This is a genomic window from Brevibacillus sp. 1238 (assembly GCF_029892995.1).
Taxonomy (GTDB): Bacteria; Bacillota; Bacilli; order Brevibacillales; family Brevibacillaceae; genus Brevibacillus; species Brevibacillus parabrevis.
The window spans coordinates 173,015-230,685 of record NZ_JARXWC010000007.1; the positions used below are offsets into that span (position 1 = coordinate 173,015).

Here is a 57,671-nt window from a genome sequence, read left to right on the forward strand (position 1 = left end):
AGTGGCTGAAAGGCTACGACTACAAAGGGATCGGCGCGGCAGTGGACTTCGTTTTTCTCATGACGTATGACTACCATGAAGCAGGAAGCGAGCCTGGCCCAGTCGCCCCGATTGGGGAAGTGCGCCGCACGATCGAGTACGCCATTTCCCAGATGAACCGGAAAAAAATCATTTTGGGAGTCGCGCGTTACGGCTACAACTGGATGATGCAGGGAGACAACGTCGTGAGCGCGCAGCCTGTGAGAGTAGCCGATGCTGTCCAGCTATCGATGCGCTACTCGGTGCCGATCCAGTTTTCTGCCGAGTACCAGCAGCCGCATTTTACGTACTGGGATGAAAATGGGAGGAAGCACATTGTCTGGTTCGAAAACGTGCGCGGCCGCGCTGAAAAATACAGGCTGGTTTACGAGTACCGTCTGCGCGGTGTAGGCGCGTGGCAGCTCGGCTTCGAGTTCCCGCAATCGAAAGTGTTGATTCCGTTCTTTTTCACGGTGAAAAAAGTGATCTAACCAAGCTGGTATGAGACAACAGTCGTCTGTGAACAGGGCGGCTGTTTTCTGGATTTTGCGTTATTATAGGCACCTTGTTTTACATCGTCCACTTGTTGAAGACGGAGCAGCCGCGAATCATTGAGCAGCGACTGCAAAGAAGCTTGCACCGCCCGCCTGACCGGAGCGACAAAAAGGTTGAAGAGCAGGGCATGGATGAACAAATTTGATCAGATCAAACATGGTTGGGACGATTGTCAAATTACCGTAAAGCTCTTGTGAAAAGCGGTTTTTCAGCAGGCGAATCCGCTATGATAGGGGAAGAAGCGCGAGAGAGAACGGAGTGAATCAACATGCTGGCACCTGATCAGGAATGCACCTTGACGATTTTGCAAACGAGTGATTTGCACGGGAGCATTTTCCCGCATTCTTATGCCAATCATGAGCCAAAAGAGCTGGGATTGGCCAAACTGGCAGCCCGAATCAGGGAAGAGAAACAGCGGGCGGATCAGTTGCTTGTCATCGACTGTGGCGACCTGATCCAAGGTACGCCGCTTGCCTATCACCATGCCCGCATCAGCCACGAGCAGCCGAACCCGATGATTCTCTGCCTGAACGAATTGGGCTATGATGCCGCTATACCGGGAAACCATGAGTTTAATTACGGGTTGCCGTTTTTGCAAAAGGCGATGAGCGAAAGCCGCTTCCCCTGGCTGTGCGCGAATTTGACCGATGCGGACGGAAAGCCCTTTTTTGGCCGAGCGTACACAGTCAAGCGCTTCGCAAACGGGCTTGCGATAGGCATAATCGGCCTGACTACTTCTTATATCCCGCATTGGGAAAATCCGGCGCATATTGCTGGCATTCAGTTTCGCGATCCGGTCGAAACGGCCCGCTACTGGGTGCGCTTTTTGCGCGAAGAAGAAGCGGTCGACGTTGTTGTGGTCGCCTATCACGGCGGGTTGGAACGGGATGCCGAGACAGGGGAACCGACCGAACCGCTCACTACGGAGAATCAAGGATACGAGCTGTGCGCATCTGTCGAGGGCATCGATGTTTTGCTGACGGGACATCAGCATCGGATGCTCGCTGCCACTGTTCACGGTGTCGCGATCGTGCAGCCGGGGCACGAAGGACGGATGGCGGGAAAAGTCGTCCTGAATTTGCGGGCAAAGGAGTCGCGATGGGAGATTAGGCAAAAACAGGTCAGTCTGCTGTCGGCAGAGGGCGTGCAGCCAGATGCGTCCCTGTTGGAGCTGGCAGCGGATTACGAGGCAGAGACGCAGCAATGGCTGGATCAGCCAATCGGTCGAATTGAAGGCAATATGCGCATAACTGATCCGCTGGCGGCGAGATTGCAGGAGCATCCGTTCATCGAGTTTATCAATCGGGTGCAGATCGAGATGTCAGGGGCGGCGATTTCGAGTACGGCGCTGTTTGACAATGCCGCAGCCGGATTTGCGGAAAACGTGACCATGCGCGATATCGTCAGCAACTACATTTATCCGAATACGCTAAAAGTATTGCGTGTGACCGGACAGGATATCAAGGATGCATTGGAGCAGACGGCAGGCTACTTTGATCTGGACGAGACGGGAGAAATCGTCGTCAGCCCGCGCTTTCTCGCGCCAAAGCCGCAGCACTACAACTATGACATGTGGGAAGGCATCGAATACCGGATCAATGTCGCAAAGCCGCTGGGACAGCGAATCGAATTTTTGACGCAAGAGCACGAGCCGCTTGAGATGGCTGCCGAGTACGAGGTCGTCATGAATCATTACCGTGCGGGTGGGGGCGGCAACTACACGATGTTCCAGCACAAGCCAGTCGTTCGCGAGTTGGCGATCGAGATCGCGGAACTGCTGGCGACGTACTTGCTGGAGCGAAAAGTGGTCAAGGCGACTGTCAATGCGAACTGGAGCGTGGTTGCGATTGGCGGGCAGGGGAGCGGTGGGTAAAGCGGAGTATAAGGAAAAAACGTAACGAGATAAGGAGTTCCCATTCGTATGGTTGATATGAGGTTACATATTGCTTTACCTTCAGATGACATCGATTTTCGCTTTATCGAAAGAGAAGCAAACACTTCCTTTTTCTCTATTCAGAACAAAAGTGGAATTCAGAGAGCCATAGATCCAAGCGATAGCAATTTTTTAGAGGCACTTTTGATCACGTATCAAGGCAAGTCAGTATCTGATTTCCGTTTTTGTGATGTCAGGCTGCTAACGCAATTGATTGCCGTGGTTGAGGATTACTACTTGAGTGCCAAAAAAACAATTAGCGAAGACATTTACGGTCTTGGCGTAATTACAATCGGTCTGAGACAAACGGGTGAAAACAAACTGTTGTTAACAGCTGTAAAAGACGGAAATACGATTGTACAGGCTGAATTGCCAGAGAAAGAATGGATAGATAAGTTGTTTGCATTATGTAGAGAGTATTTTTCTTGCCTTATTCAATACGGAATTGCTGAATCGTTTCATACAAAGCAACTATCCGTTATATGTGAGTATGAAAAAAGATACAAGGATACATACAGAAAAAACCTTGGGTAAGAAACAACCAGTGTGGTTCCTTTCGTGGAATCACACTGGTTGTTTTGTCTAACAAAACAATACGAGCTAAGGGTACTGCTGGAACACCATGAAGAAATCAGGGCGCAGAACGCCCTATTCCTTATCCGTTTTTTTCAAATAGGCTCTCCATGTAATCGCCCACTGTTCGGGATCGTCCAGCACCGATTCGATGACGCGGTGGCCTGTGCTGTTGTGGGGGGCGGTTTGGACGATTTCCGGATTTTCGTATGCTTCCTGGGAGATGTGGGTCAAGGCTGCGATGTATTCGTCCAGCTCGGCTTTGGAATACGACTCGGTCGGTTCCAGCGTGAACGGCTCCGGCACGATATAAGGGTGATGGCTGGTCCAGTAATGGTGGGCGAAGTCGGCCATGCGCCGCTGGACATCGTAAGTCGTGACGCCCGTGTCTTCGGTGAGCTTCTGCCAGCTGTAGCGAACCTGTTCCAGCCGGCGGCCCTTGATATACGGGGCACTGGCGCCGCGAATCTGCAAAATTTTGTGGTACAAGTAATTGTTGTTGAGGCAGGCGATTTTCGCTGCTTCTTCCAGCCCTTCCGCTCCGAGCGCCCGAATCCAGGCGTAGGCGCGCAGGACAGCCGGCGGCACGCCGTAGAAGCTGCGGACTTTGCCGATGCTGTTTTTCAATTCTCGCTTGTAGTAATAACGCTCTCCGTCGAAGTCGACGAGCGGACCCGGCAGGAACTCCTCCAGCTTTTCCGTCACGCCGATGGCTCCAGTCGCAGGGCCGCCGCAGGCATGGGGGATGGAAAAGGTTTTGTGCAGGTTGAAGAAGCACATGTCGAAGCCAGCTTCCAAGGCGCGGGTAATGCCGAGCAAACCGTTGGCGTTTGCCTGGTCGTAGCAGCAAAGCCCTCCTGCGGCGTGAACCACGTCGGTAAATTCCTTGATGCGGGAGTTGTAGATGCCAGTGTCTTCCGGATTGGCTACGGCAAAAGCAGCCGTCCGTTCCGACACAAGCCCTTTCAGCGCCTCCAGATCAGGGTAGCCGTTTTCGTCGGCAGGCACGTAAATGATTTTGAAGCCTTTGACTGCGGCGGTTGCGGCTTGCGAAGGGTGCGAAAAGTGCGTTGTCAAAAACTCGTTGCGCAGCTCGCCTTCGCCGCGGGATTCGTGGTATTTGCGGACGATAGAGGCTTGCGTAAGTAGTGCCTGCGTGCCGCTGCCCGGCTGGAAGGAGAATTTGTCCATGCCGGATACTTCGCGCAAAAACAGGTCGAGCTTGTAGGTGATTTCCAGCATGCCCTGAACGGTGGACTCGTCTTGCAGCGGGTGCAGCTCCGCCATTTTGGGCGAGCGGGCGAAGCGCTCGTTGATTTTCGGCGAGTATTTCATCGTGCATGTGCCTTGGCCGATCTCGACGTTAAAGTCCGCGCCGAGCACCTCCTGCGACAGGCGGGAATAGTGGCGAATCACACGGAACTGGCTGATTTGCGGGAGATTGGGGCGCTTTTTGCGGCGCAGACTGTCTGGAAGCTGAGACACACCGTCTCCGACAGATGCGACAATCTCCTGCTCGACGCGGGGAACCTCGACTCCTCGCTCGCCGGGCTGGCTCAGTTCAAAAATGACAGGCTCATCCCACTTGGCCTGGTGGAAGCGTCTGACTTTGTGATCGCGGGGAATCCGCTTCATTTTCCCGATCGTTCCTTCGGATGTTTTCATCGTTGTTCTCCTCCTTTTCCTGTTTACACAATGCTTGCAAGCGCAGTAGCGAGCGCGTCGATCTCTTCCTTGGAATGGACTTCTGTCACGCAGAAAAGGGCGCATTGCTCAAGCTGCAGATCGTGTGCGGTCAGGTCGACGCCGCCGAAAATGCCGCGAGAGAGCAGAGCCGCGTTGATCTCCTTGACCGTTTTGCCTGTTTGCGAAAAGTCGATGACAAATTCTTTGAAAAACGGACCGGAAAACTTCAGCTCGACGCCAGGCAAGGAGGCGAGCTGCTTCGCGGCGTACTGGGAGCGTTGCATGATGCCCTGTCCAAGCTCTTCCATGCCGTCCGGCCCCATGGTCGCCAAATACACGCCTGCGGTAATTCCCCACAGGGCGGTTTGCGTACCGACAGACTCTTTGCCTTTTTCCCGTTTGGCAAAAGAGGTGCGGTCGTACGCCACATCGCCGAAGCCATACTCGCCTTCGACTTCTGTCGGCGCGATGCCAAACAGGCGGGAAGGGTATTCCATGACGAAGGTTGGATCGTCGTGCGTCGCGATAAACCCGGATTGACCGCCGCCGTAATGCATGTGGACACCGAGTGGTTGCAAATCGCCGCACACGATATCCGCTCCGTAGTTGGCGGGCGCTTCCATGACACCGAGCGAGCTTGGATCGACACCGACGACACACAATGCCCCGGCAGCGTGGGCGAGGTCTGCAATCAATTGCCCGTTCGTTTCCAGCGAGCCGAGGAAGGACGGATTTTCAAAATAGACAGCGGCAGTGTTAGGGCCAAGCTTCGCCTGCAAGTCTGCCAGATCGATAGCTCCGGTATCTTCCGTGAAGTCCACCAGTGTAAGCGTCAGATCAGGGGAGGTGTAGTTTCGGATGATCAGCAGCTTGTCGGGATGGATGTTTTTCGGGAGCAACAGCTCGGTGCGCTTCGTAATGCGCGCCGCCATGCGCAGCGCAGTAGAAGCAGCCTGCGCCCAGTCAAAGGTCGGGACGTTGACGACATCCATGTCGACCAGCTCGGCAACCAGGCTCTGGTATTCAAACAGGGCTTGAAAGCGTCCTTTGTCCTCGTATGGCTCACCTGCATAAGCGGTCAGAAACTCGGCGCGCGAGTTGATTTCGTCGCACACAGCCGGAATGAAGTGAGGCCAGCAGCCAGCCCCGAGAAAGCTGATGTATTCTTTCGTCGTAATGTTTTTGTTCATGAGCTGGTTGACGTGTCGCTCCAGCTCGTATTCGGTCAAAGCAGGGGGAATGTTCATTTTTTCTTTCAGGCGCAGCTCCTGCGGAATGTCAGCAAAAATCTCCTCAATGCTGCCTAGCCCGATTTCCTTCAGCATCTGCTCTTTGACAGCGGGCGCTGAGTTCGGGATGTACGGATGTGCAAAAGGTTTGGCGCTCATGTATGTGTCCCTCCATTTTTTCATACTTTTCTGTCATGTAAGAATGTAAGAACGGAAAGCCGCTTCTAGGCCAGCCCGCCGCCATCTACGACCAGCACGGAGCCTGTCACCCAAGTCGAGAGGTCACTGGCAAAAAACAGGACGGCGTTGGCGATATCTTTTGGCGTGCCAAGACGCTCCAAAGGTCGGCCCTGCGCGGAGGAGACGAGGAAAGCCCCTTCTTCCTTATTCAGCTGGCGAGCTTCTTCCCGCAGCAGTGGCGTGTCCGTATCGCCAGGCGAAACGCAGTTGACGCGAATGTTCTCCGGGCCGTGATCGATTGCCATCGCCCTTGTCAGGTTGACGATGCCTGCTTTGGCTGCGCAGTAGGCTGCTGCCTTGTCGCCGCCTTTGATGCCCCAGCCGGAGCCTGTGTTGATAATGCTGCCGCCGCCGTTTTTCGCCATGATTGGAATGACGAACTTGGACAGGTTGTACGCCCCTTTGAGCGATACATCGATGACGAGATCCCACTCGTCTTCCGCCAGCTCGACGACCGTTTTGCGCCGGATGACGCCAGCGTTGTTGAACAAAATATCGATGCGGCCAAAAGCTTGCTCCACCGACTCGGCCACTCGCTGACAATCAGCTTGGGAAACGACGTTGCACATAAAAAACTGGGCGAACCCGCCAGACTCGTTAATCTCGCCTGCGGCTTTTTCTCCAAGCTCCTGATTGATGTCGAGCAGCATGACCTTGACGCCGAATTGAGCGAGACGCTTTGCAGTGGCAAGGCCGATGCCGGAAGCGCCGCCTGTGACCAAGGCAATTTTTCCATCCAGTTGAAAAATATCGTTAACGTTTGGCAAGGTTGATCGATCCTCCCTGGCTGTTTCATTTCTTTTGCTTTTGTGATCTTACATGTTGCAAGCTCTGTGCCAATATTTTTTTGGCAACGATTTTCCGAGTTCTGATGCCAGAAATGGCGATTATGCCGTTCTTCGCCAGAAGCGCAGACACGTATTGTTTGCCACGATTGACAAACGATTTGCCATTTTTGACACGGCAAAAGGCAATTTGATTGTAAGGTATCTGAATTTTTAATAAACTAAAAGGAAGAGGAAACAAAGGGGGATGCGCATGCTTTCGCTGGAACGCTACAAGCCGGCTATCGAAAAAGTGATCACTGGCATTTCGGACATTTTAAACGTCGATGCAGCCGTCATCAACGAACGTGGTTTGCTGGTGGTCAGCACAGAGCGCTATCTGAAACAGAAGGGCAACCATGTGCATATCCCTTCGCTGCAGTTCATCTTGTCAAAAGGCCAGTTTCTCGTAGACAAACCGGGTTTTATGGAAATGTGCGAGGGCTGCCGTTTTCTTGACAGTTGTCCGGCAAAGGTCGAGCTGCTCTCGTCGATCAAGATTGCGGATCAGGCGATTGGGATTGTTTCCCTCACGTCTTTTACAAAAGAAGGGCAGCATCGCCTGTCCAAGCATACAGAGAAATACCAGCAAATTTTGCTGGAAATAAGCGAGTTGATTACGACGATCGTCCAGACTCATTCGGCTACCCAAACCAGCTCTGCCGATGAAGAAAAGCTTTTGCTGGAAGGGGCGCTTGATACGCTGAACGACGCGTACCTGACTTTTGACCGCAGCGGCAATATCATCCATACTAACACCAGCGCCCGTACGCTTTTGGCTCAAAACGAGCTGCTTCCCGCCGACATCTCGCGGATGTTTCTACCGTCCTTGTCAGGCATGGCGGCGCACTATTTGCCAGTCGCCAACTGTCTTGTCGACAAGCTCGATGCTTCGGCGGAGGCGACGCCAATCGTTGTCGACAATCAACTGATCGGCGGGGTTTTGCGTGTCCCGCGGGAGTCTCCTGCGACTGCGCTGCCGCAAGCGGGGCAGCGACGTTCACTGTCTCTGAGAGATGAGGGCTTGGATCATCTGGTTGGCAGCAGCGAGGCGATTCGCGAGGTCAAGGACATCGCAAGGAAGATCAAGGACAGCAGCTCTACGGTGCTGATCACGGGTGAAACAGGAACGGGAAAAGGGCATCTAGCAAAAGCGATCCATGATTCCGGCAACAGGGCGTTTTATCCGTTTGTAGCGATCAACTGTGCGAGCATTCCCGAGAGCTTGTTTGAAAGCGAACTGTTTGGCTATGAGGACGGAGCTTTTACAGGGGCCAAAAAAGGCGGCAAGCCGGGACGATTCGAGTTGGCAGATGGCGGGACGCTGTTTCTCGACGAGATTGGCGATATGCCGCTGTCTTTGCAAGCGAAGCTGCTGCGCGTATTGCAGGAAATGGTGGTGGAGCGTGTCGGTGGAACGAGAGCATTTCCGATCAACGTTCGCGTCATCGCGGCCACGAATCAGAATTTGGAGGAGCTGGTGGCGAACAAGGCATTTCGCGCCGATCTTTACTATCGGCTGAACGTCATTCCGCTCCACGTTCCGCCGCTTGCTGAAAGGCGGGAGGATATCGAGCCGCTGGCGAATGCCTTTTTGCAAAAATGCGTGACGAAAACGGGGCGCAGCTTTTTCGGCTTTTCCCCCGATACGTTGGCTGTGCTCAAGGCGTATGACTGGCCGGGAAATGTCAGAGAGCTGGAAAACGCGATCGAATATGCGATGAACATGGAGAGCGATTCCGTCATCACGCCAGGCAGCTTGCCGCCCCGGCTGCGCAGTCGGTTGGTCACTGGCTACTCTGCTGCGACGACTGCGATCAAGGCGCGCGTCGCTGATGTGCAAGCGGACGCGATCCGCGCTGCTTTGCAAAAGCACGGAACCGATCTGAAAGGAAAGCAGAAAGTAGCGGAAGAGCTGGGAATCGGAATCCGCACGCTGTACCGCAAGCTGAAACTGCTGGGCATATAGCTGGCATATAGGAGGGCGACAAAATGGGTGAGTTCGATACTTTGTTTCGGCAACGAATTGGCATTCCAGAAACTGAGACGATTCCTTTTGAAAAGCTGGACTTGGTTCTGGAAAAAAGCAGCGCTGGCTATCCCTTTTGAAAATATGCGCGTCATCGAGCAACAAACGAAAGCGATCACCAAAGAAAATGTGATGAGCAAAATATTGGTGGAGCGGGAAGGCGGGCTGTGCTACGAGCTTAACTCGCTTTTGTATTTCTTTTTGCTGGAAAACGGCTTTGATGCCGTTTTGACCAGAGGGGTCGTGTATAAGCCTGCGGAACGAGCCTTTTTAACGATTGGCCGCACGCATCTGACGATTGTGCTCCGTCATCAAGGGCGGCAGTATTTAGTGGATACGGGGTTTGGCGGGAACTTGCCGCTGAAGCCTGTTCCGCTGAGCGGCGAGACGGTGACTTCTGCTAATGGAGAGTTTCGTGTAGGCAGAACGGACAGCGAGTATGGGAGCCATGTGCTGGAGATGAAGTTGAAGCACAAGGATACGGAGTGGAGAATCGGGTATGCTTTCGACCCCGAAAGGCCGATTGCCGGGCTATTCGAATGCGACGAGATTCAGACGATTATCGCTGATCACGCGGAGTCTCCTTTCAACAAAAGCCCATTGCTTACGCAGTTGACGCCTACGGGAAACATCACTTTGACGAATGCCACGTTTACTGAGTGGGTCGATGGGCGTGTGACGAAGGAGAGCGTTGACGAAGCTAGATTTAAAGAGTTGGCCAGGCGGTATTTTGGCTGGCGGGATTGGGATTGATGACTGTTAGGCTTTGGGCGGATCGTGGTTTTTTGAAAGATTGATCTGGGGTGGAAATTTTTAGTGCGGGTGTTGAGCGGAGCTGTAGTGGAGAGAGGAAACAGGAGAAACCGCGGCAGGGACGTGGGCCTCTCGCGGGGAAGCGTGGACTGCCCGTCTCCGGCGAAAAAGGAAAACCGCGTCAAAAGCAGCGAGATCGAGGAAGCGGACGCACGTTGCCGCTTAAAGGCGTGTTTTCCTTTTTCGCCTGCGCCTCGGAAGGAGTCTCAAAGCCCTTTCGCTTGTTTCTCCTGTTTCCTCGGCCAACGTGTGGCTTTGGTCGGACATCGCTTTTGGATGGTTGATCAGGGGGGAAAATCCAGAGCAGAAATTGAACAAGTTTTTTCATGAACGGGTTGTATGAAGCGACCGTCTTCAAGAAGACTCTTGCTCATGTTTCTGTGTTTTTTTGAAATCCCCGATCACGCAGACTACAAAGCGTCAGCTCAAACAAGCTTTTTGGCATTGGCATTTCCTTTGAAACCCGCGCCGACCACAACCAGCCCCTGACGAGGAAAGAGACGAAATCCGCGAAAGCTCTTTGGGATACCGACCGAGGTTCCGAGGAAAAAGCGAAACACGATTTTAAGCGTCAACGTGCGTCCGCTTCCCTGAGTCCGCTGCTTTTGACGCGGTTTCGCTTTTTCCCCGGAGCCGTGCAGTCTAGACCCACAGGGGGTATCCCAAGAAGCTACAGCGATTCGTCTCTTTCCTCGCCACGCCTAAAGTACCGATGAAGCAAACTACAAAGCGTCAGCCCGAGCAAGCTTTTTGGCATTGGCATTTTTCCTTGAAACTCCCGCCGACCACAACCAACCCCTGACGAGGAAAGAGACGAAATCCGCGAAAGCTCTTTGGGATACCGACCGAGGTTCCGAGGAAAAAGCGAAACACGGTTTTAAGCGTCAACGTGCCCCCGCTTCTCTGAGTCCGCTGCTTTTGACGCGGTTTCGCTTTTTCCCCGGAACCGTGCAGTCTAGGCCCACAGAGGGTATCCCAAGAAGCTACAGCGATTCGTCTCTTTCCTCGCCCCGCCTAAAGTACCGATGACACAAACTGCAAAACGCCGCCCTAAAAGGAAAAAAGGCTTCGCACACAACACCGTGGCGGAGCCTTCCATCGTATGTTTTATCAGTTAGCAGCTTGTTGCGGCAAATACTTCAACGGATCAACAGGCGCTCCATCTTTGGTCATCTGGAAAAGAAGATGCGGCCCCGTGCTGCGGCCTGTGCTTCCCAGCAACCCGATAAGCTGGTCTTGGGCGACGAGTGCGCCTTGCTCGACCTCCAGCTTTTCCAGATGCGCGTAAACGGTTTGGTAGCCGTCTTCATGCGCAACGACAACGTGATTCCCCGATTTTGCATCATAAGCGGCTTTGATTACAGTTCCGGCGGCAGACGCTTTGACAGGAGTGCCCTCTTTATTCATGATGGAAATGGCGTACTGCTCGCCGCCACTTACAACCTCACCCGCGACAGGCAGGTGGAACAGCGGCTCTTTGCCCCATGTTTCCTGGGCGCCTGTCAAAGTGAATGCGCCCAAAGCGATAATGGCGCTTATGCTGAAAGCGGCCCATGTATACGTGGTCCTTTGAAATCGACGGATCATGTGGATTCTCCTTTTGATGTATTTTTTTGAACTGGCAAACCCGGCGGTCAGGGCGCTTTGCTGTGGGTTCGCATACAATTCCAGCGCTTTGACCATGGTGTAGCCGTACGCTGTCACTTCCGATTCGCGCAAACAAGCAAGGGTCATGGCGTCGCAAGCAACCTCCTGATCTTGCCTCATGCGGAAAACGGCGTACCACATCAGCGGATTGAACCAGTTTAGAATCAGCAGCGCGTGTGCCAGGCCGTTCACAGCGATGTCATGCCGTTTGTAGTGACAAAGCTCGTGCAAGAAAATATGGCGCAATTCGTCTGCATCGAGCTTTTCCAAAAACAGCGCGGGCAAAAGAATCCGCGGCCGCCAAATCCCCAGCAAGGCAGGACTTGTCACGGCGCTACTGATCGACAACGGAATAGAAGCGGCGATATCTAGCTGCTTTTTGCAACTCGCATACAGTTGTAAAATCGCAACGTCTTGCACTGGCTGCATGTCCAATTTGCGTGCCGAAAAGCTGCGGGCTGACCAGGCTGTCGCAACAGCAAAAACAATGACCCCGAGCAGCCACAAAAAAGAGAGCGGGCCGAACCAAAAGAAACGTGCCTCTTCCGGCATGGATGTATATGTATCTGGATGCGCGACAAAATGCGGCGGCTGAAGAGGAACATCGACTTGCAAAGCAGCGGTTCCAGCTCGGGAGGACGGATAGGGCACGGGTGTGGAAAAGGCAGCTGGCAGCCAATTAAAGAGACTGAGCGGACTTGCGAGAGACAAAGGAACAGCCAGCTTGATGATCAGCAGAAACCAGACGCCATAGTGAAAGCGGGCAGGCAAATATCCGCCCAAAATCAGCTTGAACAGCAAAATCACCAGCACCAGAAAGCTTGCTTGCAGGGAGTTGAGCGAAACCCAGGAAAATGTCGCGTGCAGGAGCGAAACTAGCCATTCCACAGAGCTATTTCTCCTTCTCCGCCAAAATATTTTTCAACTCTTCTATTTCCTTGGCTGAGAGTTTCTCTTCCTGCAAAAAGTGGACGAGCATCGGCTTTAGCGCTCCCCCGTAGACGCGCTGCAAAAAAGACTGCCGCTCGGTTCGCTTGCATTCTTCTTCGCCGAGCACAGGCGAGTAATAATAGACGCGATTGATTTGTTCAAACGAAATGACGCCCTTTTGCAAAAGGCGGCTGAGCAATGTCTTGATGGTCTTTTCCTTCCAGGTCTTGTTGTCGCGCAAGGCAGCAATCACTTCAGATGCCGCAGCCGGGGATTTGGCCCAGAGGACCTTCATAATCTCCCATTCGGCATCGGAAATTCGCGGATGATCATCCATTAACGACAGTCCTCCTTGGATTACAATTGTAGTCGATCGACAATTATAGATTACATTTGTAATCTTGCGTTGTCAACTCTCTCTGTTGCATATGAAATCTTTCAAATCCGACAAACGAAAAAGCCTCAACAGTCCCTGTGATCTGTTGAGGCGAAGCATGGCAGCCGTCTTTTATCGTAAAGTAGCATACAAAAACGCAGGAGGGATCGGGCATGGAAGTAATCGAGCAGTTTGGCAATATAGACATTTATTTGTTTGATCAGTTGCTAAAAGGGCGGATACAAAAGCAGATGCGCATTCTCGACGCAGGCTGCGGCTCAGGGCGCAACCTCGTTTACTTTTTGCGCAATGGCTATAAGGTTTACGCCGTGGATCAGTCCGCCCAGGCAGTAGAAAGCGTGCACAAGCTCGCAACGGAGCTGGCGGCGAGCGATTGGGCAGCAGATCGTGCGCGCGTAGAAGCGGTTGACAACATGAGCTTTGCCGACGAGCAGTTCCAGTTTGTCATCAGCAACGCTGTCCTGCATTTTGCGGAAAATGATCAGCATTTCCGGCAGATGCTGCAAGAGCTGTGGCGGGTGCTTGCGCCAGGCGGCGTACTTTTCATGCGTCTGGCTTCCTCGATCGGGATTGAGCATGCCGTGCAGCATTTGGGCGATGAGCGGTATTTGCTCCCGGATGGCAGTACGCGTTTTCTCGTAAACGAAGAGCGGATGCTCCAAGCGACAGCCGACTTGCAGGGCATTTTTGTGGAGCCGATCAAAACGGTAAATGTAGCCGGGCAGCGCTGCATGAGTACGTGGTGCATACAAAAGCCCGCGCTCTAAAAGTCGCGCAATTGGTCAAAACGCTCGAACAGAGGCGCGAGGTCGATGGCGAGTCCTTGTGCGGCAAGGCTTTGCTTGGTCGAATCCAGCAGGTCGTGCAGCACGACATAAATTTCTTCCCGCTCGACTGTTTCGATAAAGCCTGTGCGCCGATCCATTTTGTTAAAGGCCAAAGTGTACGCTGCAACCAGCTCAAGCAAGGCAGCTTCGAGGTCGGCCGCTTTCGGAAGCTCGCTGTCCTGTTTTTGCAGGGCGGTGAGGGCAGTTGCTGTCTTTTTGTACTGATCAGCCGCTTTTTTGGCTTGTGCCGCCGTAATATTCTCCCTGCCGTCCCAATCGCGGAACGGGTTGGTCAAGTTGTTTGCGAGCCACTCCGGATTGCGCGGCTTCGTGATGGACAGATTCAGGCCGCGTTTGCTCTCCTGTTTGTAGGCAGTCTTGATGCTTTTGGCGGCATCTGCTGGCAAGCTGGTCATCCACAGTGTCGAGAGCCTTGGCAATTGTTGCGGCGGCGGAAACTGGTCTGCTGAAAAGCCGAATATGTCGTACGTCGAAAAGGAAGCAAGCTTGCTCAACTGACTGATGCTGTCGAGGTTGCTGATCGTTCCCGGTTTCCCCCACAGACGCATTTCTTGCAATTCCGGAAAGCGTTGGACGATAGGCAGCAAGTCCAGCTCCGTCACCTGATGCAGGTGAAGTCCTGACAAACGGGGCAATCCGTGAAAGTCTGGAGGAGATGAGGTAAATCCAGCACTCAACCAATAGCCGTCCTCGTCCGCCTCTATGTGCAAGTCGGGTGAGATGTCGCTGCCTATCGTCAAATTGGTCAGCCCTTTGTTGAGCGTCAGCTTCTCCAGTCCTTGGGCATTTTGTATAAACAACTTGCGAATCTGGCTGCCGCTGAGGTCGATGGACGACATCAGCGTTTTGCCCAGGTGAAGCTCAATTATAAACGGATTGTTTTTGACAAAAGCCAGCAAGGAAGCTGATGCTTCTGCTGCATGGATTTTGGTGAGGCACGGGAGTTTTTCCAGCTCGGAAACATCATCAAGCTCGGCCAGCATGTCTTCCCAAACGACATTGGTGGAGCGGCGAAGGCTCCTGGTTCCCAAGGTGATGAGCGCGTCATCCTTTGCGGCTTGCTTGAACAGTTGGCGCTTCTCTGCGGGAATTTGCTCCCACTGCCATTGACGGTAGATGCTGCCGCCGACATTCCAGGTGCCGTAGCTGTTTGTTTCTCCCGGAAGAAGCGGCGGGATATTCCCTGCCTTGATGTAGTCTTTCGGTACGGCAGCCTCGACATAGCTGTGCTGCAAGTTGTTGTTCCAAAAATAAAAGTCGCAGGATAGCGGCTTCATCGTCAATAACTCAGCGTCGTCAGGGAGCGTGTCGCTCAGCCAGTCCAGTTCGAGCAGGCTGATCAGCTTGGAGGATTTGCCGGAGTCGGACTCCTTGAACGAAGTCACCTGGCACGCTGTATATTTTTGCAGCTTTTCTACGAAAACGCAGTAAATATCTCCAACTGCGGGGATCAAACGAATCATCCTTTCCGTTTTGGGAATCTTAACCCATTTGGCGCTTCTTAGCGTATTTTTACATATTGCCAAGATTTTGGCTATGCGACGAAAGTGCCTGTATGGGCAGCTTTCGTTGTCGTGGCAAGCTGCATTTTCTATAATGGAGGGAACGAAAGCGGCACCAGTTTGGCTGGCGCAAGAGGAGGCGGGCGAATGAAGAAAGATGAGAGCCGACAGCAGTGGATGAGCCGCGTTCTGGAAGGAATCGTGGAAACGTCCCGCGATCACCTGCTGATTACGGACCCCGAGGGCTACATTCAGCTGGTCGGTGATTCCTCCTATGACATGTACGGAATCGGAAAAGAACAACTGCTGGGGAAAAATGTGATCGAGCTGGAAAAAGAGAAAGTATTTTCCCCGTCTGTGACGCGCAAGGTGATGGACACAAAAACACCGCAAACGATGATGCAGGAAATTCCCGGCGGCAGAAAGCTGATGGTCACAGCCTATCCCCTCTGGAACGAGGACGGCAGCATGCATTCGGTGATCAGCTATTCGCATGACCTGACAGAAATCATGGAGCTGAAACGGCGCTACGAGAGCCTGACCGAGCAATTGAAGCAGTTCGAAACAGAGATTGAGGAGCTGCGCGAAAAAAATCAGGAAGGCTTCGTCGCAGTCAGCCAGCCGATGCGCGACATTGACCGTCTCATCAAAAAGGTCGCCATGGTCGATTCTACGGTGTTGATCCTCGGCGAGTCCGGGGTCGGAAAAAACGTCATTGCCAGCCAGATTCACCGCCATAGCCGCCGATCCGCCGGGCAATTCGTGGAGATCAACTGCGGCTCGATTCCGGAAGGGCTGTTGGAGTCGGAGCTTTTCGGCTATGAAGCGGGAGCTTTTACAGGCGCTGGCAAGCAAGGCAAACAAGGAATTATCGAGCTGGCGAACCAAGGCACGCTGTTGTTGGACGAGCTGGGGGAGCTGCCGCTGACCTTGCAGGCCAAGCTGTTGAAGGTGATCCAGGAGAAACGGTTGCAGCGCGTAGGCAGCATGCAGTATCGCGATGTCGATTTTCGCTTGATCGCTGCTACCAATCGCGATCTGGAGAAGATGGTGAAGGAGGGCAAGTTTCGCCAGGACTTGTATTTCCGGCTGAACGTCGTGCCAATCCACGTTCCTGCTTTGCGAAATCGCCCGGAAGATATCGCCGCGCTCCTCAAGCTGGTCGTGCGCTCGCTGAACGAGCGATACGGGATGAACAAAAAGCTGGACGCCGCAGCTACTCACGCTTTGCTGCACTACGATTGGCCGGGGAATGTGCGGGAGCTGGAAAACGTGCTGGAGCGGCTGGTGGTAACGGCAGATGAAGAAGTAATTACGTCGCAGCACTTGCCTGCGGAAATCAAGGCGGCAGGGGAGGAGCAGACGGCAATGGAGCCGAGTGTTGCGGCCGCCAAAATGTCGCTGCGGGACGCGATGGAGCAAGTCGAGGAAAAGTGGCTGCGCCATGCGGCAGAGCGTTGCCGGACTACAGCGGAGATGGCCGAGTTTTTGGGAATCAGCCAGCCATCTGTCGTGCGCAAGCTGCAAAAATACCACATCCGTCCCCGTTAATTCAAAAATGAATTTTTAATTCAAAAATGAATCGAACTATTTACAGGTTTCGATTCATTTTTGAATTAACGGAGATTTCTGCTATGCAAAAAACGCGCACCACAGCAGGCTTTCTCGTTTGGCACGGGTATTGCTACATATCGGAGTCGAAAGCATCACCTAAGCTGTTATCATTCTCATACAAGGAGAGATTACGATATGTCCAAACAACGCAAATTCGCCAATGTAGCTGCTGGTGTTCCAGGTCCGAAGGGGACCGCTTTGATTGAAAAAAGAAAACAGTTCGTGCCAAAAGGCATCGGCAACAACACGCCGGTTTTTGTAGAGACGGCGTCCGGGGCGCTCGTGACAGACGTCGACGGCAACACGTACATCGATCTGGCAGGAGCGATCGGAACGCTCAACGCGGGCCACTGCCCGCAAGAAGTGGTCGAGGCGGTAAAAGCGCAAATGGACAAATACATTCATCCTTGCTTCCACGTCGGCATGTACGAACCGTATGTGGCGCTGGCAGAAAAACTGGCTGAAATTACGCCGGGCAGCTTTGAAAAGAAAACGATGTTTGCAAACAGCGGCGCAGAAGCCGTAGAAAACGCGGTGAAGATCGCGCGCAAATACACAGGACGCCCTGGCATCATATCTTTTAGCCGTGGATTCCACGGACGTACTTTGCTCGGCATGTCGCTCACGTCCAAAGTAAAGCCGTACAAATTCCAGATGGGGCCGTTCGCGCCAGCTACCTACAAGGCTCAGTTCCCGTACCCGCTGAACAAACCGGAGTCCATGACAGAAGACGAGTACGCACAATTTTGCGTCCGGCAATTCGAAGACTTCCTGCTGACAGAAGTCGCGCCGGAAGAAGTAGCGGCCGTCATCATGGAGCCGATCCAGGGCGAAGGCGGATTCATCGTGCCGCCAGTATCGTTCGTGCAAGGCGTATTCCAAATTTGCAAAAAGCACAATATCTTGTTCATTTCCGACGAAATCCAAACAGGCTTTGGCCGGACCGGGGCGATGTTCGCTTCCACTCATTTCGGAATCGAGCCTGATATCATTACCATGTCCAAATCGCTTGCAGCCGGTTTGCCCATCTCCGCTGTGACAGGCCGCGCAGAAATCATGGATGCGCCGAATCCGGGTGAAATTGGCGGCACGTATGGCGGCAGCCCGCTCGGTTGCGTAGCGGCACTTGCTGTAATTGAGAAAATGGAGCGCGAAGACTTGTCCGGACGCGCCAGAGAGATCGGTAAGGCGATCAAGTCGCATTTTGAAGCCCTGCAAAAAGAGTTCCCTGTCATTGCAGATATTCGCGGATTGGGTGCCATGTGTGCGGTAGAATTTATTGATCCACAAACCAAACAGCCTGCAAAAGAACTGGTAGCCGGGCTGACCAAAGGTTGCTACGAATCCGGTGTCATCGTGCTTTCCGCAGGGGTACACAGCAATGTGCTGCGTTTCCTGTCTCCGCTCGTGATTACCGATGAGCAATTGCAAGAAGCGCTCGACATTATGACCGATGTGTTGAAAAGCCAGTACGTGACCCACTAATTCACCAGGGAGGTACGCATGAAAAAGCATCTGTATATTAACGGACAATGGAAAGAAGCAAACGAGTACGCGCCACTCTACTCTCCTTATTCCGGTGAGCTTTTGGCGGAGATCGCACAGGCTGACGAGGCTGACGTCGATGAGGCGATCCGCGCAGCGGCTGCGGCGGCAAAAACGATGGCAAAGCTGCCAGCCAGCCAGCGCGCACTGATTTTGGAAAAAGCGGTGGCGATCATGGAAGCGCGCAAGGAGGAGCTGGCAGTGATTCTCGCCCAGGAAGCTGCCAAGCCGCTGCGCACAGGACGGGTAGAGATCGCCCGCACGATTCAGACGTACAAATTCGCGGCCGAGGAAGCGAAGCGCATTCACGGGGAAACCGTTCCGCTTGATGCGGCTCCTGGCGGCGAAGGCCGACTTGCTTTTACCGTTCGCAAGCCGATTGGCGTAGTCGGGGCGATTACACCGTTCAACTTCCCGTTCAACCTGGTGGCGCACAAAGTCGGCCCGGCGATTGCGGCAGGGAATACGGTCGTATTGAAGCCCGCGAGCCAGACGCCGCTCAGCTCCTTGGTCCTCGCCGACATTTTTGCGGAAGCCGGATTGCCGGAAGGGGCGCTGAATATCTTGCCAGGAAAAGGCGCGGTCGTAGGCGAGAAGCTTGTCAGCGACAGCCGCATTGCCGCGATTACGTTTACAGGCAGTCCTGCGGTCGGAATCGCGATGAAAAACAAAGCAGGTCTGAAGCGCGTGACGCTTGAGCTTGGTTCGAACTCTGCCGTCATTATTGACCAGACGGTTGAGATTACGCAGGCGCTGGTTGATCGTTGCGTGGTGGGCGCATTTTCCTTTAGCGGGCAGGTGTGCATTTCGCTGCAACGCGTCTATATTCACCAGAGCAAGTACGAGGAGTTTCTCGATAAATTCAAGACTGCGACAGAGAAGCTCGTCCTGGGCGATCCGTTGCAGGAGGCGACAGACATGTCCTCCGTCATTTCGGCAAAAGACCACGAGCGGATGGGAGCATGGGTACAAGAAGCGGTTCAGGCGGGAGCGCAGGTCGTGACAGGCGGCAAAGCAGTGAACGAGCGGCTTTTCGCTCCGACGATCCTGACGAACGTAAGCGCCCACTCCTCTGTCTCTTGCCAGGAAGTATTCGGCCCAATCGTCGTAGTCACGCCGTTTGAAGCAATAGGCGAGGCGATTGAAGCCGTGAATGACTCCCGTTTCGGGTTGCAGGCGGGCATTTACACGAGCGACATTCATGCAGCGATGCGCGCAGCCGAAGAGCTGGAAGTGGGCGGCGTGATGATCAATGACATCCCGACCTTCCGCGTGGACAACATGCCGTACGGTGGTGTCAAAGACAGCGGATTTGGCCGCGAAGGAATCAAATACGCGGTTGAAGAGATGACAGAGTTGAAGTTGATTGCCATCAAGCTGTAAAAAGTTTTGAGCGAGAAGCAAAGACGAGCCGTTATGCGCTCGTCTTTTTTTGCGTGACAGCACGTCTTGCGATCGGTTTAATGTTCGATTTATAACGGATGTTAATATGGAAAATAACTATAAAAGCAATGATTTACCGATTAAAAACGAACATTAATTAGTTTTTGTTTGAAAAAGATCGCCTTTTATGTTACCTTAACTCATGTGAAAAAGCGGTCATTTGTATACAGCAGCGAAGTGAGGAGAAGGACAACATGGAATGGAAAGACATAGTAGCGGCCCTCAGTGTCGTATTGAACGGCTTGCCGCAAGGGCTGTTGGCATTGTCTCTTGGCTTTGCCTCCGTGCCGACGGCTCTGGCCTTTCTGGTAGGCGCAACGGGCAACGCTCTGACAGGCTCTGTCGCGGTCGTATCCTATCAGGCGGAAACGATTGCCTTGGCGGGAACGATCGGAAAAAGCATGAGAGAACGACTGTCCATGATTTTTGTTGGCGGAATTATTATGACCATCATCGGTCTGTTTGGTTTTCTGGAAAAGATTGTCGATTTTATTGGCCCGGTCATTACCAATGGCATGATGGCAGGTGTCGGCATCATGCTGGCGCGGGTGTCGTGGGAAATGGCTCGCAACAACATGCCTGTTGGTGTCACTTCGATGGGGAGCGGGTTGCTGACGTATTTCATCACAAAGGATCTCGTCTACACCGTGACGATCTCGGTGCTCATCTCCAGTCTGGTCGCCATCCTGCTTAAACAGGGAAGCTCGATCAAGCCGATTGCGAACGACCGTCTTGTTCTGCAAAAGCTGACGTTTTCCCCTGGCATTTTGCGCGGAGCGATGGCGATGGTTTGCCTCAATATCGGGGCGAACATCGCTTTTGGACAAATTAACGGTGAAATCGCCAAATCCGATGTGAACATTGACACGCTCAGCGTAATCTCCAGCGTGGCCGATATGGTGTCGGCACTGTTCGGCGGAGCGCCGGTAGAGGCGATCATTTCCGCTACGGCCGGGGCGCCCAACCCGGTTGCGTCCGGTGTTTTGATGATGGTGCTGATGGCGGCGATCCTGTTTGCAGGTCTTTTGCCGAAAATCGGCCGCTACATCCCGAGTGAATCGATTGCCGGATTCCTGTTTGTGCTCGGGGCCATCGTGACTGTGCCAGGAAATGCGACTGCCGCTCTGACAGGGGGAGAAGCTTCGTCCGGTTTGATTGGCGGAACAACGATGGTGGTGACGGCGATTTCTGACCCGTTTTTCGGGATGCTGGCAGGCTTGCTGATGCGAGCATTGATCCATGCATTTGGCATGTAGGGACGCAAATCAGGAGGGATTTTTTGTGGATAAAACATACACGCTGGAAGTGGCAGGCGTAACGCGCGAGCTGCCGATTATGCCGATAGCAGACAACCTTAGCATCGCGAGCTTCGTCATCCTGGGCGATACAGAGTTGGTGACGGCAGCGGCACCACTGCTTGCCGAGAAGCTCCCGGAAGTCGATGTATTGATTACGGCGGAAGCAAAAGGTATTCCTTTGATTTTTGAAGTATCCCGCGTATTGAAGATGAAAAAGTATTACGTTGCCCGGAAAAGCACGAAGCCGTATATGGATGCTCCGCTGATCAATGAAGTCGAATCGATTACTACGCAGAAAAAGCAAATTCTTTGCCTGGATGGCGCGGATGCCAGAGAAATTTCCGGCAAACGCGTCGCGATTATCGACGATGTCATCAGCACAGGCAAGTCGCTGCAAGCGATTGAAGATCTCGTAGTCAAGGCAGGGGGCCATGTCGCAGCGAGAGCGGCTATTTTGGCGGAGGGAGACGCAGCCAAGCGCTCGGACATCATCTTTTTGCAAGAGCTTCCGCTGTTTTTCCACGAATAGAAGTAAGTTCAGCGCAACATAAAAACCTTCTCAACGATTGCTGAGAAGGTTTTTTGCTTGTGGATATAAGGCAAGGTTGAAGGCTGCATTCGCATGAGTCACGCGCAACTACTGCAAGTAGTAAATCGCCCGCGAGCTGATGATTCCTTTTACTTCTTGCCCTTCGGCGATCTTTTGCTCGATATACGGGATACCCGCTTCTTGCAGACGGATGCGATTGGCGTTGAAGTGGCGGAAGTCGACGATCATGGTCTTGTTGCTCGCCTTGATTTCCTGAAGCTGTTGCTCGGCCATTGCGTTAATGGACCTTTGTCCCAGCATGTGGGCGCTGCCAACGAGCAGCATGTTGACCAGCATGACAGCGAGCAGGATGCGGCTGCCGTAGCGGGTGAGCGCAGCTTGTGCGTCCCAGCCTGCCAGCGTGACGAGAAGCGGGATGAGCCAAAGCTGCGGAACGTACCGCGCCCACCAGCTTTCCGGGTTGATCAGGACAGTGATGAGCAAGATGATGCTTGCGACGAGGAACGGCAAGGCTTTCCTGCGCTCGCGACCGAAAAGCAAAGCAAGCACGATCAGGAAGGCAAGCAGCACCGCGCCGCCAAACCATGGCCCAAAGCCCGCCACTCGCACGTCCGGAGCCAAAAACACCTTCAGTTCCTGCTCGGAGAAGGTAAAGGGCCATTTCAGCGTCGTTTCTTTTGGCGTAGCGATATTTTCCGATTGGGCGAACAAGGAAATGCCAAGCTTGCTCAGCGAGTTGATGTCTTTAAAGTCGTGCGGGCTGTTCGAAGTCATAATATCCACCGCGCCCTTGCCCGCCAGCGGGTAGAAAGGATGTCCCTTGGCAAGCGTGTTGGTGACGTATGGATTGTAGCCGACAACGACGACGGTAATGACCAGACTCGCGGCGAGCCACGCCAGGACGGTTTTCCAGCGTTTTTGGCGATCGCAGAAAAAGAACAGCACCAGCAAAGCGCCGCCAAGCAGTACGGCATACACCAACGCTGTGAACTTGATCTGCGCAAGCAACATCAGGGCAGAGCAGAGAGCGAGCATGGTCCAGGTGTGGTAGCGTTTGAGCAGCAAATACCCGAGCGCGCAAATGATCAGCACGAGCGAGCCAAGCTGTCCGTCAATGTAAAAGGACGTCGCCTGCGACACGACGACCGGATTGCAGGCAGCCAAAATCGCCAGAACGACCGCCAGCCCCTTTTTCGCAGGAAAAGCCGTCCGCAGCGCTGCCAAGCTGAGGAAGAAGGACGCAGCCATGAGCAGCAGGTTGAAAATTTTCCCGACTTCAATCTGGTTAGTCACCTTGTACATGACCGCATCCAGCATCCAGGGCCCTTTGGCGTAATGGTTGATCCACAGGTGGAAGGCAGACAAGATTTCCTTGTTGTCCATTTCTTCGATCGGCTTGCCTGGCGGCTTGAGAATCGGGGCATCGTGCACCGGATTCCAGCCATTCGTAAGCAAGATGATGGCTTCCTGGTGATACGTTTGTCCATCAAAAGACAGATCGAACGTATTGGCGCTAATGTACCAGCCGCCCCCGATGACGATGGCCAACCCTGCGAGCAAGGCGACCAGCCAGGTCGGGCGGCGCAAAGGAACAAACGTGGCCGTCATGGCCAGCAGGCAAACAAGAGCGGCCAGGACAGACAGCCAGAAGCTGACCGCAGTAACCGGGATGCCCAGCAAAAAGAAAGTCGACGTAACGAGTACGATCGAGGCGATAAAAAACAGCAAGGTCGCCCCGATTACAAACGAGTAAGTAGCGGTACGGTTATTCATGAATGTAATCTCCTGTTTTTGAATCTACAGAACAGGGAGGTTTGCAGCCAAAAGGTGCAGGACGGTGGCGAGAATGATCCCCAGCACCAGCCCCCCGGCAATTTCCCATTTGGTATGACCCATGCTCTCGCGCAACGGCTTGGACAAAAGCTGCTTGTCCGGGTGTTCTTTTGCCAGCGCATTGAGAGCGGCGGCATGCTTGCCTACGGCTCTGCGCAGTCCGGTGGCGTCGATGATCACGATAAACGTTACGGCGACCCCGAGCCCGAATGCCGGATGAGTGAAGCCCTCCTGCAAGCCGATCAAAAATACGGTGGTGACCATGACCGTTGTATGCGTGCTGGGAAACCCGCCGTTCCCCACCATGTTTTTTGCTTCTTGCCCAAATCGGAGGTAATTAATCAAAAATTTGGTTATTCCAGACACAAGCCAGCCGATAAACGGCGCCAGCGCATATAACATGACTACGCTCCTCTTTCGTGATGATTATGACTGGGAGATGACAACGACGCCTACGACGATGATTGCCAGCCCTACGATACGGGTGAGCGACAACGGCTCTTGAAAGATCAGAAAAGAAAGTCCGGCTACCAGGACGTACCCGAGGGCCGCCATCGGATAAGCGTAAGAAAGCTGAACTTTTTCCAGCGCGGCAATCCAGATAAACGCGGAAAGCCCGTAAAGCGCCAAACCGACCATGATCGGCAGGTTCGTAAAATAGTGCAGGAACTTCAACACCAGCGCGTCATTGTTGCCAGAGAGGGAGGACGCCCCCATTTTCATGGCAATCTGACCACTTGCGCTGAGAATGACCGAGATGAGGATAAGAACGATGGATGGCATAGTTTGATCCACAACCTGTCTGTGCAATTAAAATTCAAAGGTGTAAATAATGCCGGCTACGGCGATGACGTAGAGCAGTACCGTGATGAGAATCGGCTTGTCCTGGAGCAGAACTTTTTCAGGGCTGCCGCCTTTGTCCGTAATCGTAATCAGGTACAGGTAGCGGAAAATGCCGAAGATCACCAACGGAATCGTCCACATCAAATGAACGGTTCGCCCGGAGGTAAAGGTGAACAAGCTGTAGCTGATAATCGTGGCTGTCGTGACAATCGTATTCAGTTGATTCAACAATTCGGACGAATAGCTGTCCAGTACCTTGCGATGCGTGCCTTTGTGGGCTTGCAGCAAAAGCAGCTCATGGCGTCGCTTACTGATCGCAAGAAACAGGGCAAGCAGCATGGTACAGAGCAAGAACCATGGCGTAAACGGCGTGTTGATCATCAGACTGCCCCCGATGGCCCGCAAGACAAATCCGGACGAGATAATCATCACGTCGAGGATGACGACATGCTTCAGCTTGAGCGAATAGGCGACGTTGAGCACAAAATACACCGTGAGCACGACGCCGAACAGTCGGTCAAAATAAAAGGCCGAAAACAGCGAGCCTGCCAGCAAAAATACCCCGAACGACAAGGCGAGCGCAGGCGGCAGCGCGCCGGAAGCCATCGGACGGAATTGCTTCTCCGGGTGGTTCCGGTCGTTTTTAATGTCTACGAAATCGTTCAAGATGTAGACACAGCCTGACACGAAGCAGAACAGCAGGAAAGCAAACAGCGATTTGCCGATGACATCTGTGCTGACTTTGTGCAAAGAAAAGAGCAGTGCCGCAAACACGAGCAAATTTTTGGTCCATTGGTGTGGACGAAGCTGCCGAATTAACAGATAGACCATATTTTGGCGGACGCGCGAAGTCGTTTTGACGTCGACTTTTACAGAGTTTGATGTTGCCCCCATATTTCTCTCCAATCCATAAGGAATCTTACCATCCTACTAATGACGAATCATGTAAAACGAAAGTTACATCTGTTGCAAGATAACGTTTAATTCTGTCGTAAAATGGGCGGGTTGTCTATACCTTTTTACAGCATTTGTGAGATTTTGGCAGAGGGAAATGAGAGAATGCATCATTTGAAGGTTGTATGTCCCTATGAAAAACGCAGCTTCCGGCACGGGTGTCATGCCAGTGAGCTGCGTTTTATGCTTGTATGCTTAATTTGTCCGCGGAACGCCTTTCGCTGGCTTTTTCCACGAATACAGCGACAGGTTCACCAAAATGATGGCGAGAATGACAAGCTGCGGAATCGTCGTTTCCCAGTTCGCGTAGATGCCCAGATCAGGCAAATGGAGCAACAGCTCCGAGCTGTGCGCCGGCAGGCTGCCCGTGACTTGCAGGGCGTGTACGCTGACCCCGATGAACTTGAAGGCCATGTAATAGAGCAGCAGGCTGGCAACCAAAAAGAACGGACGGACGGGAATCCGCGAGCTGAGCCTGATGAAAGCGAAGCTGATGATGGCGAGCAAAAGCAGCGCGCCACCGATCCCGAGCAAAAGGTTTGTCATGGAAATCGATGCTGCCATCCCCATGTAAAAAATGATCGTTTCCGCGCCTTCGCGAACAACTGCGAGGAAGGCCGTGAAGGCAAGCGACCACAAAGCGCCTTTTGCCAGAGAGGAACCGATTGATTTCTGCACAAACTCGTTCCAGGCTTGCAGGTTGGACTTTTTATGCAGCCAGGCGCCGATTGTCACCATGAACACGACAGCAATAAGTCCTGTAATGCCTTCGATCGTTTCCCGCGAGCTTCCTGTAGTGAGATTGGAAAAGACGATGCTGAGCACAATCGCGAGCAGCGCGGAGGCAACGATACCAAGCGCCGCCCCTGACCAGACCCATTTGCGCTTGTCCGCATTCCCTGACTTTTGCAGGAACGCAAGCAGCGACATGATGATCAGGATCGCTTCCAAGCCTTCGCGGAACAAAATCAGTCCTGCGTCCCACGCTGTATAGGAGGCGGCGGTAGCAAACGGCTCAAGCTCGACTTTCATTTCGCCCAGCAGAGCCGCTGCTTTTTCCCATTGCGGCGGGTTGGACAAGATCAAGGTCGGCACGGAAACCATCTTTGCTTCGATGCTGCTGTAGGTGGCTGGCGACTTGGTCATGACCACGCCTTCTACCAAAGGCCACGAGGCAATAAACGTGTCCATTTTTCCTGCGGCGTCGTCGGCCTTTTGGCTGGCGATGTCCGTTTCTACCGAACTGATCAGCTGCAAAAGCGAGGAGATCGTTGGCTGTTCCCCGGATGCGACGGCACTGGAGCCAGGCGCCACTGATTTTCCTGCTACGTAGTCTTCGACGGCTTGCTTCAACGTTTGCAGTTTTTCCGTACTTTTTTGTGCATTCGGCGGCTCGGTATTCAAGGCGATGCGGGCGCCGCTAATTTTTACTTCCATATCACCATAGACGGAGGCGTTTTCTGAGCGAACCAGACTCTCCGCCTTGTACCAGCCTGTTACGAAGCTGTTGTACGATTGCTTGGCCTGGGGCCAGTTGTTTTCCGAGATAGCAGTCAGACTTTTCTCCAGAAAAGGCAGCAAGTTGGCGATTTGCTTGTGCGCTTTTTCCTTCGGCTGACCAGCTGATTCCTTGCTGGTCACGTAGCGGTCGGCTGCTTTTGCCAGATTGGAGATGGCAGCCGTGGCTGCTTCGGGATTCGACTGTATTTCGCCGAGTGCCTGCTGGGCTTGCTCAACCGCTGCCGACAAAGCCTGAGCCTCTGCTGACGTATCGTCGGTGTTCGCGTCCCAGACGGCTTTCAGGCTGGTTACGGCTTTGGTAACCTCGTCCCAGTTCTTGTCTCCGCTGCTGATCAGCGCATCGCTGGAGAGCGCGATCAGCTGTTTGAGCTGATCAGGTGCGAGCGGAGCGGCGATGACAGTCGACAGCCCGGAGATGAGCAGCAGGAGGCAGAGGAAAACGGAAAAAAGATAGCGTTTCAAAGTATTCACTCCATCCATGCTAGTTGGTTAGAACAGTGTGTCTCCGATGTAGCCGCCTTCGCTTACACCCGGAAGACATGCATAAAGCCCACTGCCGACATGGGTGATGTATTCGTTCAGCAAGTCGACTGACGCGAGTTTTTGTTGCATCGGGATGAATTGCTTGCGCGGGTCGCGGTTGAAGCAGATGAACAGCAGTCCGGCGTCAAGCTGCCCGGTGCGGACATCGAGTCCGCTGGAATACGAATAGCCGCGGCGCAGAATTTTGACTTTGCCTTCCATATGCGCCAAGGCTACGTGAGAATCAGCCGGAATGACCAGGTTGCCCTTGGCGTCTTTGCGATTCAGCTCCAGATCGTCGAACTCGTTTGCTTTTCCGAGCGGTGCGCCAGAATCGCGATGTCGGCCAAACGTGTTTTCCTGATCGTCCAGGGCTGAGCGGTCCCATACTTCGATTCGCATGCGGATTCTGCGCATGACCATGTAGCTGCCGCCAGCCATCCAGGCCGGATTGTCCGACGGTTGCGCCCAGACGATTTCATCGGCAGCGGCCGGGTCGTCGACTTTCGGGTTGTTGCTTCCGTCTTTAAAGCCCATCAGATTGCGAGGGGTAGAGCCGCTTGGATCGGCTGCTCCCGTGCGCTGGAAGCCTTCCTGAACCCAGTGCAGCACAGCTTTTCCGCGCGCGATTCGAGCCAGGTTGCGCAGCCCGTGGAAAGCAACTTGCGGGTCGTTGGCGCAAACCTGGACCACGATGTCTCCATCTGACCATTCCTTGCGAATTTCGTCACTGTTGAAGCGGGGCAGATCGACCAGGGCGGCGGGCCGCTTGGCAGACAGACCGAATCGTTCGTCGAAAAAGGAAGCGCCCAGTCCAAAAGTAATCGTCAGCCGCATCGGGTTGAGCCCGACGCTCTCTCCTGTATCGACAGGCGGGAGGTGCGGGCTGCCGCTCTCCTCATCTACCGTCTTGCCAGCCGCCAAACGGGCTGCGGCGGCCGTCCAGCTTTGGAACAGCTTGCGGACGTCGTCCAATGATGTCGTCGTTAAATCAAAAGCACCCATGCAGATAAAATCCTGCATAGGTGTAATGATCCCGGCCTGATGCTTCCCGTAAAAAGGGATAATGCCGTCGGAAAGAACAGGGGTCGCAGCTGCTTTCTCGCTGGAAGGAGTTGACGGCATGAACGATTTCATGCCAGTCGCGCCCAGAATCAGCCCGAGTCCTCCTACGCCAGCGAGCTTCAGCGCTTCACGACGAGTAAATTTTGTCTGGTCGTTTTCGGGATGCTTGTTGTTCATCAGTTAGCCTCCAATGATGGTGCCCATTTTGGACAGTGGCTCAGCCAATGCATCCAGAGCTTGGCTCAGTTTTTTCACTTCGTCTGGCTTCAATTCTGTGTACAGCACATATCCGCCATCTTTGCGGTAAGGAGCGAGGGCCGCGTCCAGCTCAGCAAAACGGGTTTCGATCTCTTTGGACAGAGCCGCGTCTTTGGCATCAACAGCAGGTTTCAGCACTTTGAAAATCTCGTTTGCGCCTTCTACGTTTGCTGCGAAATCGTACAGGTCAGTGTGGGAGTAACGCTCTTCCTCGCCTGTCACCTTGCTGGTAGATACTTCATTCAGCAGTTCTACAGCGCCTGTTACGAGCATTTTTACATCGATCTCCACGCTTTCGACTTTGACGCGGAGTTGTTTGACGTCTTGCAGCAGCTGGTCTGCTACAGCGCCCGAATCAGCAACCGATTTGGTTTCCCACAGAGCTTTTTCCAGTTTGTGATAACCGCGCCACTCGTTATCTGGAACATCGCCTTCGCGAGCATCGATCCAAGGGTCGAAATCACCCAAAGATTCAGCGATTGGCTCGATGCGCTCGAAGTAGGCGCGAGCTGGAGCGTATTCTTTTTTCGCTTTCTCCATATCGCCAGCTTTAACAGCTGCGGTAAAGCTTTCGGTTGCTTTTACCAGTTGGTCTGTCTGTTCGATGACCCATTTGCGGTAGTCGTCGATCGGAGCTTTCAGATCAACAGCGGTAGTAGCTGCTGGCGTTTCAGTAGCAGCAGGTGCAGCAGGTTGAGTTGCCTCAGGTTTTTTCTCTTCTTTTGGCGTCTCAGCGCTTCCGCAAGCAGATAGCATGAGAGACGAGCCGAGTACAACTGCGGACAACGGATAACCCCATTTTTTCATCATGTGAAAACATCCCCTTATTTATCATATAAGTGTGTACTTATTCGTTGATAATAAAAATCATTATCATCCCAGAAAGTAATGTAAACCTTTCATTGTATCTTTGCAATATTTTTTTACAGCTTGGTCAGTGGTTTATTTCGCCTGGCGAAAAAAGAGAGCAGAAAAAAGACGAACAGCCGCCGAATCGCTCGACAGCTGCTTTTTCGTTCTCTCAATTAGCCAAATATTTCAGAAGAATTTGTTCTACGTGGAGCAGGTGTTCAGTCATTCTGGCTTGGGACGCTTCCGGGTCTTGTCGCTTCACGGCCTCGTAGATCGCTTTGTGTTCGAGAAAAAACTGTTCGGAGACAGAGCGGTTGGAGTAAATCTCGACTCTTCTCGTCTCGCGAATGCCAATCTCCATCTGCTTGGAGATCGATTCAAACAGATGCACGAGTATGGAGTTGTGCGTCGCTTTGGCGAGCGCCAGGTGAAAGAGCAGATCGGTGCGCTCGCCTATGTCCTCGTTTCCGATATGCTGCTCCATCTCGCTCAAAATTTCTTCCAGGGCGTGCAGGTCATGTTCGTCCCGTTTGCTTGCAGCGATGGCAGCGTTGGCGACCTCCAGCGATTTTCGCGCTTCGATCAATTCAAGAATGGTCTGGCGATTGTTGCGCAAGCCTTGCAGATCAGGCAGCAAGCTTTGGACAGGAGAGCAGGTGCTTTTCACTGTGCAGTGGCCGCCCTGGCGAATCTCGATCAGCCCCATTGCCTTGAGGGCACTAAGCGCTTCGCGGGTGGTAGAACGCCCGACACCGAATTGCTCCGACAGCTCCTTGGTGGAGGGGAGCTTGCTCCCGGCTTGCAGTTTGCCGCTGAGAATGAGCGTTTTCAATTGCTCCGTAATGTGTTCATAATGGTTTTTTTTCGCGAGCCTGGAGAGATCCATTTCAACACTCCTGTACAATCCGTTTTTTTCCAAATTCATTGTAACACAAGAGAAAATGCGAGAAGAGAGGAGGGTTGAGGTTATGAAGAAGCTTGTGTAAACTGTTCATCAACAAGGGTGACTTCAAACGGTTCATCGCAGGAAGAACGAGGGGAGCGTAACGGATGGCGAGACAAAAACTGCACATCGATGAACTATATGAGGTATCGGGCAAAATTTTGGTGGAAAAAGGGTACGCGGGCTTTCACTTCAAGCTTGTGTCCGACCAGTTGAATGTGAGCCGCAGCACGATCTACGAGTATTTTTCCAACAAGGATGAATTGATTGCTTCTTTAATGGTGCATCTCATGGATACGATTATGGACGAGTACAAAGACATGGATGAGATCGCGCGGCCGCTTGCGAAGCTGCGGAACATGTACGATTCGTTCATGAAATACGCAGACATTCACCAGATTTTGTTGTTTGCTCCTTTCGTGAACGGGGCTGCATCGCCGAATGTGGAAAAGGCGATGACGACGCTTAGGCAACAGCACTATATATTGAACAAACTTTTGACAGACGTCATTGAAGCTTGCAAGGAAGAAGGCACGATTCGCCGCGAAATTCCTAGCGAGCTGATCGCGGGCTTGCTGTTTCAATCGATACAAATTCCCCAAAGTCGCAAGGTCGCGGAGGAGGAGTGGCACAACCTGATTTTTCAGGTGATGCTGGATGGATACGGCGTCAAAATGTAGGGTAGCGCATGGGCATTCGCGGCCTTTATTTTTTGTCCTTTTTTCGACACTTCTGTCAGACGTAGTGCAATGACGTGAACAACTGCAATAAGATTAGAGCGTCTACGAAAAGAATGATTCTGAACATTCGGCATACATCTGGAGGTTTCTATGATGAGCTTTACACAAGTAAAGTTCATGGGCGAAGGAAGGGATCGATTTTGAATCAGATGAAGCAACGCGTGATCGTGCTTTCCAGTGCTCTTTTGCTTGCTGCATGCAGTCCAGCTGCTTCTGATAAGGCAACAGTGGAGCAGACCACTGTCAAACGAGTGGCAGTTACCCAAGTGAAGGAAGAGGCTTTTGGGCAGGTGGCGAAGTGGTCCGGCATTTTAACGCCAGTGGAAGAGACGCAGGTGTCGTTTGAAATAAATGGCCGCATCGTCACGCTGCTGGCAGAAGCAGGCGACTATGTGGAGACGGGGAGTGTCCTTGCCAGTCTGGATGGACGCGATTTATCGTTACAGGCTGCAAGCGCGGCGGCATCGGTTCAGCAGGCCAAGGCGCAATTGGCGCAAGTGACGAACGGCGCTCGCGCAGAGGAAGTGCTGCAAGCGCAAAACAATCTGGACAAAGCCAAGGCGCTCATGGATAAGGCAAAAGCGGATTTGCAGCGGTCGGAAGTGTTGTTCCGCCAGGGCGCTTTGTCGACAAACGATTGGGAAAACGTTCAGAACAAGGCGGCATTGGCCGAAAAAGATTGGGAAAATGCCAAAGAGACGTATGCCCTGGTTGCAGAGGGGCCGCGCCAGGAGCAGAAACAACAAACCGCTGGCGTGTATCGGCAGGCGGTAGTCGGCCAGCAGCGGGCCGCTTTGACGCAGACAAAAGCAGATTTGACCGCGCCCATCTCCGGTGTCGTGCTGGAAAAGCTGGCTTCGGTCGGCCAACTGACATCTACCGGCACACCCGTATACCGGATCGGCAATGTAGATGCGCTGCTGATCCAGCTCGCCGTTCCGGATCGTGACATCGGCTTCTGGAAAAAGGGAGACGAGGTTACCGTTACTTTGTACGATCAGAAACGAAGCGGAATCGTGCAGCGCGTGTCGCCCGCAGCCAGTCAAGGGAGCGGGACTGTCCCTGTCGAGGTGCGGGTAGAGAATCCCGACCGCGCTTGGCTTGCAGGGCAAGTCGCTACGGTCGTTCACGAGCATCAAGGACCAAAGGGCATTTTTGTCCCTGTACAAGCGGTGCAAAGCAGGGGAGAAACGCAGCCGTACGTTTTTGTTGTCCGGGATAACAAAGCGGCAAAAGTTCCCGTGACACTCGGCACGATCGTTGACAACCAGCTGCAAATCACATCCGGTCTCACCATTGGCGAGCAGGTGGTTACCAAAGGGGCGGAGCAATTGTTCGCGGGCGATACGCTGGAAGTCTCGACGGGTGAGCGGCCATGATCGACTTTTTGATCCGCAAGCAAAAAATTACGCTGCTGTTTTTCATCATGGTAGTTCTGGTCGGGGTGTTGAGCTTTTTTCAACTGCCGCATCAGGAAATTCCGGAGATTGCCGTTAATCGCGCATCTGTCACGACCGCGCTGCCAGGCGCTTCGGCAGAGCGAATCGAGCAGACGGTGACGAAGGAAATCGAAGCCAAAATCAAGGAAATGCAGGGGCTAAAGGCTATCACCTCGCAATCGCAGCCCGGCCTTTCCATCATTACGGTCGAGGTGAACAACGGAGTAGACCAAAAAGAAACGTGGGAGGAGCTGCGCAAAAAGGTCAAGGACGCAGAAGCCTTTTTGCCGGCAGAGGCGAGACAGCCTGTCGTGAACGACGACATGGGGAGAATGTTCGCCCAGACGTTCATGATTACGGTGGACACGGCTTCCCGGCTCGATGAGTTGCGAGAGCCGCTGACCATGTGGGAAAAGCAACTGAGCAAAATTCCGGGCATCTCCAGCGTGACGATCGAGGGGCTGCTGGAGCAGGAAATCCAGATTAGACTCGACCCGCAAAAGCTTGCATTCATGCATTTGACCTGGGCACAAGTGCAAGCTGCGATCAAAGCGGCAAACGAGACGGCTCCGCTCGGCAGCTATCAAATCGATCAGCGGACGTACGAGCTGAGAATGACGGAATGGAAAGACATCAAGCAGCTGGAGCAGGTAGTGGTCGGCTACGGAAAAACCGGGAGCGCGATCTATCTCGGACAGGTGGCCGATGTGCAATTTACAGCCAAAGCCCCTGCCTATCTCGCCTATCACAACAACAAGCCAGCCGTCTCGATCAGTTTGATGACCGAGTCAAAAGCAAACATCACCCGATTGCAACAGCAAATCGATGCAAAGGTAGACATGCTTCGCAGCACCTTGCCTGCCGGGGCGCAAGCAGAGTCTCTCTACACGCAAAATGAGCGGATTGACGAGATTTTCTCAGACTTGTGGCGCGAGCTGTTGATTGCGGTTGTCGCCGTTCTCCTTGTTTGTACGCTCGGCTTGAATTTTACGACTTCATTAATGGTCGCCCTGGCGATCCCGATTTCGCTTGCGACCGGAATGATTTTTTTGCCGTTTTTTGAAGTGACCTTGAACCAGATTACGATTGTCGGCTTGATTATCGTTTTGGGGATTCTCGTCGATGATGCGGTGGTCGTGAACGACAATATCGAGCGAAGACTCGTCAAGCATGGCGAGCAGCCGCAGCGGGCGGCAGTGATGGGGGCGAAGGAAGTAGCGGTCTCCATTTTGACGGCTACCTTGGCAACGGTTGCTTCGTTCGGTCCGTTGCTGTTTCTCAGCGGCGGCTCGGGTGCTTTTGTCCGCCCGATTCCGGTCGTGATCATTGTCTCGATGCTGGCTTCCATGGTCATGTCACTGACGATCGTTCCGATTTTTCGCAGATGGAGTGAAGAGCGCAGACGCAAGAAGCTGGACATGAGAAAACCTGCGGGGCTGTTGGGCAAACAATTGCTTCATCTGTCCAACTGGTACGCCAGAACGGTCTTGCCGCGCTTGTTGAAAAGGCCGCTGGCGACAGGCGTTGCTGCCGTTTTGATCAGTACAATGGCTTATCTTTTGATCCCGTTGACGCCGATTCAGCTGTTTCCGGTGTCTGATCGCGACGTCTTTCTGGTCAATGTCAAGTTGCCAAACGGAAGCAGCCTGGCAGAAACCGATCGGGTCGTCAAGCAGGTGTCGCAGGACTTTTCCGCTACGGATGGGGTTTGGATGGTCAGTTCCTTTGCCGGAGGAAGCGCACCGAAGATTTTTGGCAGCACTACGGGGGCGGGCAGCGGCGCAAATGTCGGGCAGTTGATTGTGCGCCTGGACAAACAGGCAACGTCTTTGCAAAAGCTGCAAAACGAGACGCTGGCTGAGATTCGCCAAAAGTTTCCGGAAGCTGTGATCGTCCCGCGCGATTTGCAAACAGGCCCGCCTGTGGGCAAGCCGGTGGTCATCCGGGTGTACGGCGAGAACATTACGACACTGCGTCAGTTGTCTTTGCAAATACAGGAGCAAGTCGCCAAGGTGAATGGCATAACCGAGGTGCAGGACGATTTGGGAGTGGACAGCTACGCCATCGCTTTTGAAACCAATCAAGCGATGATGGAGCAAAATCGCGTCACGGCGGCAGAACTGTCGCGGACGCTGCGGCTGGTGAGTGAAGGCATCAAAGTAAGCGAGTTTGACGACGGCAAGCAACTGACGGACATTACTTTATATGTGAAGCAGGATGGGGAAGCGGGCGTCAATGCTTTCCAGCGGTTGTTTGTCGCCAATGCAAAAGGCGAGCAAGTCCCGCTCGCTTCACTGGTGAGCGTTCAACCGTCTTTTAGCGTGCAAAACATCCCGCATCGCAACCTCGACCGGACGGTGACGATTACAGGCGAGGTAAAGGGGCGGACGGCTACAGAGGTGATGAAGGAAATCAAGCCTGAACTCGCCCAAATGGCTTTGCCTGACGGCTATTTTTTGGAGTATGACGGAGAGACATCAGCGCAAGTCGAAGTCTTCCTCGATATGGGCAAGCTGTCGGTGATCGTCATCTTTTTGATTGTCATTTTGATCGCCATGCAGTTCTACTCGCTGCGGATTCCCGTTCTTGTCATGAGCACCGTCTACCTGGCGATTTCCGGCAGTCTCATCGGTTTGTTTGTCACGCGGACTCCGCTGGGCTTCATGTCCATGATGGGGATTGTGTCTTTGTCCGGCATTGTCGTTCGCAACGGGATTGTGCTGGTCGAGTTCATCGAGCAGGCTCGCAACAGGGGGCTGGCCTTGCAAAAGGCGGTGATTGAAGCGGGAGAGGCGAGATTCAGACCGATTTTGCTGACGTCGATGACAGCGATAGCAGGTCTGCTTCCGCTGGCGATTTCCGGCGATGTGCTGTTCAAGCCGTTGGCTGTGACGATCATTTCCGGCCTGTTCTTTTCCACGGTACTCACGCTTGTGGTCGTCCCGGCGTTTTATACTGCGATGGAACTGAGGAGAAAGCAGAAGCAAGAAGCACGCAATCGCAAAAGAATGGAAAAGCTGGACATGTGACTGGCCGCTGATGTTCACACAATCGCAAACGAAGCTCAACAATTCCTTAACACTCGCTTGTTATACTCGTTACAGTATCAATAGAATAACGTCTGTAGTTGGGCCGAGACGTGGAGAAAGCCCTCATACAGCAACAGCTTAGGCAATACAGGCCGATTGGATCGGTTTGTTCATGCATGCTGTTGCCCGTATGAGGGCTTTTTGTGTTTCCCAAGGAAAGGAGCGGCAAGAGGCTTTGCTAGATACAGCTTTTTATGACGCGTATTTTTTTGATTTGGACGGGACGATCTTCATTGGAGATCAACTGTTGCCTGGCGTGGAAGAAATCCTCGCCACTTTGCGGCAAAAAGGGAAGAAGATCATGTTTTTGACCAACACGACGGTGCAGACGCGAGAGGGCTGTCGGCAGCGGCTGGAAAAGCTGGGGCTTGCCGTAGAACGCCATGAGATCATGACGGCAGCTTACGTGGCGGGCCTGTATTTCAAGCAGCTGGCAGACCATGAACAAGCGTGCGTGCTGGTGGTCGGCGAGCCTGCGCTTGAGCAGGAGCTGGCCGAGTTTCACATTCCGCAGACAGCCGATGCGATGAGCGCCACACATGTGCTGGTGGGAATGGACCGGGCTTTTACGTACGAAAAGTTGCAGCGGGCAGCCGATGCGGTGCGAAACGGGGCCAAGCTGATCGTGGCAAATCCCGATTCGGTATGTCCGGTGCCTGGCGGAGCGATCCCCGATACAGGGGCGCTGGCGCGAGCGATTGAAACGGCAGGCGGTGCGAGCACGTGGGCGATGACGGGGAAACCGTCCCGCTTTTACGCTGACCAAGTCTTTTTGCAGCTGGATGTCCTGCCTGAGCGCTGTTTGATGGTCGGCGATCGTCTGGAGACGGACATTTTGCTCGGGATCAACAGCGGGATGAAGACAGCGCTGGTGCTGACCGGAGTGACGACAAGCGCGGAACTCGGTCACGCCAAAATTCAGCCTGATTTGGTCTTGCCGACGATGGACGGCGGGCAAATGTAGATCAAAGCTTTACAGTTTCCAAATATTTGCTTATCACGCGGTTGGTATCATCGGATGATGAAGGGCAAACGCCATAGGTTTTAGGAGGGATGGTCGTGGCGGAAGTGGAATTGCGACGCATTTCCAAAATGTACGAGCGGCAACAGGTTGTCAACGAAGTGAGCGCGATCATTGCGCCCGGGGAGTTTTTCGTACTGGTCGGGCCTTCGGGATGCGGCAAGTCGACGACGTTGAGAATGATTGCCGGGCTGGAAGAGATCAGCGCCGGAGAGCTGTTGATCGGAGGCAAACGGGTAAACGAGGTTCCGCCGAGTGGCCGGAATATTTCCATGGTGTTTCAAAATTACGCCTTGTATCCGCATTTGACGGTCAAAGATAACATTTTGTTCGGCTTGCAGGTGCGAAAAGTGAGCAAACAGGATCAGGTCAAGCGGTTGGAGCACGCAGCCGAGATGCTGGGCATTGCAGCGCTTTTGAACCGAAAGCCAAAAGAGCTGTCGGGCGGACAACGGCAAAGGGTCGCGCTCGGGCGGGCGATCGTCAGCCAGCATCCGATCTGTCTGATGGACGAGCCGCTGTCCAATCTCGATGCCAAGCTGCGCGGGCACATGCGGACAGAGATTCGCCAGTTGCAGCAGGAGCTGGGAATTACGATGATATACGTCACCCACGATCAGGTAGAAGCGATGACGATGGGCGATCGAATGATGGTGCTGCGCGATGGCGAGGTGCAGCAAGTGGGCAGACCGCTTGACGTCTACAACCACCCTGCAAACTTGTTTGTCGCTGAATTTACGGGCGCGCCGCCGATGAATACGACGCAGGCGGTGTGGCGAAGCAATGGCGCGCAATCAGGCGTGGAGCTGAGCGATGATCCGAGCAGACGTTTTTTGCCGCTTGCGCTTGGTTTTGGCCCACAGGCAGGCATCAAGGACGGCACTCCTGTTGTCCTCGGCTTGCGTCCCGAAGCTTTGCAGCCGCTGGAACCGGGCGCGGTCGCGGATGAGAGCCGCTCGTTGCTCGTCAGTGTGCAAGGCGTGGAAATTCTCGGTTCCGAGACAATCGTGGAATTTAAGCTGGGAGACAAGCTGTGGAAGGCAAAATGGAACGGGCAGTGGCCATGCCGCCGGGGAGATCTTGTTCGCGTAGGCTTTGCCCTGGAGCATGTCAGTCTGTTTGATTCGCAATCCGGAAAAAATTTGGCCATCACGGCCGGAAGAGAAAAAGGAGAGATACTGCGATGCGTACAGTAGTCAAAAGTCTGTTTTCAGTCGCGATGAGTCTGGCTCTACTTACAGGATGCTCCAGCGGGACTTCCACCACAGGCAGCAGCCAACCAGGGCAACCAGCACAGCCGGGCACATCTGAAACGAAGCCTGCGGGCAATACAGAGCTGTCTTTCTTCTATCCGGTAGCTGTCGGCGGCCCCCTGACCAAAATCGTCGACGGGATGGCGGAAGAGTTCAACAAGGAAAATCCGGGCATTACAGTCAAGCCCGTCTATACAGGCAGCTATCAGGACACGACCACGAAAATCCAGGCTGCCGTGCAAGGAAAAACGCCGCCTGACGTAGCGGTCATGCTTTCCACCGAGCTGCACACGATGATGGACATGAATGCGATTTTGCCGCTGGACGAGTTTATTGCCAAAGACGGCGGCAACGAATACGTCAAAGATTTCTTCCCGGGCTTCCTGGCCAACTCCCAGGTAGACGGCAAAACGTACAGCATCCCGTTCCAGCGCAGCACGATCGTGCTTTACTACAATAAGGCAGCGTTCAAGGAAGTCGGCCTCGACCCGGAAAAACCGCCTACGACGTGGGATGAGATGGCTGAGTATGCCGCCAAGCTGACAAAAGACGGGCGTTGGGGCATTGAAATTCCTTCCTCGGGCTTTACGTACTGGATGTACCAGGCTTTGGCCCTGCAAAACGGCAAAAACTTGATGACAGAAGACGGCAAAAAAGTATTTTTCGATACGCCTGAAAATGTTGAGGCGCTGCAATATTGGGTCGACCTGGCGAAAAAGCATAAGGCGATGCCAGAAGGCGTAATTGAATGGGCGACGGTGCCATCCGATTTCCTCGAAGGCAAGACGGCGATGATGTTCCACACGACCGGAAACCTGACCAACGTGAAAAACAATGCGAAGTTTGACTTTGGCGTAGCGTTTTTGCCTGCGAAAAAGAACTACGGCAGCCCGACTGGCGGCGGCAACTTCTACATGTTCAAAGGCACGGATGAGAAGAAGCAGGAAGCGGCGTGGAAATTCATCCGGTTCATGACCGAGCCTAAGCGCGCGGCACAGTGGAGCATCGATACGGGCTATGTCGCGACGCGCAAGTCTGCTTACGAAGAAGAGATCATGAAGCAGTACGTCAAAGATTTTCCAGCGGCAGCAGTAGCGCGCGATCAGTTGGAGTACGGCCATGCCGAGTTTTCCACGCACAACAACGGCAAAGTGACAAAAGCGCTGAACGACAACCTGCAAGCTGTTCTTACCGGAAAGGCAGACGCTGCCGCAGCGCTGAAAAAAGCACAGGAAGAGGCAGACAAAGTGCTGGCGTCTTTCAACAAATAATCGAACGAGGCAAATGGAGGAGCGACGATGGGGGAACTACGAGCAAAATGGAAAGTGAACGTGTACGCCTGGCTGCTGCTCCTTCCCTCCCTCATCTTCCTGCTGCTGTTTACTTTCTATCCTGTTTGGCAAACGGTTATTCTCAGTTTTCATCAAGCGGATCTGGGTTCCCCAGAGCCGTTTTTTAACGGGATAGACAATTACAAACAAATGCTGGAAGATGACGTGTTTTGGAAGGTGCTGACCAACAACCTCTGGTTCGCGTTAGGAACCGTTCCGACAAGCGTGGCGTTGGCGCTCGGGATGGCGCTGTTTGCCAACAAAGCGTTGCGGGGCAAAGGCTTTATCCGTACCGCCTACTTTTACCCGACGGTTGTCCCGATGATTGCCGTCGCCAACATCTGGCTGTTCATTTACACGCCGGAGTACGGAGCGCTTAGCCATGTGATGGACTGGTTTGGAAAAGGAGATATGAACTGGCTCGGGGATCAATCGAACGTGATGTGGGCGATGATTTTCATGGTCATCTGGAAGGAAGCGGGCTACTTCATGATCTTTTACCTGGCTGGCCTGCAAAATATTTCGCAGGAGCTGTACGAATCTGCTGCCATGGAGGGCGCGTCGGCCTGGACGGTTTTTCGGCGGGTGACGTTCCCGCTGCTCATGCCGACGACCATGTTTGTCAGCATTATCGCTTTTACCAATTCGTTCAAGCTCGTGGATCACTTGGTCATCATGACGAAGGGCGGCCCGGACAACGCCAGCAATCTCTTGCTGTACTACATTTACGAAACGGCCTTTTCTTTCTGGGATCAAGGAATGGCATCCGCTTTGACGATTGTGATGGTCGTGCTGCTTCTGGCAGTGGCTGCTGTGCAGTTTTTTGGTCTGGATAAAAAAATTCACTACAACTAAGGGGGATGGCAGATGGTCCGGAAATTGACAAGCGCTGGCATGTACGGATTGGCTGTAGTCTGGCTGTTCCCTCTGCTTTGGGTGGTCTGGACATCCGTTCGGCCCAGGGAACTGGCGACATCATGGACGTTCAGCGCAGACTTTACGCTGGCAAACTTCGCGAAGGTGTGGGACGCAGCTCCTTTCGCCCAGTATTACTTCAATACTTTCTTGATTGTCACAGGAGTATTGGTTGCACAGATCGTTACGGCTACGCTGGCCGCGTACGCTTTTGCCAAGCTGCGTTTCTGGGGCAGGGACGTGCTGTTTGTCCTGTTTCTCGTGCAGCTCATGGTGCCTGCCGACATTTTGATTTTCCCGAACTACAACGTGCTTCGCGACCTGTCCTTGCTCGACACGAAGATCGGGATCATGCTGCCGTACTTTGCTTCCGCCTTTGGCGTGTTTCTTTTGCGGCAAACGTTCAAGACGATCCCCCACGAGCTGGAGGAAGCTGCGCGCATGGAGGGCTGCTCCTGGCTGCAAATTTTATGGCGGGTGTACGTTCCTTTGGCGAAGCCGACATACATCGCGTTCGGTCTGGTGTCAGTCAGCTACCATTGGAACAATTTCATGTGGCCGCTGATTATTACGAACTCGGTGGAGAATCGTCCGCTCACGGTAGGGCTGGCTATTTTTGCCCAGTCGTTTGAGACAGGAGCGCAGTGGGCAGAGGTCAGCGCGGCTACGGTGATGGTCATTTTTCCGTTGGTGCTTGCGTTCTTGCTGTTTCAACGGCAATTTATCAACAGCTTCATCCATTCCGGGGTGAAGTAGGCAAAAGGGGAACGAGAGATGAGGGACAAAAGCGGTTTTGCCGTATCCAGCTATGCCTTGTTCGAGCTGCCGTTGTCAGAAGCGATCGACAGGCTGATTGCCGATGGCTGGACAGCAATCGAAATCATGTGCGAGGACGGTCACGCCGAGCTGTTGGGCTGGTCGAAAGAGCGACTGACGCAGCTGCAACAAAAAGGCGTCGAGTATGGCATTAGCTGGTCTATTCACGCGCCGATTTCCGGCTGCAACCTGGCGGCGGAAGCGGGTGCAGTCCGGGAGCAAACGCTTGATACGATGAAGCGGTGTCTGGAGATCGCGAGCTTTTTGCACAGTACGCATGTGGTGATGCACGCGGGAGAAATCGCGGATCGGCTCGATCACACAGAACGGGCGAGAGGCGGGGAAAATGTCACCCGGGCGGTACAGTTGCTGCTGCCCGAGGTGAGTCATGGAAGCACCGTGCTGACTTTGGAAAATGTGCCGCCTTATTCAAAGCTGTTCGGCTGGGATGTTGGCGATTTGCTTGAGGTGTGCAAGGCAGTGGACTCCAGGCAGCATGGTCTTACTTATGATGTGGGACACGCCCATCTGATTCGCCACGGGTATGCGCTCGAAGCGTTGGAGCAGGCACTGCCGTACTTGTCTGCGCTGCATATTAGCGACAACCGGGGCGAGGCAGACGAGCACTTGGCGGTGGGCGAAGGAACGATTCCTTTTGCGGAGATATGGCCTTTGCTTGTCCGAAACGGGTTTGCCGGGAGCTGGGTAATCGAGACGCGGCAGTTGCCAAGTGCCGGAGTGAGCGTAGAGCGAATTGGATCGCAACGATGAGAACAGGAGGCGCTGACTATGGATCTGGGTACGATGTTGAAAACGAATCGGATTATCGCTGCGACTGAACAAGACCGTTTGGGAGAGGCGCTCGATTCCGCAGCTTGCGCCATTTTGCTCATGTACGGAAAGCTGACTCGCTTGATGGAGGAAGCAGAAGCCATCAGCCAGTCGGAAAAACCGATTTTTTTGCATACTGATCTGATGAACGGCTTGTCCAACGACAAAGAGTCATTTCGGTTCCTGTCTTCTTACATCAAGCCGACCGGAATTGTCACCACAAAAGGGCCGATGATTCGCGCAGCCAAAAAAGAAGGGATGCTGACGATCCAGCGCGTCTTCCTGATCGACACGACTTCGCTGACGACTACGATCAAAAACGTGCAGGAAAACCAGCCGGATGCGATCGAAATCATGCCGGGCATCGCGCCGTCGATCATCTCGTACATAAAAGATCATTTGTCGCAGCCGATTATTCTCGGCGGGCTGATCTGGAATTTGCAGCAGGTGGAAGAAGCGTTGGCGAGCGGTGCGGACGCGGTTTCGTTGAGCAGGCCGGAGATGTGGAATCATCTGACAGGCTGACGTTAGAAGAAAGCGGCTGTTGTTTCGTCTTATGCGGACGGGACGGCAGCCGCTTTTGCATGGTCATGCACGATATGCACATTTGAGCATGGACACTTTTCAGCAGATCAAGTAAACTTTTAATTGATAACAATTATCATTTTCAACAAATGACCAGTTATGGTTACTGTGCGTCATTCGCGGGGTGCTGCCTATGAATACACTGGAAAAAATGGAAACTTTCATCGTGCTTGCCGAATGCGGTTCTTTTACCGAGTCGGCGAAGCGGCTGTTTTGCTCTCAACCAACGATCAGTCACCATATTCAGCAGTTGGAAGAGCTGTTCGAATCGCCGCTTGTTCAACGCTCGGGGAAACAGGTGCAGTTGACGCAACAGGGGGAAATTTTGCTCAGCTATGCCAAGCGGATTTCCCATCTGGTCGAAGAGGCTGCGGTGGAGTTGAAGCGGGTGAGCGAGCAGGAGCGGGTATTGTCTGTCTACGTCAGCAATTATATTGCGGGCTACTTTTTCTCCGATGTTCTCAATGAACTGCATACGATTTTGCCGCAGAAGCCGCTGGAGATCAATACGTATTGCTACAGCGATCTCATTCGCTGCTTTCAGGAGGGCAGGACGCACTACGCCTTGATGCCAATCTACCCCGAAGATGACTATATACGCAAAAATTTCGAGACTTCTGTTTTGTTCGAGGAAGAGCTGTTGCTTGTGCTGCCTGTGGATCACCCTCTGGCCAAAAGAAGGCTGCTGTACGCACGCGACTTGCACAATGAATCGATCTTGCTGCCCAAAAGCGAGTATTTGCAACAATATGTCATCAATCATTTGAATAGTCGCCAGGTGAAGACGCGCTTTTTGCAGATGAGCAACTTCGAGACGATCAAACAGGCGATCAAGTCGCGCCATGGCATCGCTTTTCTCCCTTCCGGAGCGGTCAGGGAAGAGCTGAACAGAGGCGAGCTGGCGACTGTGCCTGTGTCGTCCATGCAAATCAGACGGCAAAACGGGTTTGTCTTCCGCAAAAACGCCGAGCTGAGCCAGGCGGATCGCGCCTTTTGCAAAAATGTGGAGCACTATTTGCGGACTGTTTGACTGTTTCCTTGTTGAATAGATACGTCCATAAAGCAAGCGGGCCAGTTCCCTGCACGGGTCAGTGTGGGGGCGGGCCTTTTTTCATGCCGGTTGTTTGCAGGTAAAGGGCTGGAAACATTTATGCTATCAAGAAAATGAATAGGTAGATTCAAAAATATTATGTGAGAATGGGCGCTGTTGAGGAGAGCGGGTTTTCGAAAAAGCGGGCGTTCAAGTGGGATTGATATTCATTATCAATCGGATTAAGATGTACCTAGTTTTCAGATACACACACATACAAGTCAACGATGGAGGGGTTTTTTCATGTCTGTGATCCGTGTTCGAGATCGCAACCAAGTATTGGAACTTAGCTTTCACGATGTGACCAAATACCATGGAAGTCTCGCCTTGATGGCCGTAGCGGTTGGGTTTCGGACGCTTCAGGCGGCTTTTGCCGAGCTGTTTGGCGAAGAGGCGCCAGAGAGAAAAGAATTGTCGATTCTTTCCGGTCACGCCGGGCCAGGATTTCGCGACGTCTTTGAATACGTGACTCGTGCAGTGACGCGGGGAGCCTATCAAGTCGATGTGGACTACCCTGTCGCTCAATTCGATCCTCATCGGCCGCAGTCGTATGCATATGTCATTACGGCCGCAGATGGACGGGCGGTTGAGGTCGCGCTGCTGGACAGCTTTTTGCCCGCTGAATTTTACGATTACTTGAAAAAAGGTCGGGAGCAAACCATGACCGAGCAGGATGTGCACGACTTCGAGAAGCTGAAGCTTGCGCTGTCGGAGCGAGCGTTGGCATTGCCGCAGCATGAGCTTTTGACGATCAAGCGAATCGCCTAAGAAAGCAACTGATAAATTGGAAAGCAGGAGGTTGTACACGTGTATACACGCAAGTCTTTCGGACTTTTTCTCAGTTATTTGTTAGTCCTGTCTGTCTTCGTGCTGGGCTGCCAGTCGAATCAAAATGCGGCACCTGGTCAAGCTGACGCACCCAAAAACGGCGAAGCTGCGGGTGCGGCTAATCAAACAGTGCCCGAGCTGAAAATCGGCTTGCCGTCGGACGCAGGCCCGCTGAACATCTACACCGGAAACATCGATTATTTGACAGAGCTTGTCTTCGATAAATTGTTCTCGCCTTCCCCCTATGTAGAAAAGCCGCAGCCTTGGCTGGCGGAATCCGCGCAGCAGCTCGATGACGTGACATGGGTGGTCAAAATCCGCTCCGGCATCAAGTGGCACGATGGCAAGCCGTTTACAGCTGAAGACGTCAAATTCACCTACGAATACTATCGCGACGGCCCAGCTAACCGCCACACCCACCACGTAAGCGAAGTGCCGCACATCTCCAAAATCGAGCTGGACGACCCTTCGACCGTACGCTTCACATGCGCTTATGCGTGCCCGACTTTGGAACGAATCACCTTTGCCGACCTGCCGATTTTGCCGAAACACATCTGGGAAAATGTGCAAAATCCGCGCAAATATACCGACCTGCCAATCGGAACCGGCCCTTACAAGCTGGTCGAATACAAGGCAGATCAATACTACAAGTTCGAAGCAAACAAAGACTATTTCATGGGCAGCCCGATTGTCGACAACCTGGTGATGCCTGTGATCAAAGACCCGACAGCGATCTTCAATGCGCTGCGTGCGGGTGAAATCGATATTTCTGCACGTCCGGTTCCCGCTGAGCTGGAGGCTTCTTTCCAAAATCAGGCCAACATGAAAGTCGTTCAGACCGCTCCGTTGTCGCTGATCGAGTTGAAGCTGAATTACGAAAAAGCGCCATTCAATCAGGAAGCGTTTCGCAATGCGATGTCGCTCGCCGTGGATCGCCAAGCGATTACAGATACCGTGCTGCTCGGAAAAGGACGACCTGGCTTGAAAGGCTATCCTCACCCGGATTCGCCGTGGACCAATCCAAACCTGAGCACGCCGTACGATGTGGAAAAAGCAAAAGCAGTGATGGATGAATTGAAGCTCACCGACCAAAACAATGACGGTGTCCGCGAGACAGCAGATGGAAAAGCACTCGCGTTTTCGCTGAAAGTACCGTCTACAGAGCCGGCGTGGATTCGCGCTGCCGAAATGCTGAAGGAGCAGTACGCCAAAGTCGGCATCAAAATCAACGTAGAAGTGCTCGATTCCGGAACGATGGCGACCGTTTCCCAGACGCGTGATTTTGACCTCGTCATCGGTACGATCGGCGCTCACGGCGTTGCCGACCCGGATCAATTTGTGATGTCCCACCGTTCGTCTTACTTGTGGAACAAAAAAATCCCGTATCCGGCCATGGACGAGCTGACCAAGCAATGGATGGCGGAAACGAGCGTAGACAAGCGCAAAGAGATCGCGTTCAAAATGCAGGAGCTGTTCAACAAGCAGCCGACCAGCATCGTCTTGTACTACCCGGAAGAGAAATTCGCGTACAATGCGCAAAAATTTGACCAATGGGTAGAGTCGCCAGGGTTTGGCGTCATCAACAAATTTTCCTTGCTGCCAGATGGCGTGAAAAAGGCAGTAGCGAAAGAGTAAGACGGGGGGAGCTGTCATGGGTGGGAGCTGGTTCTCCTCTGCATTCGGCAAAAAATGCATTCAATATGTGCTGGTGCTGGCCGTCGCGCTGACGATCAATTTTGCTCTGCCGCGGCTGGCGCCTGGCGACCCGCTGGAATTTTTCTTTGGCGAGTCGACCATCAACGAGCTGACTCCGCAGCAACGCCAGCAAGTCGAGCATGAACTTGGCTTGGATCGCTCGCTTTGGCAGCAATACGCTGATTTCATGACAGGTGTGTTCCGGTTCGATCTCGGCAGCTCCATCAAGTACGGAAAGCCAGTAACAGAAGTATTGGCAGACAGACTGCCGTGGACGTTTCTGCTGGTAGCTCCCTCTCTCATCGTGAGCGCAGTCATAGGCATCGCCATCGGTGCCTATGCTGCGTGGAACCGGGGGAAGCGCCGCGACCTGCTTTTTCTGACGGGGATGCTCACGATCGAATCGATTCCCGGCTTTTGGATCGGCATGCTGCTCATTGCGGTTTTCTCGGTCAGCCTGGGCTGGTTCCCTTCCTTTGGAGCCGTGCCAATCGCTTTTACCGGGGGCGGCATGGAGTATGTGCTCGCCGTTCTCAAACATATGACGCTTCCCGTCATCACGATTACGCTTGCGACTATCGGGGGTAATTTTTTGCTCACCCGTTCGTCGATGCTCGATACGCTGGGGCAAGATTACGTGCTGATGGCGGAGGCTAAAGGGGCGGTCAAGCGCAGCCTGATTTTCAATCATGCGCTGCGCAACGCTCTGTTGCCCGTGTACACGCACATCACGATGAGCCTGGGGATTTTGGTGAGTGGCGCTGTCGTCGTCGAGACGGTCTTTTCCTATCCGGGGGTTGGCAGGCTGCTCTACGAGAGCGTGATTGCGCGGGATTACCCGATGATGCAAGGCGTCTTTTTAATCATCACGCTAGGGGTCATCGCGGCGAATTTGCTGGCGGATTTGACATATCCGCTGTTTGACCCGCGTGCCCGTCAAAGAAAACAGGTGGAGGAGTCTCCATGAGTCGTATTGGTTCCAAAATGATTGGTTGGCTCGGCGCGTTTTTGCTGGCGATCGTTCTGCTGCTTGCCTTCGTGGGACCTTACCTGGTGCCGTACGACGCCAGCGAGCAGTCTGGTGCCCCGTTCCAACCGCCTGGAAAAGAGCATTGGCTTGGAACGAATGACATGGGGCAGGACATTTTGGCCGAGCTGGTAGTGGGCGCGCGCACCTCGCTTACGGTAGGGATTGTCGCAGCTTTGCTCGCTACCTTGATCGGCACGGTTGTCGGCCTGGTTTCGGGATATTCAGGGGGCTTTTTGGACGCCTTCTTCATGCGAATAGTAGACATTTGCCTGACGTTGCCGTTTTTGCCGCTCATGATCGTGATCGGAGTGTACATCGGGCCGAGTCTGTTGACGCAGGTGCTCGTCATCACGCTCGTCATGTGGGCAGGAAAAGCGCGGAAAATTCGCGCCCAGACGCTGTCGTTTCGCACGCGAGGAGCGGTCTTGGCTGCGCGATCGATGGGCGCGGGTCACTTCTATATTTTGCGGAAGCACATTTTTCCCAGCATCCTGCCGCTGGTCATCCCGCAGTTCGTGCAGGCTGTCAATGTCTCGATCTTGATGGAATCTTCGCTCAGCTTTTTGGGGATGGGAGATCCGCTGTCCAAAAGCTGGGGAAGCATTTTGTTTTACGCCAACTCGCGCAGCGCCTTTTTGACTGAGGCGTGGATGTGGTGGGTGATTCCGCCTGGCTTGTGCATCGTGATGACCGTGCTCGCCTTTTCCTTGATCGGCTATTACCTGGAGGAGCGGGTAAATCCGCGCCTTCGCGCTTATCAGGCACCTGCTGCGAAGAGAGATCGGCGACTGGCGCAAGAGAAGCTGTCCGCTGTGAAGCCTGCGGCGGCAGACGCTTTGCTGGACGTGCAAAATTTGACCGTACAGTATCCGAAAGACGGCGGTACGGTTCGCGCAGTGGATGCTGTCAGCTTTGCTTTGCGCAAAGGGGAAGTGTTGGGGCTGGTTGGTAAATCGGGCAGCGGCAAAAGCACGATTGCGTCGGCTGTCATGCAGTTGTTGAAGCCGCCAGCGCTCGTTTCGCAGGGAGCGATCTATTTTGCAGGCCGCGACTTGACGCAGCTCTCGTCCGAAGAGGTGAGACGGCTGCGGGGAAATCGGATTGCCTGGATTCCGCAGGCGGCGATGAACGCGCTCAATCCTGTGATGAACGTGCGAGAGCAGTTGGCAGAAGCGCTTCGTTCCCATCAGTCCATGTCCAAAGACGAGATCGCGGAACGAATTGCCGAAGTGCTTGCACAAGTCGGACTTGCTTCCCGGTGGGCCGCTGCTTTTCCGCATGAGCTGAGCGGAGGCATGCGCCAGCGTGTCGTGATCGCCATGGCGCTTGTGAACAAGCCCGATTTGATCATAGCTGACGAGCCGACGACTGGTTTGGACGTCATGGTTCAGGTGGAGATTATCAAGCTGTTGAAAAACTTGCAGCGCACGCTCGGGCTGTCGATGGTGTTTATTTCGCACGATCTCCCTGTCGTACTCAGCCTGGCTGACCGCACCCTCATCATGAATCAGGGCAAAATCGTCGATCAGGGGAACACGCTCGCTTTGGCGAAGACGTCGACACATCCGTATACGCGCCGCTTGATCGATTCGATTCCAAGGCTGACGCCAGCCCTTGAGCAGCGTTCCTTGCAGGGACAGGGACAACGATAATTTCACGGAGGCAAGAAGGATGGGAGTGCACAAACAAGAGCGGGATACGAGGCAGCAAAAGGTGTTGTTGCAAGTATCCGGGCTGTACAAAACTTACGGGAGCAAGGGCGCATCGAGGCAGGCTGCTCCGGTTATTGACGGCGCCAGCTTTTCCATCCGGCAAACGGAAACGGTCGGCCTGGTCGGTGCGAGCGGAGCGGGAAAAAGCACGATTGGGAGAATCATCGCCGGGATCGAGCAGGCGGACAAGGGGAAGCTGATCTACCAGGGCCAAGACTTGCTGGCGATGAAAGCCAAAGAGCGCAGAGCAGCCACGAGGTCGATTCAGATGGTTTTCCAGGACCCGTACGAGTCGCTTTCTTCGCGGATGACGATTGAACAGCTGGTCGCAGAGCCGCTGGTGATCGCCAGGCTGCACAAGAACGATCCGGCCAAAAGGACGGAGCTGGTCCGGGAAGCTTTGCGGGAAGTTGCGCTGTCACCGGAGCGTTACATGCACCGTTACGCTCATGAACTGTCAGGCGGGGAGCGCCAGCGGGTGGGTTTGGCTCGCGCGTTCATCACCCGGCCGCAGCTCATCGTGGCTGACGAGCCGACTTCCATGCTGGACACTTCCTTGCGTCTCGATTTGCTGGGGCTTATGCGAGAACTGAGCCAGCGGCATGAAATCGCTTATTTGTTCATTACGCATGATCTGGCGTTGACGCGAGGTTTTTGTGATCGGCTGCTCGTGCTCAATCAGGGGCAGATCGTGGAGACGGGCACGCCAGAAGAAGTGACGGAAAACCCGCAGCATCCTTTTACGTTGCGGCTGATCGAGGCGTTGCGGGAGCTTGACCAGTTTTGAGCGGGGATTACTCGATTGCTTGATGGAAAAAAGGAACGAGGAGGCATACATGGATCAACGAACCGATTTTTTGATGCTCGATTCGGGCTGCTGCTTTGGGGAGCCGCGTCTGAAAGACCCGAATTATCAAGATTTTTTTTCCTTCATCGATGTGTACGATTTGCCGGGGCACGATTTGTCGCCATACAAGTGCCTGGTGATTACCGGGCTGATCGACCAGGAGCTTTTGTACAAGCAAAAAGAGCAGATTCGTGATTTTCTCGACGGAGGGAAAGTGCTGGTGTTCAGCGGCAATCTGTTTTTGCCGTGGCTGCCGGGCGCGTCTGCTTTTGTGCCAAAAGAAATTCGCAATCATTCCGACTATGATGTGACGATCGCCAAGGAGCATCCGATTTTTGCCGGAGTGCAGACGTACGACATGACGTACAACAAAGGTGTTGCAGGCTTTTTCGCCAGAGGCCATCACCCGCTGCCGGACGGGGCTGAGGTGTTGTTGACCTTGCCGGGGGGAGAACCGATTACGTATATCGACCGGAACAGTACGAAGGGCACGATTCTCGTCCATTCGGGAAATGACTTGTTCGGCTACAATCACCCGGGAAAATCGACCGGACGAATTGCGCTGCAACTCACCGAGTGGGCGCGGAACGAATATCGGCAGCTTCAGGAGCCTCAGGAAAGGGGAGCGTACGCATGAGAAAGATCGCAGCTTTGTACGGCGGCAGCTCGCAGCATTTTCGCAGTTTGAACGAGCCGAAGTACCGCAAGTATTACGACAGGCTCATCTACTTGCCTGATCTTGAGAACACGTCGCTGGATGAGTTCGATGCGCTGGTGGTTCCCTCGCAGCTGCACATGGGACTGGTGATGAAATCGCGCGAGAAAATCAAACAGTTCGCGGAAAAGGGCGGGATTGTCGTCGCTTTCGGTCCGCAGCCGCGCGAATGGATTCCGGGGCAAAACTGGGAGCTTCGCCCGACGAACTTCTGGTGGTGGCTGGACAAAAACGCGAAGAGCGGGCTGGTGCTGCAAAAGCCGGACTACGATCTGTTTTCCTACATTACGCTGGCAGATGCGACCTGGCATCAGCATGGGGTGTACTGGCCGCCGGAGGGTGCCGAGGTGCTGATTTCGACCGAAGACGGGGGAGCCGTCCTGTATGTCGACAAGGTGAGCACAGCGGGTACGTGGATCGTCACTACGCTTGATCCGGACTTTCATTTTGGCTCGTACTTCATGCCTGCGACAGAACGCTTTCTCGACGGCTTCCTGCCGTGGCTGGCAGAGGGGAACGTCTGATGATCCGGCTGCAAAAGCTTTGCAAGAGCTACGGGGAGAGAGTCATTCTGCAAGACCTCGACCTGCATCTGGAAGCAGGGGAGTTCGCCTTTTTGCAGGGGCGGTCGGGTTCGGGAAAAAGCACGCTGCTCAAGCTTTTGTACCGGGAGCAAACCGAGTTTGCGGGACGCATCGATATTAATGCCGTCCCGATCGAACAAATCCGCAAATTCGAGTTAAGGCGAATGATGGGCGTCATTTTTCAATCGTTCGAGCTGCTTCCGCGAAAGACGGTCATGGAAAACGTGGCGCTCGCTGGCGAGGTCGTCGGAAAACGGTGGGGCGAAATCGAACCGGAAGCGCAGCGGCTGCTTGCAAGAGTCGGACTGCTGGATCGGAAGGATGTCTTTCCTGACCAGTTGTCGGGGGGCGAGCAGCAGCGCGTTGCGATCGTGCGTGCCCTGCTGAATCGCCCGCGCATTCTTTTGGCAGATGAGCCTACCGGGAATCTGGATAGCGAGACAGCGTTTGAAGTGATGCAATTGCTGAAAGAACTGCATGTGGAGGAAAACATGGCGATGTTGATTGTCACCCATTCGGAGCGGCTGGTTGAACAATTTCCGGCAAAGACGTGGATGATGGAGCAGGGGCGGGTACGCGTCGTATGAACAGACAATCGTGCATGTACATGCTCAGGGATGCGCGCGAAGGCATTCAGCGAAACATAGGGGCTGCGGCGGCTGCGGCAGTCTTGATTTTTGTCGCAGTGCTCATCGCGGGCATCCTGTTGCTCGGAAGGTTCGGTGTCGGGGATTTGATGGGCTATCTGGAGTCACAGGTAGCCATGAAGCTGTATGTAGACCCTGCTGCGGATACGAAGGCTATCGCGGCCATTTTGCAGGAAAAAAGCTTCGTTCAATCCGTCGAAATCGAGACAAAGGCGCAAATGCTGGAGCGATTGGCCGGATTTTTTGCCGGGCGGGAGCACCTGCTTGTCTCTTTTCAGGAGAGTCAAATTCCGGACGCAATCCGCCTGGAGCTGCGCGACAAGACGCAGATCAAGCTCGTGGCGGAACAATTGCAGACGATGAACGGCATCACAAAAGTCGTCTATCCGCAGGAATTTGCCGAAACGATCTTGCGCTGGTCGGCCCAACTGAACAAGTACGGCTTGGGCTTGCTGGTCGGTCTGGGCGCGCTCGCTTTCGGGATGGTGTTTATCGCGATGAATCTGGCCTTGTATCAAAGGCAGCAGGAGATTCGCGTCCGGCTGTTGCTTGGTGCGAACCCGTGGCATGTCAGGGGGCAATTTTTGTTTGAAGGCTGGCTGATTGGCTTCGTTGGCAGCTTGCTTGCGGCCGTAGCGATTTATTGGCTCTTTTCGGGCATGCTGTTGCCTTTGCAAAAACAGTTCCCGCTGGTGTTTCACTTCTCGCAGCAGCTGGTGTACGAGATGATGGGAGGCATGGCGCTCGCAGGCTCTTTGCTAGGGCTGTCAGCCAGCTATGCTTCGACAAGGAAGCTGATCAATCATGCGTAAAAAGTTGATGCTGCTCGTGGCGGCAGGGCTGTTTTTGGGGGCGACAGGGGCGTATGCGCATTTGACAGGCGCATTTGCGAATTTTCTCGTGACCGTCAACGACGAGAGCACCACCGAACGGCTGAAAGCAGAAGTGGCTCAGACCAAAAAAGAGATCGCCAGGCTTGCGCCGCAGATTGCCAAGCTTGAGAAAAGCTATGTTGCGGATCAAAAGGTAGCAGTCGACAAGCTGCAATTTTACAGTGAGATGGGATTGGATACGTGGGTCAGCTTGTTGCAGCAGCAACAGGAGCCTGTCGATATTCTCGGCAGTCAATGGCTGATCGAGCGGAATCTGGACGCATACATGGAGGAGCTGGACAAGCTGTATCTGGCTTACAAGCAACTGGTCGCCACGAAAGAAACGCTGGAAGGACACGAGAAGCTGCTTGGCATGATTGAGCAAAATCTTCAAGCCAGAGGCGCATTTCTCGCCGACAACCCGGAACTGCCGATCGAGCAGCTCGCCAATTATTTGGATATCGACTGGATGGCGGAGGTGGAGCCGGCTTTGCTCGCCATTTTGGCAAAAGACCGCGCTTTGACGGAGCAGCAGGCAGCCACCTGGGCTTCCACTCAGACGGGCACCGCTTCCCAGCCGTATCGTCTGGACGAAAGCTGGATCAACGAACGCAGCGAGCTGCGCTACTTTTTCCGTTCGGATCACGTGTACGTGGTGTTTCAAAAGCCTGACTTGCACGTGATTTTGATTGGACAAGTGTTGAAAGATGCTTCGGATGCGGCTGCCCTGGTTTTCGAGGCGGGATTTTTCAACGGCTTTTTGATGCCGGAAACATTGATTGAGGAATTGCAGGGCTTCCGCATTCCTTATGCACAGCTTTTGCAATTGCCTCGTGTACAGGCGCCCTTTTATCTCCAGCAAACAAGCGGAGGGCTGATCGTACGAACCGGAGATAGCCAAAACTAGCAGATCATCTGGATGGGAGAGAAAGACATGAGAAGGAGCTTGTGTTTGTTGGCGATGCTGGTATGGCTGTTGCCGAGCCTGGTATCGGCGCACATCGTCAACGAGCAAAACTTGTACGACGATCTGCAATATTCCAAGGCGACGTCGCAGATCGTGTATTTGAGCGGCCTGGGAGTGATTCCTTACGATCATCACGGCTCGACGCTGTTTTCCCCGCAGGAGAAGCTGACGCGTGAAGAGCTGGCGTATTGGGCGGGAACGTTCGGGAAGCTGCAAGAGAGCGGAGCGGCCCGTACAGCAGTGACAGCGGCAGCTTTGGCAAAAGGACTCGTGCCCTCTTTGGACGGTAATGCCACGTATGCGGACGTCAATCAGGCTTACTTTGCAGGCAAGTTGGCTGTGCAGGATGCCGGACGTGAGCTGACTCGCGAGCAATTTGCGTTGTTTGTGTTCGAGCACAGAAAAGATGAGGCCGAAGGGAAAAGCTTGTACGACCGGGGCGGCTTTCTCGCGGGGCCAACAGGCAAAGTGGACAAAGTGAGCGTTCGCGAGGAAAAAGATGCAGAGGGCAAGGCTGCAAAAGTGTATTCGCTTACTGTATCTGGCGCCGTGTATGACGTGTCGGCGCATCCGCGCGTGCTGCAAGCCGCGGTTGACCCGGCAGAGTGGGAAGGAAGGGCGATTCAGGAAGCGTGGCTGATGAATGTCGCAGGCAAACCGCAGCCGCAGCTCCAGCTGATTCAGTTTGAACAAAGCGCCAATGCTTCCGCACAACCGGAAAAAGCGGCGAGTGCAGACCACGAGCATGAACACGCTGGTCATGAAGCGGCAGCCAGCAGTGACGAGTCGGGGTCATCGCTCATTCCTCTGGTGATCGTCGTTGTTTTGCTCGTGCTTGTCGGCGGCTTTTTGTTCACGCGAAAACGGAAATAAAGCCGCAGCCGCTATATGGCGCTATGGATAGCTATAGGGAAAGCGAACGAAACGGGGCTTTGTCAGGGGCGGTCTGGCGAAGCCCCTGCTTTTTCTTGCGAACCGGACCGAACAGATCAAGCCAATCTAATCCATAAGTCGAAAATGGATTGACAGTGGCGCAGGCCGCGTCTTAGGATAGACAGTAACTCAGCATGTTTGGATGGAGGTTCTGTTATGTGGTATGTACGCATGCGCTAATCAGGCACGGACGACTCGCCCGTTTTTCGATGGGTTATTTGTCATGCCTGTATAGTCAGCTTGCGTATTCCTCCAAAGCTCCCTGCCTGATTCGTTGTTAGGCAGCTCTTTCAAGTGCTTTGATGCAGCAAGCTTTCGCACGGATGACACCCCCTCGGACGGGACGTTCTCCGTGCTTTTTTGCGTCCAAAAACGGATGCCGCACTTGAATGTCCACATGAGGAGGATGTATATGAATACGAAAAAAGACAGTTGGAAGAGAACTTTTTATACGATTTTTGCCGGGCAGGCTTTCTCGCTTCTGGGCAGTGCCGTTGTTCAATTCAGTATCATCTGGTGGCTGACAGAGGCGACAGGATCAGCGGTGGTGCTGACTATCGCTTCGATGGCCGGCTTTTTGCCCCAGGCTTTGATCGGGCCTTTTGCCGGAACGATTGTGGATCGGCTGGATCGCAAAAAAATCATGATAGCCGCAGACATGTTCATTGCCTTTGTCAGTCTTGTCCTGGCTATGTTGTTTTTCGCCGGGATGGAGCCGCCTGTTTGGGCCTTTTACGTGATTCTTGGCTTGCGTTCGATCGGAAGCGCGTTTCACATGCCGTCCATGCAAGCTTCCATCCCGCTGATCGCGCCCGAAGATCAGCTGATGAAGGTGCAAGGCTGGATGCAGACGCTGACCTCTGCCGTACACATGGTGGGTCCGATGCTCGGTGCCTTTTTACTGGCCTATTTTTCGATGGAAGCAGTGCTCTTGCTCGATGTTTTGGGGGCGCTGCTGGCAAGTGCCGCTTTGCTGATGGTGCATATTCCGAATCCTGAGCGCAGCGCGCCGGAGGAAGGCGCGAGCGGCATGCGCAGCGAGATCAAGGCAGGGCTGCGCGAACTGATGAAGTCAAAAGGCTTGCTGGTGATCACAGCGGCAATCGGGTTCACGACGTTTGTGTATGTGCCTGTTGGGGCATTGTTTACTCTTATGGTACTGAATCATTTTGGCAAAGGGGCGTGGCATGCCGGAGTGGTCGAGTTTTCTTTTGCAGCAGGTATGCTCGTCGGCTCGCTGCTTTTGGGCAGCTGGGGTGCCAAGCGAAATCGCGTGTACTTGTTGACAGGCGGGATTGCGTTGCTGGGAGCGGGACTGTTCTTCGCGGGGCTGTTGCCTGCGTCCGGATTTGTCGGGTTTGTGCTGCTGTCGGGCTTGATGGGGGTATCGGGACCATTGTTTGGCGGGCCGTTTGCGGTGCTGTTGCAAACGACGATCGACCCGGCTGTTCAGGGACGAGTGATGTCTCTTGTGAACAGCCTGATGCTGATCGCGACGCCGATTGGTTTGTTGGTGGCAGGCCCGGTAGCTGAGGCAATCGGGGTGGACAGATGGTTCTCGCTGTCCGGTATTGCCATTGTGCTCATCGGCTTGTGCCCCTTGCTCTTTCCGGCAGTGAGGGAGCTGAAGGCATCCGCAGCGAGCCAGTAATCACGTGCATACAAACAGCCAAGGTCACGCATGGTGGCTTTGGCTGTGTTTGTGTCAACGGAGTGGATGGAGGTTTTACAGTTATGTGTCGAAATGCCTGTGAGATTGGTAATGCAAGCCTTGTAAATTTATAATGAAGGTGTACATGAACAGCGAGGAAGCGCCTTTCAGCGGGAAAGAGGGTACTATGGAACCAGATCAACGGATTGAAGCAGTTCAACACTTTATCCGCACCTGCTACAGCGAATTGAATAAAACAGAGGCCGAGACAGAGCGACGTTTGCAGCAAGTCCGGCAGCAGATGGAGTCACAAGGCTACTATGAGCATACAGAGGAGGAGTTGCGTCACGGGGCGAAAATGGCCTGGCGCAACAGCAATCGGTGCATTGGCCGCTTTTTCTGGGAGTCGCTGATTGTGTTGGACGAGCGCCATGTCCAGACAGAGGAAGAGATGGCGCAGGCGTTGCTGCGACACATCGAGTTCGCGACGAACGGCGGAAAAATCCGGCCGACGATCACCGTCTTTGCGGCGGAGACACCAGAGCGCCCAGCCATGCGCATCTGGAACCATCAGCTCATTCGCTATGCCGGATATGAAACCGAGTACGGCGTACTGGGCGATCCGATATCGATTGAATTGACGAAGCTCTGTATGAGCTTGGGCTGGCAAGGCGCTGGCACTCACTACGACATTTTGCCGCTCGTCGTACAGATCGGGGATCGCAAGCCGCAGTTTTTCGAGATTCCACCTGAACTGGTCATTGAAGTGCCGATTACTCATCCGGAAATAGCAGGCTTTGCGGACCTTGGCTTGCAATGGTACGGCGTGCCGATCGTGGCTGATATGCGAATGGAGATCGGCGGCATGAATTACTTGGCGGCGCCATTCAACGGCTGGTACATGGGAACGGAAATCGGCGCGCGCAATCTGGCAGACGAATATCGCTACAACATGCTGCCGAAAGTCGCAGAGGTCATGGGGCTGGACACGAGCCGGGAAGCGACGCTTTGGAGGGACAAGGCGTTGGTCGAACTGAATGTGGCCGTCCTGCATTCTTATAAGGAAAAAGGCGTGTCGATTGTCGACCACCATACAGCCAGTCAACAATTCAAACGTTTTGAGGAAAGAGAAGAAAAAAATGGCCGGGCCATTACAGGAGACTGGACATGGCTGATTCCGCCGATTTCTCCTGCGGCTACGCACATTTTTCACAGCGCGTATGACAACAAGCTGGAATCGCCGAATTTTCATTACCAGACCAAACCGGAATGGCCCCAAAATAAGTGATCGAAGATGTCGCGGACGACGGTTCGCGGCATTTTTTTGTAAAGAGGAAGTCTCCGTAAACAGATTGCCGAACCAAAAATCCAAAGGTTTTTACTGGATGTAAAGGCGCGATGCGGGCAGAAAAGCACCGCCAAGAAGCTTGCACAGCATTAGAGCTGTATGGGATTTACAGTGATTTTCTTCGACAGAACAGTGGCGAAATCAGTAAGATGTGATAAAATCATAACGATAATGATTATCATTATTACAAAAGATGGGGGAGATTCACTTTGCGCAAAACCGGGTTTTACAAATCAAGCTTGCTGGCGATCATGCTGGTTCTCGTAG

Annotated in this window: 49 protein-coding genes and 1 pseudogene (2 of these 50 running past the window's edge); 36 read left to right on the plus strand and 14 right to left on the minus strand. The window is 53.6% G+C overall.

What is annotated here, in order from left to right:
• From M2298_RS17830 to M2298_RS17840, 3 genes are all read left to right on the plus strand, one after another.
• On the plus strand, positions 1-509 hold the final stretch of the coding sequence (locus tag M2298_RS17830; RefSeq protein WP_122962345.1) for a glycoside hydrolase family 18 protein. It extends 751 nt beyond the left edge of the window; the window shows 509 of its 1,260 coding nt (coding positions 752-1,260); its start codon lies off the left edge, out of view; it ends in the stop codon at positions 507-509.
• A gap of 332 nt (positions 510-841) precedes the next feature.
• Positions 842-2,446: a bifunctional metallophosphatase/5'-nucleotidase gene (locus M2298_RS17835; protein ID WP_280648811.1), complete on the plus strand. Its 1,605-nt coding sequence runs from the start codon at positions 842-844 to the stop codon at positions 2,444-2,446.
• A 48-nt stretch (positions 2,447-2,494) separates the two neighbouring features.
• Positions 2,495-3,040, plus strand: coding sequence for a hypothetical protein (locus M2298_RS17840; protein WP_280648812.1), 546 nt, complete (start codon positions 2,495-2,497; stop codon positions 3,038-3,040).
• A gap of 114 nt (positions 3,041-3,154) precedes the next feature.
• Here the strand turns inward: M2298_RS17840 and gcvPB are convergent, their stop codons facing one another.
• The 3 genes from gcvPB to M2298_RS17855 all read right to left on the minus strand — a co-directional run bounded on the left by gcvPB (position 3,155) and on the right by M2298_RS17855 (position 7,001).
• Positions 3,155-4,744: an aminomethyl-transferring glycine dehydrogenase subunit GcvPB gene (gcvPB, locus tag M2298_RS17845; RefSeq protein ID WP_122962348.1), complete on the minus strand. Its 1,590-nt coding sequence runs from the start codon at positions 4,742-4,744 to the stop codon at positions 3,155-3,157.
• A gap of 23 nt (positions 4,745-4,767) precedes the next feature.
• A complete protein-coding gene (gcvPA, locus tag M2298_RS17850; protein WP_280648814.1) occupies positions 4,768-6,153 on the minus strand; it encodes an aminomethyl-transferring glycine dehydrogenase subunit GcvPA in 1,386 nt (461 codons plus the stop codon).
• 65 nt (positions 6,154-6,218) lie between these two features.
• Positions 6,219-7,001 (minus strand): SDR family NAD(P)-dependent oxidoreductase, encoded by a 783-nt coding sequence (locus tag M2298_RS17855; RefSeq protein WP_173597265.1) that lies wholly within the window; start codon positions 6,999-7,001, stop codon positions 6,219-6,221.
• A gap of 271 nt (positions 7,002-7,272) precedes the next feature.
• Between M2298_RS17855 and M2298_RS17860 the strand changes: the two genes are divergently transcribed.
• Together M2298_RS17860 and M2298_RS17865 are read left to right on the plus strand one after the other, a co-directional pair.
• On the plus strand, positions 7,273-9,027 hold the full coding sequence (locus M2298_RS17860; protein WP_173598962.1) for a sigma-54 interaction domain-containing protein: 1,755 nt from the start codon (positions 7,273-7,275) through the stop codon (positions 9,025-9,027).
• A gap of 23 nt (positions 9,028-9,050) precedes the next feature.
• Positions 9,051-9,840, plus strand: a pseudogene (locus M2298_RS17865) (arylamine N-acetyltransferase family protein).
• A 1,170-nt stretch (positions 9,841-11,010) separates the two neighbouring features.
• Here M2298_RS17865 and M2298_RS17870 read toward each other — a convergent pair.
• A complete protein-coding gene (locus M2298_RS17870; protein ID WP_173598963.1) occupies positions 11,011-12,435 on the minus strand; it encodes a M56 family metallopeptidase in 1,425 nt (474 codons plus the stop codon).
• 4 nt (positions 12,436-12,439) lie between these two features.
• Entirely contained in the window at positions 12,440-12,814 is a 375-nt protein-coding gene (locus M2298_RS17875; protein WP_173598964.1) for a BlaI/MecI/CopY family transcriptional regulator, read from the minus strand.
• A 212-nt stretch (positions 12,815-13,026) separates the two neighbouring features.
• On the opposite strand from M2298_RS17875, the gene M2298_RS17880 reads away from it, so the two are divergent.
• Positions 13,027-13,641, plus strand: coding sequence for a class I SAM-dependent methyltransferase (locus M2298_RS17880; RefSeq protein WP_173598965.1), 615 nt, complete (start codon positions 13,027-13,029; stop codon positions 13,639-13,641).
• Here M2298_RS17880 and M2298_RS17885 read toward each other — a convergent pair.
• Positions 13,638-15,176 carry a hypothetical protein gene (locus tag M2298_RS17885; protein ID WP_280648816.1) on the minus strand — a complete coding sequence of 513 codons (1,539 nt, stop codon included), beginning with the start codon at positions 15,174-15,176 and terminating at the stop codon, positions 13,638-13,640. The genes M2298_RS17880 and M2298_RS17885 overlap by 4 nt on opposite strands.
• 195 nt (positions 15,177-15,371) lie before the next feature.
• On the opposite strand from M2298_RS17885, the gene M2298_RS17890 reads away from it, so the two are divergent.
• The 5 genes from M2298_RS17890 (at position 15,372) to M2298_RS17910 (ending at position 21,653) form a co-directional block, all read left to right on the plus strand.
• Positions 15,372-16,775: a sigma-54 interaction domain-containing protein gene (locus M2298_RS17890; protein WP_173598967.1), complete on the plus strand. Its 1,404-nt coding sequence runs from the start codon at positions 15,372-15,374 to the stop codon at positions 16,773-16,775.
• A 198-nt stretch (positions 16,776-16,973) separates the two neighbouring features.
• Positions 16,974-18,323: a 4-aminobutyrate--2-oxoglutarate transaminase gene (gene gabT, locus M2298_RS17895; protein ID WP_122962358.1), complete on the plus strand. Its 1,350-nt coding sequence runs from the start codon at positions 16,974-16,976 to the stop codon at positions 18,321-18,323.
• Positions 18,324-18,341: 18 nt separating this feature from the next.
• A complete protein-coding gene (locus M2298_RS17900; RefSeq protein WP_122962359.1) occupies positions 18,342-19,766 on the plus strand; it encodes an aldehyde dehydrogenase family protein in 1,425 nt (474 codons plus the stop codon).
• A 254-nt stretch (positions 19,767-20,020) separates the two neighbouring features.
• Positions 20,021-21,082: a solute carrier family 23 protein gene (locus tag M2298_RS17905; RefSeq protein WP_122962360.1), complete on the plus strand. Its 1,062-nt coding sequence runs from the start codon at positions 20,021-20,023 to the stop codon at positions 21,080-21,082.
• Positions 21,083-21,107: 25 nt separating this feature from the next.
• Entirely contained in the window at positions 21,108-21,653 is a 546-nt protein-coding gene (locus M2298_RS17910) for a phosphoribosyltransferase family protein (RefSeq protein WP_122962361.1), read from the plus strand.
• Between the two features lie 108 nt (positions 21,654-21,761).
• Here M2298_RS17910 and M2298_RS17915 read toward each other — a convergent pair whose 3' ends face one another.
• From M2298_RS17915 to M2298_RS17950, 8 genes are all read right to left on the minus strand, one after another.
• The gene (locus tag M2298_RS17915; protein ID WP_280648817.1) at positions 21,762-23,447 is read right to left on the minus strand and encodes a hypothetical protein; all 1,686 of its coding nucleotides are present in this window, start codon (positions 23,445-23,447) and stop codon (positions 21,762-21,764) included.
• A gap of 24 nt (positions 23,448-23,471) precedes the next feature.
• The gene (locus M2298_RS17920) at positions 23,472-23,909 is read right to left on the minus strand and encodes a divergent PAP2 family protein (RefSeq protein WP_122962363.1); all 438 of its coding nucleotides are present in this window, start codon (positions 23,907-23,909) and stop codon (positions 23,472-23,474) included.
• A 24-nt stretch (positions 23,910-23,933) separates the two neighbouring features.
• The gene (locus M2298_RS17925; protein WP_122962364.1) at positions 23,934-24,290 is read right to left on the minus strand and encodes an SMR family transporter; all 357 of its coding nucleotides are present in this window, start codon (positions 24,288-24,290) and stop codon (positions 23,934-23,936) included.
• Positions 24,291-24,317: 27 nt separating this feature from the next.
• The gene (locus M2298_RS17930; RefSeq protein WP_122962365.1) at positions 24,318-25,244 is read right to left on the minus strand and encodes a decaprenyl-phosphate phosphoribosyltransferase; all 927 of its coding nucleotides are present in this window, start codon (positions 25,242-25,244) and stop codon (positions 24,318-24,320) included.
• Between the two features lie 255 nt (positions 25,245-25,499).
• The gene (locus M2298_RS17935; protein WP_281868951.1) at positions 25,500-27,296 is read right to left on the minus strand and encodes an FTR1 family iron permease; all 1,797 of its coding nucleotides are present in this window, start codon (positions 27,294-27,296) and stop codon (positions 25,500-25,502) included.
• Positions 27,297-27,314: 18 nt separating this feature from the next.
• Positions 27,315-28,589, minus strand: coding sequence for an iron uptake transporter deferrochelatase/peroxidase subunit (gene efeB, locus M2298_RS17940; RefSeq protein WP_173598971.1), 1,275 nt, complete (start codon positions 28,587-28,589; stop codon positions 27,315-27,317).
• Between the two features lie 3 nt (positions 28,590-28,592).
• Complete coding sequence (gene efeO, locus M2298_RS17945; protein ID WP_122962368.1) at positions 28,593-29,480, minus strand: iron uptake system protein EfeO; 888 nt, start codon at positions 29,478-29,480, stop codon at positions 28,593-28,595.
• 211 nt (positions 29,481-29,691) lie between these two features.
• Positions 29,692-30,408 carry a FadR/GntR family transcriptional regulator gene (locus tag M2298_RS17950; protein ID WP_173598972.1) on the minus strand — a complete coding sequence of 239 codons (717 nt, stop codon included), beginning with the start codon at positions 30,406-30,408 and terminating at the stop codon, positions 29,692-29,694.
• A 164-nt stretch (positions 30,409-30,572) separates the two neighbouring features.
• Between M2298_RS17950 and M2298_RS17955 the strand changes: the two genes are divergently transcribed.
• From M2298_RS17955 to M2298_RS18075, 25 genes are all read left to right on the plus strand, one after another.
• On the plus strand, positions 30,573-31,145 hold the full coding sequence (locus tag M2298_RS17955; protein ID WP_280648819.1) for a TetR/AcrR family transcriptional regulator: 573 nt from the start codon (positions 30,573-30,575) through the stop codon (positions 31,143-31,145).
• Between the two features lie 209 nt (positions 31,146-31,354).
• A complete protein-coding gene (locus M2298_RS17960) occupies positions 31,355-32,584 on the plus strand; it encodes an efflux RND transporter periplasmic adaptor subunit (RefSeq protein WP_280648830.1) in 1,230 nt (409 codons plus the stop codon).
• Positions 32,581-35,673, plus strand: coding sequence for an efflux RND transporter permease subunit (locus tag M2298_RS17965; RefSeq protein WP_280648820.1), 3,093 nt, complete (start codon positions 32,581-32,583; stop codon positions 35,671-35,673). Before M2298_RS17960 ends, M2298_RS17965 begins: the two co-directional genes overlap by 4 nt.
• Positions 35,674-35,908: 235 nt before the next feature.
• Positions 35,909-36,697: an HAD-IIA family hydrolase gene (locus tag M2298_RS17970; RefSeq protein ID WP_173598976.1), complete on the plus strand. Its 789-nt coding sequence runs from the start codon at positions 35,909-35,911 to the stop codon at positions 36,695-36,697.
• A 95-nt stretch (positions 36,698-36,792) separates the two neighbouring features.
• A complete protein-coding gene (locus tag M2298_RS17975; RefSeq protein WP_122962373.1) occupies positions 36,793-37,950 on the plus strand; it encodes an ABC transporter ATP-binding protein in 1,158 nt (385 codons plus the stop codon).
• Complete coding sequence (locus M2298_RS17980; protein WP_173598977.1) at positions 37,938-39,278, plus strand: ABC transporter substrate-binding protein; 1,341 nt, start codon at positions 37,938-37,940, stop codon at positions 39,276-39,278. The genes M2298_RS17975 and M2298_RS17980 overlap by 13 nt, the downstream gene beginning before the upstream one ends.
• A gap of 27 nt (positions 39,279-39,305) precedes the next feature.
• On the plus strand, positions 39,306-40,193 hold the full coding sequence (locus M2298_RS17985) for a carbohydrate ABC transporter permease (RefSeq protein WP_122962375.1): 888 nt from the start codon (positions 39,306-39,308) through the stop codon (positions 40,191-40,193).
• 12 nt (positions 40,194-40,205) lie between these two features.
• Entirely contained in the window at positions 40,206-41,009 is an 804-nt protein-coding gene (locus M2298_RS17990) for a carbohydrate ABC transporter permease (protein ID WP_173598978.1), read from the plus strand.
• An 18-nt stretch (positions 41,010-41,027) separates the two neighbouring features.
• Entirely contained in the window at positions 41,028-41,840 is an 813-nt protein-coding gene (locus M2298_RS17995) for a sugar phosphate isomerase/epimerase family protein (protein WP_173598979.1), read from the plus strand.
• An 18-nt stretch (positions 41,841-41,858) separates the two neighbouring features.
• Complete coding sequence (locus tag M2298_RS18000; RefSeq protein WP_122962378.1) at positions 41,859-42,425, plus strand: glycerol-3-phosphate responsive antiterminator; 567 nt, start codon at positions 41,859-41,861, stop codon at positions 42,423-42,425.
• Positions 42,426-42,618: 193 nt separating this feature from the next.
• Positions 42,619-43,515: a LysR family transcriptional regulator gene (locus tag M2298_RS18005; RefSeq protein WP_229049773.1), complete on the plus strand. Its 897-nt coding sequence runs from the start codon at positions 42,619-42,621 to the stop codon at positions 43,513-43,515.
• A 303-nt stretch (positions 43,516-43,818) separates the two neighbouring features.
• The gene (locus M2298_RS18010; protein ID WP_122962380.1) at positions 43,819-44,343 is read left to right on the plus strand and encodes a hypothetical protein; all 525 of its coding nucleotides are present in this window, start codon (positions 43,819-43,821) and stop codon (positions 44,341-44,343) included.
• Between the two features lie 39 nt (positions 44,344-44,382).
• Positions 44,383-46,038 (plus strand): ABC transporter substrate-binding protein, encoded by a 1,656-nt coding sequence (locus tag M2298_RS18015; protein ID WP_122962381.1) that lies wholly within the window; start codon positions 44,383-44,385, stop codon positions 46,036-46,038.
• A gap of 16 nt (positions 46,039-46,054) precedes the next feature.
• Entirely contained in the window at positions 46,055-47,065 is a 1,011-nt protein-coding gene (locus M2298_RS18020) for an ABC transporter permease (protein ID WP_173598980.1), read from the plus strand.
• Positions 47,062-48,780: a dipeptide/oligopeptide/nickel ABC transporter permease/ATP-binding protein gene (locus M2298_RS18025; protein WP_280648821.1), complete on the plus strand. Its 1,719-nt coding sequence runs from the start codon at positions 47,062-47,064 to the stop codon at positions 48,778-48,780. Before M2298_RS18020 ends, M2298_RS18025 begins: the two co-directional genes overlap by 4 nt.
• 19 nt (positions 48,781-48,799) lie before the next feature.
• On the plus strand, positions 48,800-49,627 hold the full coding sequence (locus M2298_RS18030; RefSeq protein ID WP_217022051.1) for an ABC transporter ATP-binding protein: 828 nt from the start codon (positions 48,800-48,802) through the stop codon (positions 49,625-49,627).
• 49 nt (positions 49,628-49,676) lie between these two features.
• Positions 49,677-50,324, plus strand: coding sequence for a phosphate starvation-inducible protein PhoH (locus M2298_RS18035; RefSeq protein ID WP_173597275.1), 648 nt, complete (start codon positions 49,677-49,679; stop codon positions 50,322-50,324).
• Positions 50,321-50,926 (plus strand): hypothetical protein, encoded by a 606-nt coding sequence (locus M2298_RS18040; protein WP_122962386.1) that lies wholly within the window; start codon positions 50,321-50,323, stop codon positions 50,924-50,926. The genes M2298_RS18035 and M2298_RS18040 overlap by 4 nt, the downstream gene beginning before the upstream one ends.
• Positions 50,926-51,573, plus strand: coding sequence for a cell division ATP-binding protein FtsE (locus tag M2298_RS18045; protein WP_173597276.1), 648 nt, complete (start codon positions 50,926-50,928; stop codon positions 51,571-51,573). The genes M2298_RS18040 and M2298_RS18045 overlap by 1 nt, the downstream gene beginning before the upstream one ends.
• On the plus strand, positions 51,570-52,445 hold the full coding sequence (locus tag M2298_RS18050) for a cell division protein FtsX (RefSeq protein WP_173598983.1): 876 nt from the start codon (positions 51,570-51,572) through the stop codon (positions 52,443-52,445). The genes M2298_RS18045 and M2298_RS18050 overlap by 4 nt, the downstream gene beginning before the upstream one ends.
• Positions 52,438-53,412, plus strand: a complete 975-nt coding sequence (locus tag M2298_RS18055) for a hypothetical protein (RefSeq protein ID WP_173598984.1) — start codon at positions 52,438-52,440, stop codon at positions 53,410-53,412. The genes M2298_RS18050 and M2298_RS18055 overlap by 8 nt, the downstream gene beginning before the upstream one ends.
• 27 nt (positions 53,413-53,439) lie before the next feature.
• Positions 53,440-54,345, plus strand: coding sequence for a hypothetical protein (locus tag M2298_RS18060; RefSeq protein WP_280648822.1), 906 nt, complete (start codon positions 53,440-53,442; stop codon positions 54,343-54,345).
• Positions 54,346-54,817: 472 nt separating this feature from the next.
• Positions 54,818-56,056, plus strand: coding sequence for an MFS transporter (locus M2298_RS18065; protein ID WP_280648823.1), 1,239 nt, complete (start codon positions 54,818-54,820; stop codon positions 56,054-56,056).
• 187 nt (positions 56,057-56,243) lie between these two features.
• Entirely contained in the window at positions 56,244-57,344 is a 1,101-nt protein-coding gene (locus M2298_RS18070; RefSeq protein WP_280648824.1) for a nitric oxide synthase oxygenase, read from the plus strand.
• Between the two features lie 269 nt (positions 57,345-57,613).
• Positions 57,614-57,671 carry the beginning of an iron-hydroxamate ABC transporter substrate-binding protein gene (locus tag M2298_RS18075; protein ID WP_122962392.1) on the plus strand. It continues 926 nt past the right edge of the window, so only the first 58 of its 984 coding nucleotides appear in the window; it begins with the start codon at positions 57,614-57,616; its stop codon lies off the right edge, out of view.

Excerpts from the sequence above, each read along its gene's own strand:
- M2298_RS17980 (WP_173598977.1), top strand. The coding sequence starts at position 37,938 with ATGCGTACAGTAGTCAAAAGTCTGTTTTCAGTCGCGATGAGTCTGGCT.
- M2298_RS17930 (WP_122962365.1), bottom strand. The coding sequence starts at position 25,244 with ATGGGGGCAACATCAAACTCTGTAAAAGTCGACGTCAAAACGACTTCG.
- M2298_RS18030 (WP_217022051.1), top strand. The coding sequence starts at position 48,800 with ATGGGAGTGCACAAACAAGAGCGGGATACGAGGCAGCAAAAGGTGTTG.
- M2298_RS17860 (WP_173598962.1), top strand. The coding sequence starts at position 7,273 with ATGCTTTCGCTGGAACGCTACAAGCCGGCTATCGAAAAAGTGATCACT.
- M2298_RS17900 (WP_122962359.1), top strand. The coding sequence starts at position 18,342 with ATGAAAAAGCATCTGTATATTAACGGACAATGGAAAGAAGCAAACGAG.
- M2298_RS18005 (WP_229049773.1), top strand. The coding sequence starts at position 42,619 with ATGAATACACTGGAAAAAATGGAAACTTTCATCGTGCTTGCCGAATGC.
- M2298_RS18020 (WP_173598980.1), top strand. The coding sequence starts at position 46,055 with ATGGGTGGGAGCTGGTTCTCCTCTGCATTCGGCAAAAAATGCATTCAA.
- M2298_RS18070 (WP_280648824.1), top strand. The coding sequence starts at position 56,244 with ATGGAACCAGATCAACGGATTGAAGCAGTTCAACACTTTATCCGCACC.
- gabT (WP_122962358.1), top strand. The coding sequence starts at position 16,974 with ATGTCCAAACAACGCAAATTCGCCAATGTAGCTGCTGGTGTTCCAGGT.
- M2298_RS17835 (WP_280648811.1), top strand. The coding sequence starts at position 842 with ATGCTGGCACCTGATCAGGAATGCACCTTGACGATTTTGCAAACGAGT.
- M2298_RS18010 (WP_122962380.1), top strand. The coding sequence starts at position 43,819 with ATGTCTGTGATCCGTGTTCGAGATCGCAACCAAGTATTGGAACTTAGC.
- M2298_RS17880 (WP_173598965.1), top strand. The coding sequence starts at position 13,027 with ATGGAAGTAATCGAGCAGTTTGGCAATATAGACATTTATTTGTTTGAT.
- M2298_RS18050 (WP_173598983.1), top strand. The coding sequence starts at position 51,570 with ATGAACAGACAATCGTGCATGTACATGCTCAGGGATGCGCGCGAAGGC.
- M2298_RS17890 (WP_173598967.1), top strand. The coding sequence starts at position 15,372 with ATGAAGAAAGATGAGAGCCGACAGCAGTGGATGAGCCGCGTTCTGGAA.
- M2298_RS18065 (WP_280648823.1), top strand. The coding sequence starts at position 54,818 with ATGAATACGAAAAAAGACAGTTGGAAGAGAACTTTTTATACGATTTTT.
- M2298_RS17925 (WP_122962364.1), bottom strand. The coding sequence starts at position 24,290 with ATGCCATCCATCGTTCTTATCCTCATCTCGGTCATTCTCAGCGCAAGT.
- efeB (WP_173598971.1), bottom strand. The coding sequence starts at position 28,589 with ATGAACAACAAGCATCCCGAAAACGACCAGACAAAATTTACTCGTCGT.
- M2298_RS17960 (WP_280648830.1), top strand. The coding sequence starts at position 31,355 with ATGAAGCAACGCGTGATCGTGCTTTCCAGTGCTCTTTTGCTTGCTGCA.
- efeO (WP_122962368.1), bottom strand. The coding sequence starts at position 29,480 with ATGATGAAAAAATGGGGTTATCCGTTGTCCGCAGTTGTACTCGGCTCG.
- M2298_RS17950 (WP_173598972.1), bottom strand. The coding sequence starts at position 30,408 with ATGGATCTCTCCAGGCTCGCGAAAAAAAACCATTATGAACACATTACG.
- M2298_RS18045 (WP_173597276.1), top strand. The coding sequence starts at position 50,926 with ATGATCCGGCTGCAAAAGCTTTGCAAGAGCTACGGGGAGAGAGTCATT.
- M2298_RS18055 (WP_173598984.1), top strand. The coding sequence starts at position 52,438 with ATGCGTAAAAAGTTGATGCTGCTCGTGGCGGCAGGGCTGTTTTTGGGG.
- gcvPB (WP_122962348.1), bottom strand. The coding sequence starts at position 4,744 with ATGAAAACATCCGAAGGAACGATCGGGAAAATGAAGCGGATTCCCCGC.
- M2298_RS17995 (WP_173598979.1), top strand. The coding sequence starts at position 41,028 with ATGAGGGACAAAAGCGGTTTTGCCGTATCCAGCTATGCCTTGTTCGAG.
- M2298_RS17905 (WP_122962360.1), top strand. The coding sequence starts at position 20,021 with ATGGAATGGAAAGACATAGTAGCGGCCCTCAGTGTCGTATTGAACGGC.
- M2298_RS17840 (WP_280648812.1), top strand. The coding sequence starts at position 2,495 with ATGGTTGATATGAGGTTACATATTGCTTTACCTTCAGATGACATCGAT.
- M2298_RS18000 (WP_122962378.1), top strand. The coding sequence starts at position 41,859 with ATGGATCTGGGTACGATGTTGAAAACGAATCGGATTATCGCTGCGACT.
- M2298_RS17990 (WP_173598978.1), top strand. The coding sequence starts at position 40,206 with ATGGTCCGGAAATTGACAAGCGCTGGCATGTACGGATTGGCTGTAGTC.
- M2298_RS17875 (WP_173598964.1), bottom strand. The coding sequence starts at position 12,814 with ATGGATGATCATCCGCGAATTTCCGATGCCGAATGGGAGATTATGAAG.
- M2298_RS17965 (WP_280648820.1), top strand. The coding sequence starts at position 32,581 with ATGATCGACTTTTTGATCCGCAAGCAAAAAATTACGCTGCTGTTTTTC.
- M2298_RS18025 (WP_280648821.1), top strand. The coding sequence starts at position 47,062 with ATGAGTCGTATTGGTTCCAAAATGATTGGTTGGCTCGGCGCGTTTTTG.
- M2298_RS18060 (WP_280648822.1), top strand. The coding sequence starts at position 53,440 with ATGAGAAGGAGCTTGTGTTTGTTGGCGATGCTGGTATGGCTGTTGCCG.
- M2298_RS17985 (WP_122962375.1), top strand. The coding sequence starts at position 39,306 with ATGGGGGAACTACGAGCAAAATGGAAAGTGAACGTGTACGCCTGGCTG.
- gcvPA (WP_280648814.1), bottom strand. The coding sequence starts at position 6,153 with ATGAGCGCCAAACCTTTTGCACATCCGTACATCCCGAACTCAGCGCCC.
- M2298_RS17920 (WP_122962363.1), bottom strand. The coding sequence starts at position 23,909 with ATGTTATATGCGCTGGCGCCGTTTATCGGCTGGCTTGTGTCTGGAATA.
- M2298_RS17915 (WP_280648817.1), bottom strand. The coding sequence starts at position 23,447 with ATGAATAACCGTACCGCTACTTACTCGTTTGTAATCGGGGCGACCTTG.
- M2298_RS18035 (WP_173597275.1), top strand. The coding sequence starts at position 49,677 with ATGGATCAACGAACCGATTTTTTGATGCTCGATTCGGGCTGCTGCTTT.
- M2298_RS18040 (WP_122962386.1), top strand. The coding sequence starts at position 50,321 with ATGAGAAAGATCGCAGCTTTGTACGGCGGCAGCTCGCAGCATTTTCGC.
- M2298_RS17955 (WP_280648819.1), top strand. The coding sequence starts at position 30,573 with ATGGCGAGACAAAAACTGCACATCGATGAACTATATGAGGTATCGGGC.